Annotated in this window: 58 protein-coding genes and 1 tRNA gene (2 of these 59 cut by a window edge); 25 read left to right on the top strand and 34 right to left on the bottom strand. The window is 54.6% G+C overall.

Going from position 1 to position 57125, the window contains the following annotated elements; translation table 11 throughout:
- The 4 genes from ACQUTD_RS05840 to ACQUTD_RS05825 all read left to right on the top strand — a co-directional run.
- Positions 1–129, top strand: partial view of a DNA transfer protein gene (locus ACQUTD_RS05840; RefSeq protein ID WP_473274293.1) — the end only. The gene continues 561 nt to the left of window position 1, outside the view; 129 of the gene's 690 nt are visible here — the last part of the coding sequence; the start codon falls outside the window, past its left edge; its stop codon occupies positions 127–129.
- 9 nt (positions 130–138) lie between these two features.
- The gene (locus tag ACQUTD_RS05835) at positions 139–1605 is read left to right on the top strand and encodes a phage DNA ejection protein (protein WP_473274294.1); all 1467 of its coding nucleotides are present in this window, start codon (positions 139–141) and stop codon (positions 1603–1605) included.
- Positions 1605–3599 (top strand): lytic transglycosylase domain-containing protein, encoded by a 1995-nt coding sequence (locus ACQUTD_RS05830; RefSeq protein WP_473274295.1) that lies wholly within the window; start codon positions 1605–1607, stop codon positions 3597–3599. Before ACQUTD_RS05835 ends, ACQUTD_RS05830 begins: the two co-directional genes overlap by 1 nt.
- A gap of 154 nt (positions 3600–3753) precedes the next feature.
- The gene (locus tag ACQUTD_RS05825; RefSeq protein ID WP_473274296.1) at positions 3754–5670 is read left to right on the top strand and encodes a phage tailspike protein; all 1917 of its coding nucleotides are present in this window, start codon (positions 3754–3756) and stop codon (positions 5668–5670) included.
- 30 nt (positions 5671–5700) lie between these two features.
- Here the strand turns inward: ACQUTD_RS05825 and ACQUTD_RS05820 are convergent, their stop codons facing one another.
- Positions 5701–6723 (bottom strand): acyltransferase family protein, encoded by a 1023-nt coding sequence (locus ACQUTD_RS05820; protein ID WP_473385616.1) that lies wholly within the window; start codon positions 6721–6723, stop codon positions 5701–5703.
- 480 nt (positions 6724–7203) lie between these two features.
- Here ACQUTD_RS05820 and ACQUTD_RS05815 point away from each other — a divergent pair, with 480 nt between their 5' ends.
- The gene (locus ACQUTD_RS05815; protein WP_473274299.1) at positions 7204–7533 is read left to right on the top strand and encodes a S24/S26 family peptidase; all 330 of its coding nucleotides are present in this window, start codon (positions 7204–7206) and stop codon (positions 7531–7533) included.
- A gap of 6 nt (positions 7534–7539) precedes the next feature.
- Here the strand turns inward: ACQUTD_RS05815 and ACQUTD_RS05810 are convergent, their stop codons facing one another.
- The 3 genes from ACQUTD_RS05810 to ACQUTD_RS05800 all read right to left on the bottom strand — a co-directional run bounded on the left by ACQUTD_RS05810 (position 7540) and on the right by ACQUTD_RS05800 (position 9940).
- On the bottom strand, positions 7540–8697 hold the full coding sequence (locus ACQUTD_RS05810) for a tyrosine-type recombinase/integrase (RefSeq protein ID WP_473274300.1): 1158 nt from the start codon (positions 8695–8697) through the stop codon (positions 7540–7542).
- Between the two features lie 160 nt (positions 8698–8857).
- A tRNA-Arg gene (locus ACQUTD_RS05805) sits at positions 8858–8932 on the bottom strand.
- 75 nt (positions 8933–9007) lie between these two features.
- On the bottom strand, positions 9008–9940 hold the full coding sequence (locus tag ACQUTD_RS05800; protein ID WP_473274390.1) for a formate/nitrite transporter family protein: 933 nt from the start codon (positions 9938–9940) through the stop codon (positions 9008–9010).
- A 326-nt stretch (positions 9941–10266) separates the two neighbouring features.
- On the opposite strand from ACQUTD_RS05800, the gene mlaA reads away from it, so the two are divergent.
- Positions 10267–11022: a phospholipid-binding lipoprotein MlaA gene (gene mlaA, locus ACQUTD_RS05795; RefSeq protein WP_072567701.1), complete on the top strand. Its 756-nt coding sequence runs from the start codon at positions 10267–10269 to the stop codon at positions 11020–11022.
- A 61-nt stretch (positions 11023–11083) separates the two neighbouring features.
- On the opposite strand, the gene fadL is transcribed toward mlaA, so the two are convergent.
- Complete coding sequence (gene fadL / locus ACQUTD_RS05790; RefSeq protein ID WP_473274301.1) at positions 11084–12364, bottom strand: long-chain fatty acid transporter FadL; 1281 nt, start codon at positions 12362–12364, stop codon at positions 11084–11086.
- Between the two features lie 369 nt (positions 12365–12733).
- Here fadL and ACQUTD_RS05785 point away from each other — a divergent pair, with 369 nt between their 5' ends.
- From ACQUTD_RS05785 to sixA, 4 genes are all read left to right on the top strand, one after another.
- A complete protein-coding gene (locus tag ACQUTD_RS05785; protein WP_072567703.1) occupies positions 12734–13018 on the top strand; it encodes a YfcZ/YiiS family protein in 285 nt (94 codons plus the stop codon).
- Between the two features lie 161 nt (positions 13019–13179).
- On the top strand, positions 13180–14490 hold the full coding sequence (gene fadI / locus ACQUTD_RS05780) for an acetyl-CoA C-acyltransferase FadI (protein ID WP_072567704.1): 1311 nt from the start codon (positions 13180–13182) through the stop codon (positions 14488–14490).
- Positions 14490–16637 carry a fatty acid oxidation complex subunit alpha FadJ gene (fadJ, locus tag ACQUTD_RS05775; RefSeq protein WP_473274302.1) on the top strand — a complete coding sequence of 716 codons (2148 nt, stop codon included), beginning with the start codon at positions 14490–14492 and terminating at the stop codon, positions 16635–16637. The genes fadI and fadJ overlap by 1 nt, the downstream gene beginning before the upstream one ends.
- A 208-nt stretch (positions 16638–16845) precedes the next feature.
- Positions 16846–17337 (top strand): phosphohistidine phosphatase SixA, encoded by a 492-nt coding sequence (gene sixA / locus ACQUTD_RS05770; RefSeq protein WP_072567706.1) that lies wholly within the window; start codon positions 16846–16848, stop codon positions 17335–17337.
- A 205-nt stretch (positions 17338–17542) separates the two neighbouring features.
- Here the strand turns inward: sixA and smrB are convergent, their stop codons facing one another.
- Complete coding sequence (smrB, locus tag ACQUTD_RS05765; protein ID WP_072567707.1) at positions 17543–18094, bottom strand: endonuclease SmrB; 552 nt, start codon at positions 18092–18094, stop codon at positions 17543–17545.
- A 167-nt stretch (positions 18095–18261) separates the two neighbouring features.
- On the opposite strand from smrB, the gene prmB reads away from it, so the two are divergent.
- Genes prmB through ACQUTD_RS05735 form a run of 6 tightly spaced genes read left to right on the top strand, consistent with a single transcriptional unit; the run spans position 18262 to position 22813 of the window.
- On the top strand, positions 18262–19194 hold the full coding sequence (gene prmB / locus ACQUTD_RS05760; protein ID WP_318364728.1) for a 50S ribosomal protein L3 N(5)-glutamine methyltransferase: 933 nt from the start codon (positions 18262–18264) through the stop codon (positions 19192–19194).
- Between the two features lie 48 nt (positions 19195–19242).
- Positions 19243–20328: a chorismate synthase gene (gene aroC / locus ACQUTD_RS05755; protein WP_473274303.1), complete on the top strand. Its 1086-nt coding sequence runs from the start codon at positions 19243–19245 to the stop codon at positions 20326–20328.
- A 2-nt stretch (positions 20329–20330) separates the two neighbouring features.
- Positions 20331–21155, top strand: a complete 825-nt coding sequence (gene mepA / locus ACQUTD_RS05750; RefSeq protein ID WP_072567709.1) for a penicillin-insensitive murein endopeptidase — start codon at positions 20331–20333, stop codon at positions 21153–21155.
- A complete protein-coding gene (locus ACQUTD_RS05745) occupies positions 21155–21964 on the top strand; it encodes a TSUP family transporter (RefSeq protein WP_473274304.1) in 810 nt (269 codons plus the stop codon). The genes mepA and ACQUTD_RS05745 overlap by 1 nt, the downstream gene beginning before the upstream one ends.
- Positions 21964–22512: an elongation factor P hydroxylase gene (locus ACQUTD_RS05740; protein WP_072567711.1), complete on the top strand. Its 549-nt coding sequence runs from the start codon at positions 21964–21966 to the stop codon at positions 22510–22512. Before ACQUTD_RS05745 ends, ACQUTD_RS05740 begins: the two co-directional genes overlap by 1 nt.
- Positions 22513–22537: 25 nt before the next feature.
- A complete protein-coding gene (locus ACQUTD_RS05735) occupies positions 22538–22813 on the top strand; it encodes a YfcL family protein (RefSeq protein ID WP_072567712.1) in 276 nt (91 codons plus the stop codon).
- A gap of 35 nt (positions 22814–22848) precedes the next feature.
- On the opposite strand, the gene ACQUTD_RS05730 is transcribed toward ACQUTD_RS05735, so the two are convergent.
- The 3 genes from ACQUTD_RS05730 to ACQUTD_RS05720 are packed head-to-tail and all read right to left on the bottom strand — an operon-like array spanning position 22849 to position 24688.
- Positions 22849–23391, bottom strand: a complete 543-nt coding sequence (locus ACQUTD_RS05730; RefSeq protein WP_072567713.1) for a 1,2-dihydroxy-3-keto-5-methylthiopentene dioxygenase — start codon at positions 23389–23391, stop codon at positions 22849–22851.
- On the bottom strand, positions 23388–24077 hold the full coding sequence (gene mtnC, locus ACQUTD_RS05725; protein ID WP_473274305.1) for an acireductone synthase: 690 nt from the start codon (positions 24075–24077) through the stop codon (positions 23388–23390). Before mtnC ends, ACQUTD_RS05730 begins: the two co-directional genes overlap by 4 nt.
- Positions 24074–24688 carry a methylthioribulose 1-phosphate dehydratase gene (locus tag ACQUTD_RS05720; protein ID WP_473274306.1) on the bottom strand — a complete coding sequence of 205 codons (615 nt, stop codon included), beginning with the start codon at positions 24686–24688 and terminating at the stop codon, positions 24074–24076. The genes mtnC and ACQUTD_RS05720 overlap by 4 nt, the downstream gene beginning before the upstream one ends.
- Before the next feature lie 130 nt (positions 24689–24818).
- Here ACQUTD_RS05720 and ACQUTD_RS05715 point away from each other — a divergent pair, with 130 nt between their 5' ends.
- Complete coding sequence (locus ACQUTD_RS05715) at positions 24819–25979, top strand: methionine aminotransferase (RefSeq protein ID WP_473274308.1); 1161 nt, start codon at positions 24819–24821, stop codon at positions 25977–25979.
- Here ACQUTD_RS05715 and ACQUTD_RS05710 read toward each other — a convergent pair whose 3' ends face one another.
- From ACQUTD_RS05710 to dsbG, 4 genes are all read right to left on the bottom strand, one after another.
- Positions 25980–26606 (bottom strand): IbrB-like domain-containing protein, encoded by a 627-nt coding sequence (locus ACQUTD_RS05710; RefSeq protein WP_072567717.1) that lies wholly within the window; start codon positions 26604–26606, stop codon positions 25980–25982.
- The gene (locus ACQUTD_RS05705) at positions 26591–27814 is read right to left on the bottom strand and encodes a DUF3440 domain-containing protein (RefSeq protein ID WP_473274311.1); all 1224 of its coding nucleotides are present in this window, start codon (positions 27812–27814) and stop codon (positions 26591–26593) included. Before ACQUTD_RS05705 ends, ACQUTD_RS05710 begins: the two co-directional genes overlap by 16 nt.
- Positions 27815–28010: 196 nt before the next feature.
- On the bottom strand, positions 28011–28913 hold the full coding sequence (citR, locus tag ACQUTD_RS05700) for a DNA-binding transcriptional repressor CitR (RefSeq protein ID WP_072567719.1): 903 nt from the start codon (positions 28911–28913) through the stop codon (positions 28011–28013).
- 222 nt (positions 28914–29135) lie between these two features.
- The gene (dsbG, locus tag ACQUTD_RS05695; protein WP_072567720.1) at positions 29136–29882 is read right to left on the bottom strand and encodes a thiol:disulfide interchange protein DsbG; all 747 of its coding nucleotides are present in this window, start codon (positions 29880–29882) and stop codon (positions 29136–29138) included.
- Positions 29883–30037: 155 nt separating this feature from the next.
- On the opposite strand from dsbG, the gene ahpC reads away from it, so the two are divergent.
- A complete protein-coding gene (gene ahpC / locus ACQUTD_RS05690; RefSeq protein WP_072567721.1) occupies positions 30038–30601 on the top strand; it encodes an alkyl hydroperoxide reductase subunit C in 564 nt (187 codons plus the stop codon).
- A 190-nt stretch (positions 30602–30791) separates the two neighbouring features.
- Positions 30792–32354 (top strand): alkyl hydroperoxide reductase subunit F, encoded by a 1563-nt coding sequence (gene ahpF, locus ACQUTD_RS05685; RefSeq protein ID WP_318364735.1) that lies wholly within the window; start codon positions 30792–30794, stop codon positions 32352–32354.
- A gap of 72 nt (positions 32355–32426) precedes the next feature.
- Here ahpF and uspG read toward each other — a convergent pair whose 3' ends face one another.
- Together uspG and rnk are read right to left on the bottom strand one after the other, a co-directional pair.
- Positions 32427–32855, bottom strand: a complete 429-nt coding sequence (uspG, locus tag ACQUTD_RS05680) for a universal stress protein UspG (RefSeq protein WP_072567723.1) — start codon at positions 32853–32855, stop codon at positions 32427–32429.
- Positions 32856–33037: 182 nt separating this feature from the next.
- A complete protein-coding gene (gene rnk / locus ACQUTD_RS05675) occupies positions 33038–33448 on the bottom strand; it encodes a nucleoside diphosphate kinase regulator (RefSeq protein WP_072567724.1) in 411 nt (136 codons plus the stop codon).
- 227 nt (positions 33449–33675) lie between these two features.
- On the opposite strand from rnk, the gene ACQUTD_RS05670 reads away from it, so the two are divergent.
- On the top strand, positions 33676–34485 hold the full coding sequence (locus ACQUTD_RS05670; protein ID WP_473274313.1) for a helix-turn-helix domain-containing protein: 810 nt from the start codon (positions 33676–33678) through the stop codon (positions 34483–34485).
- A gap of 2 nt (positions 34486–34487) precedes the next feature.
- Here the strand turns inward: ACQUTD_RS05670 and ptsP are convergent, their stop codons facing one another.
- The 6 genes from ptsP to dcuC form a co-directional block, all read right to left on the bottom strand.
- Positions 34488–36983 (bottom strand): phosphoenolpyruvate--protein phosphotransferase, encoded by a 2496-nt coding sequence (gene ptsP / locus ACQUTD_RS05665; RefSeq protein WP_473274314.1) that lies wholly within the window; start codon positions 36981–36983, stop codon positions 34488–34490.
- Complete coding sequence (gene ypdE / locus ACQUTD_RS05660; RefSeq protein WP_473274315.1) at positions 36977–38035, bottom strand: aminopeptidase; 1059 nt, start codon at positions 38033–38035, stop codon at positions 36977–36979. Before ypdE ends, ptsP begins: the two co-directional genes overlap by 7 nt.
- Positions 38035–39120, bottom strand: a complete 1086-nt coding sequence (gene ypdF / locus ACQUTD_RS05655) for an aminopeptidase (protein ID WP_473274317.1) — start codon at positions 39118–39120, stop codon at positions 38035–38037. The genes ypdE and ypdF overlap by 1 nt, the downstream gene beginning before the upstream one ends.
- A gap of 17 nt (positions 39121–39137) precedes the next feature.
- Positions 39138–40385, bottom strand: coding sequence for a PTS transporter subunit EIIC (locus tag ACQUTD_RS05650; RefSeq protein ID WP_473274318.1), 1248 nt, complete (start codon positions 40383–40385; stop codon positions 39138–39140).
- Positions 40386–40407: 22 nt separating this feature from the next.
- Positions 40408–40731: a PTS fructose transporter subunit IIB gene (locus ACQUTD_RS05645; protein WP_072567729.1), complete on the bottom strand. Its 324-nt coding sequence runs from the start codon at positions 40729–40731 to the stop codon at positions 40408–40410.
- Between the two features lie 201 nt (positions 40732–40932).
- A complete protein-coding gene (dcuC, locus tag ACQUTD_RS05640) occupies positions 40933–42303 on the bottom strand; it encodes an anaerobic C4-dicarboxylate transporter DcuC (RefSeq protein WP_072567730.1) in 1371 nt (456 codons plus the stop codon).
- A gap of 258 nt (positions 42304–42561) precedes the next feature.
- Here dcuC and pagP point away from each other — a divergent pair, with 258 nt between their 5' ends.
- A complete protein-coding gene (gene pagP, locus ACQUTD_RS05635; protein ID WP_473274319.1) occupies positions 42562–43140 on the top strand; it encodes a lipid IV(A) palmitoyltransferase PagP in 579 nt (192 codons plus the stop codon).
- A gap of 193 nt (positions 43141–43333) precedes the next feature.
- Positions 43334–43543, top strand: coding sequence for a transcription antiterminator/RNA stability regulator CspE (cspE, locus tag ACQUTD_RS05630; RefSeq protein WP_004100146.1), 210 nt, complete (start codon positions 43334–43336; stop codon positions 43541–43543).
- 66 nt (positions 43544–43609) lie between these two features.
- Here the strand turns inward: cspE and crcB are convergent, their stop codons facing one another.
- Positions 43610–43993 (bottom strand): fluoride efflux transporter CrcB, encoded by a 384-nt coding sequence (gene crcB / locus ACQUTD_RS05625; RefSeq protein ID WP_318376905.1) that lies wholly within the window; start codon positions 43991–43993, stop codon positions 43610–43612.
- An 87-nt stretch (positions 43994–44080) separates the two neighbouring features.
- Here crcB and ACQUTD_RS05620 point away from each other — a divergent pair, with 87 nt between their 5' ends.
- On the top strand, positions 44081–44869 hold the full coding sequence (locus tag ACQUTD_RS05620; RefSeq protein WP_072567732.1) for a deaminated glutathione amidase: 789 nt from the start codon (positions 44081–44083) through the stop codon (positions 44867–44869).
- A gap of 126 nt (positions 44870–44995) precedes the next feature.
- On the top strand, positions 44996–45199 hold the full coding sequence (gene tatE, locus ACQUTD_RS05615) for a twin-arginine translocase subunit TatE (protein ID WP_072567733.1): 204 nt from the start codon (positions 44996–44998) through the stop codon (positions 45197–45199).
- Positions 45200–45279: 80 nt separating this feature from the next.
- Here tatE and lipA read toward each other — a convergent pair whose 3' ends face one another.
- The 11 genes from lipA to ACQUTD_RS05560 all read right to left on the bottom strand — a co-directional run bounded on the left by lipA (position 45280) and on the right by ACQUTD_RS05560 (position 55853).
- Positions 45280–46245, bottom strand: a complete 966-nt coding sequence (gene lipA, locus ACQUTD_RS05610) for a lipoyl synthase (RefSeq protein ID WP_072567734.1) — start codon at positions 46243–46245, stop codon at positions 45280–45282.
- Positions 46246–46456: 211 nt separating this feature from the next.
- The gene (locus ACQUTD_RS05605) at positions 46457–47410 is read right to left on the bottom strand and encodes a YbeF family transcriptional regulator (RefSeq protein ID WP_072567735.1); all 954 of its coding nucleotides are present in this window, start codon (positions 47408–47410) and stop codon (positions 46457–46459) included.
- 153 nt (positions 47411–47563) lie between these two features.
- On the bottom strand, positions 47564–48205 hold the full coding sequence (gene lipB, locus ACQUTD_RS05600; RefSeq protein ID WP_473274320.1) for a lipoyl(octanoyl) transferase LipB: 642 nt from the start codon (positions 48203–48205) through the stop codon (positions 47564–47566).
- A gap of 86 nt (positions 48206–48291) precedes the next feature.
- Complete coding sequence (ybeD, locus tag ACQUTD_RS05595; RefSeq protein WP_072567737.1) at positions 48292–48555, bottom strand: DUF493 family protein YbeD; 264 nt, start codon at positions 48553–48555, stop codon at positions 48292–48294.
- A 104-nt stretch (positions 48556–48659) separates the two neighbouring features.
- Positions 48660–49871 (bottom strand): D-alanyl-D-alanine carboxypeptidase DacA, encoded by a 1212-nt coding sequence (dacA, locus tag ACQUTD_RS05590; RefSeq protein WP_072567738.1) that lies wholly within the window; start codon positions 49869–49871, stop codon positions 48660–48662.
- Positions 49872–50011: 140 nt separating this feature from the next.
- A complete protein-coding gene (gene rlpA / locus ACQUTD_RS05585) occupies positions 50012–51148 on the bottom strand; it encodes an endolytic peptidoglycan transglycosylase RlpA (protein ID WP_473274321.1) in 1137 nt (378 codons plus the stop codon).
- A 10-nt stretch (positions 51149–51158) separates the two neighbouring features.
- Positions 51159–52271 carry a peptidoglycan glycosyltransferase MrdB gene (gene mrdB / locus ACQUTD_RS05580; protein ID WP_072569414.1) on the bottom strand — a complete coding sequence of 371 codons (1113 nt, stop codon included), beginning with the start codon at positions 52269–52271 and terminating at the stop codon, positions 51159–51161.
- A 2-nt stretch (positions 52272–52273) separates the two neighbouring features.
- The gene (gene mrdA / locus ACQUTD_RS05575) at positions 52274–54175 is read right to left on the bottom strand and encodes a peptidoglycan DD-transpeptidase MrdA (protein WP_072567740.1); all 1902 of its coding nucleotides are present in this window, start codon (positions 54173–54175) and stop codon (positions 52274–52276) included.
- 25 nt (positions 54176–54200) lie between these two features.
- On the bottom strand, positions 54201–54668 hold the full coding sequence (gene rlmH, locus ACQUTD_RS05570) for a 23S rRNA (pseudouridine(1915)-N(3))-methyltransferase RlmH (protein ID WP_003858701.1): 468 nt from the start codon (positions 54666–54668) through the stop codon (positions 54201–54203).
- A gap of 3 nt (positions 54669–54671) precedes the next feature.
- The gene (gene rsfS / locus ACQUTD_RS05565) at positions 54672–54989 is read right to left on the bottom strand and encodes a ribosome silencing factor (protein WP_072567741.1); all 318 of its coding nucleotides are present in this window, start codon (positions 54987–54989) and stop codon (positions 54672–54674) included.
- A gap of 249 nt (positions 54990–55238) precedes the next feature.
- Positions 55239–55853 carry an adenosylcobalamin/alpha-ribazole phosphatase gene (locus tag ACQUTD_RS05560; RefSeq protein ID WP_473274324.1) on the bottom strand — a complete coding sequence of 205 codons (615 nt, stop codon included), beginning with the start codon at positions 55851–55853 and terminating at the stop codon, positions 55239–55241.
- 98 nt (positions 55854–55951) lie between these two features.
- Here ACQUTD_RS05560 and cobD point away from each other — a divergent pair, with 98 nt between their 5' ends.
- Complete coding sequence (gene cobD, locus ACQUTD_RS05555; protein WP_473274325.1) at positions 55952–57046, top strand: threonine-phosphate decarboxylase CobD; 1095 nt, start codon at positions 55952–55954, stop codon at positions 57044–57046.
- Here cobD and nadD read toward each other — a convergent pair.
- Positions 57021–57125 carry the end of a nicotinate-nucleotide adenylyltransferase gene (gene nadD / locus ACQUTD_RS05550; RefSeq protein WP_318364844.1) on the bottom strand. The gene runs 537 nt beyond the window's last position, so 105 of the gene's 642 nt are visible here — the last part of the coding sequence; the start codon falls outside the window, past its right edge; the stop codon is at positions 57021–57023. The two genes, cobD and nadD, sit on opposite strands and share 26 nt — an antisense overlap.

Here is a 57125-nt window from a genome sequence, read left to right as displayed (position 1 = left end):
TTCCAGTCAGCTCTCGGCGGCGGTCTATCTGGCGCGATGGCTGGCGCTCAAATTGGTTCTGCGTTTGGTGGTCCTGGTATCGGCACGGCTATCGGCGGCGGCATTGGGCTTCTTGGCTCTCTGTTCTAAGGGGTAATCATGGCTACATGGCAAGACGCAAATGGCGGATTTCTTGCAGGCATTGGTGGAGTAAACACAAATGCCCCCGCGGTAAATGACTCACTCACAGCATTGAGGCTGATTAGCCAGAATAATGAGCTTCAGCGATCTGGCGCAAACAATACCGGCCTACAGGCACTGCAAGGCATATCCGACATCACATCGCTTTATAAGCAAAACGAACAAGAGGCACGTAAGCAACAGTTTCAGCAGGCTTATGCAAATGCTTATGCGTCAGGAGATCGCGGTGCTCTCCGGCAGCTAGCCACTCAATTCCCTGACCAGATTGATGCTGTGCGTAAGGGTATGGGATTTATTGACGAAGACCAGCGCAACGCAGTGGGCACTCTCGCCGCCGGTGCCAGGCTAGCCTCCTCATCTCCTGAAGCAATGAGCGGTTGGCTGCAAAACAATGCCGCTGAATTACAGCGCGTCGGTCTTGATCCGGCAAGCGTAGCTCAGACTTACCAGCAAAACCCGCAGCAGTTTGGCGAATTCGTTGATCACCTCGGAATGGCCGCGCTCGGACCGGTTGATTACTTCAACGTGCAGGACAAGATTGTTAGTCAGGGCCTCAACAGGGATAAATTATCCGAAACTATCCGCAGCAATCAGGCTGGAGAGGCACTTACCGCCAGAGGTCAGGATATTACTGTGCGGGGGCAGAATATCTCTGCGCAAAATGCCCGTATGTCAGCTAACGGCCCGACATCCGCCATGCAAAACTATGGCGAGTATTCGCGACTACTTAAAACGGACCCGGAAGCCGCTGCCATCTTTGCTCAGGCTGCGGGTATTAACACAGCAGCAGCCAGCAACAGGCAGGTCCAGTTGTCGGACGGCAGAACAGTAACGGTTGGCGGCAAGCTTCATGGTGCCGGTCAGAATGCGTTCTATGAAGGGCGCGATGACAATGGCAATGTCGTTCGTGTGCCTGCCAGCGCTATCGCAGCACCTGCTACATCCGCAGCATCGGCTGGTAACTATGCAATGGCTAAAGACCTTACAGCCATTGAAAATGCCAGCCCCGAGACGCTTGGATTTATGACCGGAGTTACCGGCGGAAATGGGTCTCCGGCGTTCGGCGCGGACGTGCGTAGTCGTATCAGCGGCAAGGATGAGCGTCAGGTCTACAATGCTGCGCAGCGAATCCAGGGGAAGATGCAGAATCAGGGGATCGCTGCTGCGCGTGACATGGGGGCTTCCGGCATCAATACCGTAGCCGAGGCGAAGATGTACTTTCAGGGCATGCCGCAGATCGACTATTCCAGTCCCGAAGCTGTTCAGGAGTCAGTGCGCAATATCCGGCAGTATACCGACCAGTACAATCAGCAGTACAACGTAAATGTAGGTGGTCGTGGTAGCCAGCAGGCAGCTCAGTCAGTGGCGCAACCTGCACGGCAGACACAACAATCAGCAGGATTCTCGTCTTTGTGGGGTGATTAATGGCTAAGGCATGGAAAGACGTTATTGCCTCGCAACAGTATCAGGCTTTACCGCCGGAGCAGAAAGCACGCGCTCAGGAGCAATACTTCAATGAGGTGGTTGCTCCGCAAGCTGGCGATCAGGCTGAACAGGCAAGGCAGGCTTTCTTTGATGCGTATCCACTGCCTGAGGCACAACCGCAGCAGCAAGAGCAGCCACAGCAGCCTGATAATCAGCAGGGAGGATTCATGTCAGACCTTGGCAATGCCGCCGCTGAAACCGGGCGTGGGTTGCTTCAGGCTGGCGTCAACCTCGCGAATATCCCCGCATCAGTAGCCGATGCAGTAACAAGCGCCGGAGCATGGGCTGGTAAAAAGCTTGGCCTTGGTGATGGGACATATCAGCCTGCACCTCGGGTAACGACGCAGGGGCTTGAGCAAAATTTTGGCGTGCAGCCGGGGACTCTCACCCCGCAAACCACGGAGGGCCGCGTATTTGCGGAGGCCTTACCATACCTGACGCCTGTTGGTGCTGAAAGGGCGGTCGCACAGGCCCCATCAATTGCCGGTCGTGTAGTGCAGGGAGCATCGCGCTTACTCGCTGAAAATGCCGTCGGCTCTATGGCTGCCAATAGTGAGAAAAATAATCCTGAGGCGCTCGCTACAGACCTGGCAACTGGTGTGGCTCTGGGCGGTGCAATTAATCAGGCCGGGCGTGCGGTAGGTGCAGCTTACCGCGGCGTGCGTGGCTCCATGTCACCTGAGGCGCGAGAGGCTATCCAGTTTGCCAATTCAGCAGATGTTCCGCTGCATACCTCAGACGTGCTGCAACCTAACTCGCGCGTCGGTCGTATGGCTCAAACCACTGCGGAGAATATCCCATTTGTAGGCACTAGCGGCATGCGCGCAACTCAGCAGGATGCACGAAGCCAGTTAGTTGACGAGTTTGCTTCTCGCTTTGGAGAGTATGACCCGTCGATCGTAATTGGCAGTCTTAAGCAGAAATCATCTGGAATACGCAGGGCGGCAGGAAATCGCTTAGAGCAGACGCAAAACGCAATGGCAGGAGTTAACATCCAGCCAAAAAGGGCCATTCAGCAAATTGATAATGAGATTGCTGATTTGCAAAAGCTAGGAGGAGCTGCTGATAAAGAAACCATCTCAAAACTTAAAGTTTACAGAGATGAGTTGTCCCGCAATGCCGGACCTAACGGGCCAATGGCGATGGATCTGCAGCAGTTAAGTGCGCTGCGCAGCCAATTCAGACAGGATGTGAAAGGTGAACGACAAGCGCTAATTAACAAATCAGAGGCTGCGGTCAATCGAGTCTACAGCGCTATGACTGGCGATATTGACAGTGCCATTGGTCAGAATCTTGGCAGTGATAGCCTGCGTCGGTACAAACAGGCGAATGCTATTTACGCAGACGAGGCCAATAAGCTGAAGAACACCAGGTTGAAAAACGTGATCATGAAGGGGGATTTGACCCCGGAAGTGGTCAACAACATGCTTTTCAGTGGCAAAAAATCAGAGGTGCAAAACCTGTATCGCTCTGTCGGCCAGATTGGCCGAGCTCAGATGCGGAACGGCATTATCGGTAAGGCAATGGAGAAATCAGGTGGATCGCCAGATCAGTTCTTGCGGCAGGTTAACCTGATGTCGAACCAGACCGGTATTGCTTTTAAAGGCCGCGACGCGGCTTACCTGAAGGGGCTTAAAAATTACCTTGAGTCAACCAAGCGAGCAGGTCAGGCCGGTGTTACTACCCCTACAGGGCAGCAAACTATCCCATTCATTCTTGGAATTGGCTCGGTAACAAACCCTGCGCTCGTAGGCGTGGGAGGTGGATATGGGCTGCTTGCGCGGATGTATGAAAGCGAGCCTGTTCGCAACGCACTCCTGCGACTGGCAAACACACAGCGCGGTTCAACCGCATTTGAGAAAGCACTATCTCAGGTAGAGCGGGTAGTAAATTCATTCGCGCAGGGCGCTAAGTCTGAAGCGTTAAGCGAATAAAAGTCTGCCCACTACGACACCAAAGATAAGAAAAGCAAAATTCAATAAGTCTCTGTTCATAAATCCTCCAGCCTTTTAACCAATTATAACCGACCTTAACGCAACGCTGCGCAACTTTACGTTGTGCGGCTTTGCTGCGCCCGGAGCACAGTAAATGTCAGATATTTCAGCAAATGTTGTGGTAACGAATCCTCGCCCGATTTTTACCGATTCGCGTACATTTCGCGCAATCGCAAACGGCAGAATCTTTATCGGTAAAATTGATACTGATCCAACCATCCCCTCAAACCAGATAACTGTTTATATCGAAAATGAGGATGGCAGTCGCGTCCCTGTCCCGCAGCCGCTAATCATTAATGCAGCAGGGAAGATTGTATATAACGGGCAACTAGTAAAGATTGTAACTGTGCAAGGCCACAGCATGGCTATCTACGATGCGTATGGCTCGCAGGTAGATTACATCGCTAATGTCCTTAAATATGACCCTGACCGTTTAGAGCAGCGTCTGGCAGAGCTCGATGGTGAGTCTCTCGTCGGAGGTGGTACATATGACCAAATCAGAGCATCTAATGTAGCAGGAGATCAAATTAAATGCATTGGTAGAGCTTCAAAAATGGATGGAGGAGAGGGGTTATTTTTCCTCGATATAACCGATAAAACCAGTGTAGATAACGGTGGAACTGTGCTTGTTGATGCAGCAGGGCGGCGCTGGAAGAGATCTCATGATGGGATGGCCAATGTGTTATGGTTCGGGCCAGCAAATGATATAGCAGATGGATTCAATAGAGCTTTCTTAACATTTGATTCTGTTTATGTTCCTGCTGGTAAATTCATAGCCAATTCTCCCATTTTTATCGCACGCGATCATTTGGAGGTAAGATGCGATGAGGGAGCTAAGTTATCAGTAAGTGGTGATTTCCCATTTTTCGTGGTGCCAAATCAATTCACAGGCCAGCTTTTTACTGTCGAACATGCAGAATTCACTAGTGAGACAGCGGGGCAAGGAAGAGGAATAGGTAGTGGTGGCGATCTGATATACCTGTCTCACATGCACATTAAGAATTGTAGATTTAATCAAAATCTCAAATATGGAATTCATGGGGACATGATTGGGTGCTATGTCGTAAAATGCCTATTTGGTACGATTGGACCAAGCAAAGGAAACTTCCAGGCCATTAGAAGCTTGGGCAGCATCGGTCAAGCAGAAACGAATATTAATACATTCGTGGCGTGTGAATTCAAAGGTGCGTCAGGTTCTTCTTATGTTGTTCAAATTGACAATGGGATAAAGCAGATATTCGAAAAATGTATTTTTGAGCAGAATGCAAATACTGAAGGTTTAATAAGAATCACAGGGCAGTACTATCCAGAATTCAAAAGCTGCTGGTTTGAGGTAAACAATACCAAATCAATGGTTCAACTTGGTATTCGAGGTGGGATAGATGCGCTGATGCTGGTTATTGATGGATGTTATATAGATTCTAATATTCCATACACAACGTCGGTAATTGACTGGGGTGATACAGTTAATAAAAACGCTCAGATAACAAATAACATATTTTCTCGAGGGACAGGTGTTCTGTTTTCTGATAACAGTTATGCCGTTGTTTCTTATGGAAATTATTCCACAACAACAGGAATATCTTTCACTACCCGTAAAACGCAATTAGCCCAACTAGACGTACTTGACTCTCAAGGGATTAACACCCCACAGATAAAGGTATCAAACAATATTACTGCCACTGCAGGTAACCAAATTAGGGGCGTTTATACTATAGCTTCTACTGGAGTCACTAGCACAACTACAGATATCGCCATACAAGCAGGTTTAGGTGGTGGAATTGCTATAGTAAGAGGTTCTATCGGCACCGGGGTTGCATTCACAAAAATGTATCTCATTGCCATCAAAAGATCTGGTGGATCAGGCAATGATGTGGAGACTATATTGGTATCTACCATACCATCATCCATTACAGGAGATGTCACGTTCGATAATAACAATGGTTTCTTAAGGATGAACAGAGGAACAATAGCTGGAGGCTCAATCAACCTGACAGTTCTTGGGCTATAAAAAGCCGGGCTCGGTGCCCGGCATAGTCTTTCATATTTTTGCTGTTCTACTATTGAAAATAGTTTTAGCCAAAAAGCCTTTGGAAGTTACCTTTTTCTCAAGCAGGTGCCAGCTGAAGTATGAAGCCAAAAAAACAATCACTATAGTTGTAATAACGCCGACTATACGATTTTCATAAACCCCATAAGAATATAATGCTTGTATTACAGGGTAATGGAATATATATACGCCATATGATATGTCGCCTATTGAATCCGGTATTTTAATTTTTTGTGTGTTGAATGCAATAGTATAAACGAAACCTGCACATGCAAATGGTGTAATGATTGTATCAACAATAGGAGTCGTTTCAATTATTAGCGCAATGATAAAAACAGGCAACAGATATGTTTTCATTGCCTCTTTTTTTATTAGAGGAAAGGCTGCTCCAAGCATAAAGTAGATCATGAATGATGGCAGTTGATTTCCTATCGATGTAGGGAGTCTGTATGCCGTGATAAGGATGCACATCAATATGGAAGAAGCAAGAGAGGCCGCAGAAATTGCAAAAACAGTTCTTTTAAAACCCAAATGTTTAGAAATAAATCCGAATATAATAGGAACGCTCAAAAAGAACATTACTTCTATTTTGATAGTCCATAAAGATCCATTAACGGCGCTATTTAAAGGATTGTGCTCAAACAAGCCAGGCAGAGATGGGGCAACAAAATTTGCAAAGGATAAGTTTGCAATTAAATATTTGCCTCCCCCAGACGCAAGATAGGTTACTATGTCTCGATTGTATTCAATGGCACCAAACATAAAGCATGCCATAACACACAGGAAATATAATGGGTAGATTCGAAAGAATCTTGCCTTTGCGTATCTCTTAAGATTGCTGTTATTTAAATAACTTTGAGAAATAAGGAATCCACTAATGACAAAGAAACACTTAACAGCCAATTCTCCAGGGAAAATTGAAAAGTATGCTTGCTCAGTTAGTTTGCCTATATGGTATAACATTACAATAATGGCTAACCCAAGCCGCAGCGCGTTAAAATTATTCTCTCTCATAAGGCCTCCACCATAATAATTCGGCGATCTTACACAAGCATTTATCTGATAACAACTACCAGAAACATCTGATGGACTTACTTCACAGATAAAATATCGGCCATTCCCATCATAACGAGAGATTAGGGTGGGTAACCAGCCAAGACTCACTATTTCCTAGCATTGCGCATGGACAACTTGATCGACAGCCATAACTAGCGATACTGTATATGCATACAGTAATTATCATGGAGGGTAGGCTATGTCACGCAGATCAGATATTGGCTCAGCTTTCGTGGCGGCAATACATAAAAACCCAAAGGGGTATCAGTGTCTTCGAACGGCGGACTTCGTGCGGGAGCTGCGCAATCGCAACTGGCATTACACCCTTGCAGATGCGAACAAGTGGATAGAGCGATACCAAACCGGGTTCGTTGACAAAACGCCTGATTCCAGTGAAAACCGTCTCTGGATGCTTCGCAGCATGGGGTACGTTCAATAATGGGCTTCCCGTCTCCAGCTGCTGATTACATTGAAACAACGATGTGCGCTGACATCATTTGCTACTTAACGGCTAACAGCCTGGTCATTGAGACATCAACCGGCGCGGCTGTGGTCGACAGAGGATTGATAGCGCGGCAGGGCGACGTGCTGCTCGCCAGTCTTGACGGGCGTACCTATTTCGGGAAGTTTATGGGGAAGGCGTTCATCACGCATGATGGTGATGCGATTGAAGGAGAGTGTTTGGATGAATTACAGGTGATCGGCGTCGTCACCCATTTCGTCGTCGATACGTGGAACGGCCTGGATGATGACTGCCCGGTGATATAGGTGGCGTTATGCCACCTTCCCATCGATATAGTCAGCCCACCACTGCATCATTTCCCTGCGCTTGTCGAGGTATTGAGCGTGGTTGTAGATACCGCGGATTGATCCGCTGTTTGCGTGTGCCAGTTGCTTCTCAATGGCGTCTGCCGGCCACTCATGCTCGTTCATGATTGTACTGAACTGATGCCGGAAACCGTGGCCGCTGGCTAGCCCTTCGTATCCTATCTGGCGGATAACCAGCAGGACAGCTGCGTCGCTCAGCGGTTTCTTCTTGTCGTTGCGTCCCGGGAAAACAAAGTCTGATACTGGCTCGGTCACCGGGCGGATAGATTGAAGCAGATCTACCACCTGCTCTGACATCGGTACGATGTGAACGCGGCGTCCTTTCATTACCTCTGCGTCAATTGTGATAGTCCTTGTTTCAAAATCGACGTTCGCCCATTGCATAGAACGAAGCTCTTTCGTCCTGAGCGCTGTGTACTGCAAAACCTGCGTTGCAACCTTAGTTACGATGCTTCCGGAGAATCCTGCAAGCGCCTTGTTGAATGCGGGTATCTGGTCGGACGGAAGGAAAGGGTAGTTCTTTTTGCGGTATCCCTTCATCGCGTCAGCAAGGTCTGGCGCCGGGTTATATTTAGCCCTGCCGGTCACTATCGCGTACCGGAAAACCTCACCACACCGCCTCCTGGCTTTATTTGCTCTCTCCATAGCCCCGCGGTCTTCGAACGTGCGGATCACCGACAGTATCTGCATCGGCTCAATTTCATTGATTTCCAGCCCGCCAATCTGCGGCAGAATGTCATCCTTAAACATTCTCGCAAGCTCATCCGCATACCCCACAGACCATACCTGTTTTTTGTGCTCGTACCATTCCTGATATATAGCACCGAACGTATTATCTTTGACCGAAAGCTTTTTGGCCTTAACCGGGTCAATTCCTGTTGAGACATCCTTCCTAGCTATCCACGCTTTATCTCTGGCTTCCTGCAATGACATCAGCGGGTATTTGCCGACAGTTAGCACCTTTTCCTTGTCATCGATTTTATATCGCAGCTGCCAGACCTTTTTGCCTGACACCGGGACATAGAGGTACAGGCCGTTGCCATCCAGCAGACGGTAAGGTTTATCTTTCGGCTTTGCCGCGTCGATCTGCTTAATGGTCAGCATGGGTAAAATTCCGGTGGGTAAAATTATTTACTCGTTTTTTACCCGCCAATACATGCGGCTGTCAACGGTCTAATGCGAGCTATGGCGAACGGTTGTTTTATGGGGAGCTTGCTGTGACTGGAGTTTGGCGAACTACGGCGGAAGGCGGCGAACTATAGAATGGTGTCCCCTGCAGGAATCGAACCTGCAACTAGCCCTTAGGAGGGGCTCGTTATATCCATTTAACTAAAGGGACAAGGCGGCACGAGTATAACGTCATTTCCGCACTGCGTTAAGCGCGTGACCGCCTGAATGCTCAAAGTGTCGCCACTTAAGCGTTATTCTGCTTTGCTTTCACCTTCTTTTTCGCCTCGTCGGCCTGCGCTTTGGCTTCAGCCTTACGTTTGTTGCTCATGTCGTTACGGATCTGCGCATGGCTTAACAGGGCGAAAATAAAGGTACCGCCGCAGATATTCCCGGCGAGGGTCGGGAGCGCAAACGGCCAGAGGAATTCACTCCAGTGCAGCGAACCGGTAAATACCAGGTAAAAGATCTCTACCGCGCCCACCACGATATGCGTGGTATCCCCCAGCGCAATCAGCCAGGTCATAAGAATGATCACCACGATTTTCGCCGAGCCGGCAGAAGGGAACATCCAAACCATGGTGGCGATCAGCCAGCCGGAGATAATGGCATTGGCAAACATCTCGAGCGGGGTATTTTTCATCACGTCCATGCCGATTTTGACAAAGGCATTGCGCGTCGCGTCGTCAAATACCGGCATATAACCAAACGCCCAGGCGACGATGGCGGTGCCGATCAGGTTACCCAGCAATACCACGCCCCACAGCCGCATCAGCAGTCCGCCGTTGCGCCACGTCGGGTTATGCATAAAGGGTAATACGGCGGTGACGGTGTTCTCGGTGAACAGCTGCTGACGAGCCATGATGACAATAATAAAGCCAAAGGTATAACCGAGATTCTCCAGTACAAAGCCGCCGGGAATACCTTCAAACTGAACGTGGAAAATGCCTTTTGCCAGAAACGATGCGCCCATCGACAGGCCCGCCGCAATGGCTGACCAGAGCAGCGCCATGGCATCACGCTCCAGCTCTTTTTCTCCGTCCTGACGAATATGTTCATGGATCGCCATTGCCCGTGAAGGCAGATGCTCCTCATCCACCTCGATTTCTTCGCCGCGATCTTTTTCCTCACTCTCGACTTCAATGTCGTCGGTGTGCTTATCTAATTTTTCGTTTTTCAGTTCATCCATTTTTGCTTCATCTTTCCGGGGATCATGCTAATAAGCGTAGCGGCTTTATGTGCTAAAGCAGCGGGCTTCTTCCTAAATTGTGCAAAGGGCAAAAAAGGTGATAACAGGATCGCAGAGAACGTATAAAATTGAAGGCGAAACGAGAAGAGAAAGACAAGCTATGCTCAATGCGTGACAGCTCGTGCTGGCCGCTGACGTGCACATCGTTAAACGTGCTGATACAATCGCTTGCGTATTCCAGGCGGAAACCTGAGCGCTGCGCGTTTATCCGTCACGGATGATATTTTGCGATGACCATTTATTACAGGGAGACATCCATGAAATTTCGCCTGTCGGCGCTCGCGCTGGGAACTACATTACTGGTCGGCTGCGCCAGCTCTGGTGAGCAGCAACAGGGGCGCTCGGATCCGTTCGAAGGATTTAACCGCACCATGTATAACTTTAACTTCAACGTGCTGGATCCCTATGTGCTGCGGCCAATTGCCGTAGGCTGGCGTGATTATGTACCGCAGCCCGCGCGTAACGGCTTAAGCAATTTCACCAGTAACCTGGAAGAGCCCGCCATTATGGTGAACTATTTCCTCCAGGGCGATCCCTATAAAGGTATGGTGCACTTTACCCGCTTCTTCCTGAATACTTTACTGGGTATGGGGGGCTTTATTGACGTCGCGGGATTATCCAACGAAAAATTGCAACGTGTGGAGCCGCACCGTTTCGGCAGCACCCTCGGTCATTATGGCGTAGGTTACGGTCCGTACGTTCAGTTGCCGTTTTATGGCAGCTTTACCCTGCGTGAAGACGGCGGCGATATGGCGGATACGCTGTATCCGGTGCTCTCCTGGCTGACCTGGCCGCTCTCGGTGGGTAAATGGACGGTAGAAGGTATCGAGTCCCGCGCGCAGTTGCTGGATTCCGACGGCCTGCTGCGCCAGTCTTCCGATCCTTATATTCTGGTGCGCGAAGCCTATTTCCAGCGCCACGACTTTATCGCCAACGGCGGTCAGTTAAAACCTGACGAAAACCCGAATGCGCAGGCTATTCAGGATGATTTAAAAGATATTGATTCTGAGTAATAGCAAAGCAGGCAATAAAAAAGGTGAACATAAGTTCACCTTTTTTTATATGACGGATTGATCAGAATGCGTAGTTAAAGTTGGTGCCGAACAGCCAGGCTTTACCTTCTGAATGGAAGGTATACGGGCCTTCATTAACGGTAACTTTCTGACCGTGCATATAAGAGGCACCCACATCAACCGACGCATTATCATTAAAGGCGTAAGTCGTACCGGCGCTCAGCCACAGACGGTCCTGATCCGGGATGGAAATAGAACGTTTGCCAGCCGGAACCGGGCTATCGTCATAGGCGATACCGGTACGGAAGGTCCAGTTATCATCCATGTAATAGGTGGTGCCCAGCGCCAGGCGGTAGGAATCTTTAAAGCCTTCGTCTTTATAGAACAGCGTGCGGTCGCCATCGCCGGTGGCTTTCAGCTCCTGGAACTGACTCCAGCTGGTGTAGGCGATGCTGTAGTGTACAGCCCATTGCGGCGCGACGCGGTTATAACCGGACAGCTCCCACATTTCCGGCAGATGCAAACTCAGCGAGCCTGGAATAGTCTGGCCGCCAGTACCGGCAGGGAAAGCCGTACCCGCGCCTGGTAAGCCATTAACCAGTGGGCTGATGCCGCTTTTATAATCACCGTCAAAGTCGACTTTTACTTCTGAGCGGTAAGTAAAACCGTAACGGTTGTCTTTATCCAGCTCATAAAGGATACCGGCGTTCCAGCCAAAGCCCCACTCATCGCCTTCAAGGCTTGCGATTTTAGAACTGTTTTTCGGCAATGCCGCGGTCTGCTCGCCGGAATAGCGCTCAATTTTCGCGTCAGCGTAAACTGCGTCAAAGCCAAGACCAAAACTCCAGTTGTCATTTAAGCGATAAGCGCCGCTGAGGTTGAGGTTAAGGGTGGTTAAATCGGTTTTACCGCCGTATTCGCCTGCGATGTAGTTATCATTAAACTCTGTTGCCAGACCATAATTCGAGGTGACTGATGCGCCCCAGCCAAATTGTTCATTAATTGGCGCAACAAAGTGCAGGTTAGGCACCCAGGCAGTCGGCGCAATATTATCGGCTTTGGTGCTGCGGCCGGTATAAGGCGAACGGCCGGAAATATTCACGTCCGGATCAATATACACCGCGCCGCCGGAAAAGGCCGGGCGGTCGAATAAAGTAATTAATGCCGGGTTACGGCTGACGTTGCCTGCGTCATCCGCAATAGCGCCTTCACCTGAATAAGCGCGGCCAAGGCCAGAGGAAGAGAATTCGTTTAACTGGAAGCCCGCAGACCAGGCTTGTGTAGAGACAATTGCCACTGCAACTGCGAGTGCAGATTTGGTAAACCGGGTTTTCTGGCTCATGACCATAACCTCATACATTTATTTTTATGCATTAATTGTTACGTACCGTAACAGGAGCGCGAAGTGTAGGGTCTGAGGTACGACTTACAAATCAGACCAGTGGCGGAAGTATAGGTCCGACCAGAGGGAATGTTGCAAGGATGTTTATAAGATTTTTCAAATGTGATCTTCGAAACGCGATCTGCGTGGCAAATTTGTGCACCGTTACGGTTATCAGCAACGGCGAATTTTGTTTTAGATCATTTTAAGCTGTGATAACGGTCACTATCCGGCAATTGTGAGATTAACGACTGGAGCCACTTTTACGGGGCGCGTAAAATAACCACATCGTTTATGGCACCCCGAGTGCAAATACAGAGGAAATCTACAATGAGTAAATGCAGTGCTGATGAAACCCCGGTTTGCTGCTGTATGGATGTGGGCACCATTATGGATAATACCGACTGCACCGCCTCTTACAGCCGCGTATTTACCACACGTGCCGACGCAGAAGCGACGCTTGCCGCATTAACGGAAAAGGCGCGCAGCGTGGAGTCAGACCCGTGCCAGATCACCTCCACCTTTACCGACGTTGAAGAGGGTGTGCGTCTGGATATTGATTTTGTTTTCGCCTGCGAAGCGGAAACCCTGATCTTCCAGCTCGGCCTGCGTTAAATCCCCCTTATCACGCTCCTGATCCTCAGGAGCGTTTTCTCCATCATCTCTGTGTATTAGCTCGCAAAAATCCCCTCAGCCAGTTGGCTAAATGTAAAAAAAAGGTTAAGACTAATATCAGGTCAGACCACTTTGCATGATGTTATTTACAGGGGAGTGTTATGAGTCAGGCATTACCGCTTGTCACCCGTCAGGGCGATCGCATTGCCATTGTCACCGGATTGCGTACCCCTTTTGCCCGCCAGGCCACCGCCTTTCACGGCATCCCGGCCATTAGCCTCGGGAAAATGGTGGTGGGCGAAATGCTCGCCCGCAGCGAAATTCCGCCTGACGTCATCGAACAACTGGTGTTTGGTCAGGTGGTGCAGATGCCCGAAGCGCCAAACATTGCCCGCGAAATTGTGCTTGGCACCGGCATGAACATTCATACCGATGCGTACAGCGTCAGCCGTGCCTGCGCCACCAGCTTTCAGGCGGTGGCGAACGTTGCCGAAAGCCTGATGGCGGGTACCATTCGCGCCGGTATCGCGGGCGGGGCGGATTCCACCTCCGTACTGCCCATCGGCGTCAGCAAAACCCTGGCGCGTACGCTGCTCGATCTCAGCAAAGCCCGCACCGCAGGGCAGAAGCTAAAACTCTTTTCCCGTCTGCGCCCGCGGGATTTACTCCCCGTGCCGCCCGCCGTGGCGGAATACTCCACCGGTTTACGCATGGGCGATACCGCCGAGCAAATGGCAAAAACTTGGGGCATCAGCCGCGAACAACAGGATGCGCTGGCGCATCGCTCCCACCAGCTGGCGGCGCAGGCCTGGGCGGACGGTAAACTGGCGGACGAGGTGATGACCGCCTACGTGCCGCCGTACCGTGATCCTGTGGTGCAGGATAATAATATTCGCCACAACTCCACGCTTGCTGATTACAGCAAACTGCGCCCGGCGTTTGACCGTAAACACGGCAGCGTGACAGCGGCCAACAGTACGCCGCTGACCGATGGCGCGGCGGCGGTGATCCTGATGACCGAATCCCGCGCCAGGGAACTGGGGCTGACGCCGCTCGGATTCCTGCGCAGCTACGCCTTTACCGCCGTCGGTGTGCAGCAGGACATGCTGCTGGGTCCGGCCTGGTCGACGCCGCTGGCGCTGGAGCGCGCAGGCATCACCCTTAACGATCTGACGCTGTTTGATATGCACGAAGCCTTTGCCGCCCAGACGCTGGCAAACCTCAAGCTGATGGCCAGCGACCAGTTCAGCCGCGAGGTGCTGGGTCGCAGTCAGGCCACCGGCGAAGTGGACGACAGCAAATTTAACGTGCTGGGCGGCTCTATCGCCTATGGTCATCCGTTTGCCGCCACCGGCGCGCGCATGATCACCCAGACGCTGCATGAATTACGCCGCCGGGGCGGGGGATTTGGCCTGGTGACGGCCTGCGCCGCAGGCGGACTTGGCGCGGCAATGGTCCTGGAGGCCGAATAATGGACATGACAACTGCATTCTCCCTGACTGTGCGCCCGGATCAGATCGCCGTGGTGACCATTGATGTGCCCGGCGAAAAAATGAATACCCTGAAGGCGGAATTCGGCGTTCAGGTGCGGGCAATTTTGAAACAAATCCGCGAGAACAAAGATCTGCGTGGCGTGGTGTTCATTTCGGCGAAAACAGACAATTTTGTCGCCGGGGCCGACATCCACATGATCGACCGCTGCAAAACCGCTAAAGACGCGGAAGAGCTGGCCCGTCAGGGGCAACAGGTGATGGCGGAAATCCATGCGCTCACCATCCCGGTGATTGCGGCGATCCATGGCGCCTGTCTTGGCGGCGGTCTTGAGCTGGCACTGGCCTGCCACGGGCGCGTCTGTACTGACGATCCCAAAACCCAGCTTGGGCTGCCGGAAGTGCAGCTCGGCCTGTTACCCGGCTCCGGCGGCACCCAGCGCCTGCCGCGCTTAATTGGCGTCAGCACGGCGCTGGAGATGATCCTCACCGGCAAAATGCTCCGTCCGCGCCAGGCGCGCAAAGTGGGGCTGGTGGATGATGTGGTGCCGGTATCCATTTTGCTGGACGCTGCCGTGGAACTGGCGAAAAAAGGCAAACCGACCGGGCGTCGTTTGCCCGTGCGCGAACGCATTATGGCCGGCCCGCTCGGGCGCACCCTGCTGTTTCGAATGGTGGAGAAAAAGACGCAGCAGAAAACCCACGGCAACTATCCGGCCGCGCCGCGCATTCTGGACGTGGTGCAGACGGGGCTGGCCCAGGGGCGCAGCAGCGGTTATGAGGCAGAAGCCCGCGCCTTCGGCGAGCTGGCGATGACCCCGCAGTCCCGTGCGCTGCGGCATATCTTTTTTACCAGTACCGACATCAAAAAAGATCCGGGCAGCGCCGTCGAACCCGCGCCATTACGTGCGGTGGGCATTCTGGGCGGTGGTCTGATGGGCGGCGGCATTGCTTACGTTACCGCCAGCAAAGGCAAACTGCCGGTGCGCATCAAGGATATTAAACCTGCCGGTATCAATCATGCGCTGCAATACAGCTGGCAGCAGCTTGATAAAAAAGTCCGTCGCCGCCATATCCGTCCTCAGGAGCGTGACAGCGACATGGCGCTGATCTCCGGCACCACCGATTACCGTGGTTTTGCCGGGCGCGATATCGTGATTGAAGCGGTATTCGAAGATCTGGCGTTGAAGCAGCAAATGGTGGCGGAAGTGGAGCAGCACTGCTCGCCGCAGACCATTTTTGCTTCTAACACCTCGTCGTTGCCGATTGGCGATATTGCAGCGAAAGCCGCGCGCCCGGAAAATATCATCGGCCTGCATTTCTTCAGCCCGGTGGAAAAAATGCCGCTGGTGGAGGTGATCGCTCACGCGCAAACCTCAGAGCGAACCATCGCTACCACGGTGAAGCTGGCGAAAAAGCAGGGCAAAACGCCGATCGTTGTGGCGGATAAAGCAGGCTTTTACGTTAACCGCATTCTTGCGCCTTACATCAACGAAGCGATGCGCATGCTGACGGAAGGCGAGCAGGTCGAGCATATCGATCGCGCGCTGGTGAAATTTGGCTTCCCGGTCGGCCCAATCCAACTTTTGGATGAGGTGGGAATCGATACCGGCACTAAAATTATCCCTGTGCTGGAGAGCGCGTATGGAGAGCGTTTTTCCGCGCCTGCAAAGGTCATTTCTGCAATTTTGAACGACGATCGCAAAGGCAGAAAAAATGGTCGTGGATTCTATCTTTACGGTGTGAAAGGGCGTACAAGCAAGAAGCAAGTGGACCCGGCGATTTACCCGCTGATTGGCGCATCCGGGAATGCGAAACTGTCGGCGGATCAAATCGCGGAACGCTGTGTGATGATGATGCTCAACGAAGCGGCGCGCTGCCTTGATGAGTCGGTGATCCGCAGCGCCCGTGATGGCGATATTGGCGCTGTATTTGGCATCGGGTTCCCGCCATTTTTGGGCGGACCGTTCCGCTATATGGATACGCGCGGCGCGGGGAATATCGTGGCGACGCTGGAGCGTCTGGCAACGCAGTACGGCCCACGATTTACGCCTTGTGAATACTTGTTACAAATGGCGGCGCAGGGCGAAACGTTCTGGCCTGCGAATAACACTGATCCTGTAAGTTAAGGTCAGTAAAGGGTAAATCTGTCGTTGAATGTGTTGGCGCTGTTCATTTTATAAACAGTGATTGACTATACTTACGCCATTGATGTAAAACACAGCGTTTCATTCAACGAATGGATAAGGCACAATGCCCGGCCATTGTCCGCTCCGGTGTAAACATGTTGTTTCATTCGGGGGGATCAATGCTTCTGGTTAACAAAAGCGGTGCAATATGCAAGTTTTTATCATGCGTCACGGCGACGCTGCTCTGGATGCAGCCAGTGACTCGGTTCGCCCTTTGACTTCTTGTGGCTGTGATGAGTCCCGTCAAATGGCAACCTGGCTGTTAAGCCAAAAAGTGAACATCGAGCGTGTACTGGTCAGTCCGTTTCTGCGTGCCGAACAGACGCTGAGCGAGGTAGGGGAGTGCATGAACCTGCCGGACGATGTGGAGATCGACGTCCTGCCCGAGCTGACGCCCGGTGGCGATGTGCGTATGGTCAGCGCGTATTTGCAGACGCTGGCTAACGAAGGTGTATCTTCGGTGCTGGTGATTTCGCACCTGCCGCTGGTGGGTTACCTGGTGTCAGAACTGTGCCCGACCCTGACGCCGCCAATGTTTTCTACCTCAGCGATCGCCAGCGTTACGCTGGATAACGCAGGGAAAGGGGTGTTTAATTGGCAAATGAGTCCCTGCAATCTGAAAATGGCGAAAGCGATTTAATCCCGCCTGACCCTGTAAAAAGAGCCGCTAATGCGGCTCTTGTTGTTTCTGGCGGCTGGGGTTTTGTCGGGTGGCGCTTCGCTTACCCGACCTACAACTGGTGGCTGGTTTTGTCGGGTGACGCTGTGCTTACCCGACCGACGGGTTACGAATTCGTAGGCCCGGCAAGCCTGCGCCGCCGGGCATCCCGGCACCGGGCACGTGCTCAGGGGAGTTCTGGCGGCTGCCACTCTTCCACTTCGATCAGCACCAGCAGGGCCGCATCGCCGCCGTACTCTTTCGGTGCCTGATGGAAGGCCATCACGTGCGGATGCTGCGCCAGCCATAACGGCGTTTGCTGCTTAAGAATATGTTTACCGTGGCCATGCATCACACAGGCGCAAAACACATGTTCGCGGCGGCAGGCGGCAATCAGCGCGCCCAGCTCCTGCTTCGCCTGCATCTGCGTCAAACCATGCAAATCCAGAAACAGCTCCGGGGAGTAATCACCGCGGCGGATTTTCTTTAATTCGAAATGACTGACGTCCGGGCGCACATACTTTGCCGGGCCGTCGGTATTAAGCAGCGGCTGAAACTCATCAGAAAAATAGTGGCTGGCATCCGCCTGCTCCGATAACAGGCGCTTAACCGGCACCTCGGTCACTTTTTTACGCAGCGGGCGGTGAACAATGGTGTCCTGCTGGATTTTGCGCGTGCCTGTCATGAGCTGCCGGAACAGCGCCTGATCCTCCTCGCTGAGCGATGCTTTCTTTTTCATTTTTCTGTCTCATCTTTTATTTCCGCCAGTTTACCCGACTCGATGCGGCCTGTGTGCAGGCAAAACGCATTTTTCCCCGCCGGGCAGGTGCGAGAATGCTGATTTATCGGCGTCTTCATGGCAAACTAGCCGCCGAATTTACAGCAATGCATGTCCTGGAGGATAGTGTGGATAAAATTTTTGTCGATGAAGCAGTCAGTGAGCTGCATACCATTCAGGACATGTTACGTTGGTCGGTCAGCCGATTCAGCGCGGCCAATATCTGGTATGGACACGGTACCGATAACCCCTGGGATGAAGCCGTCCAGCTGGTGTTACCGACGCTCTACCTGCCGCTGGATATTCCGGAAGATATGCGTAACGCGCGCCTGACCTCCAGCGAACGCCACCGCATCGTTGAGCGCGTGATCCGTCGCGTCAACGAGCGTATCCCGGTTGCCTATCTCACCAATAAAGCCTGGTTCTGCGGCCACGAATTTTTTGTCGATGAACGCGTACTGGTGCCGCGCTCGCCGATTGGCGAACTGATCACCAGCCGTTTCGCGGGCCTGATCAACCAGCAACCACAGCATATTCTCGATATGTGCACCGGCAGCGGCTGTATCGCCATTGCCTGCGCTTATGAATTCCCGGAAGCGGAAGTGGACGCGGTGGACATCTCCCCGGACGCGCTGGCGGTGGCGGAGCACAACATCGAAGAGCACGGCCTGATCCACAACGTCACGCCGATCCGCTCCGATCTGTTCCGCGACCTGCCGAAGGTGCAGTACGATCTGATCGTCACCAATCCGCCATACGTCGATGAAGAAGACATGTCGGATCTGCCAAATGAATATCGCCATGAGCCGGAACTGGGGCTTGCCTCCGGCAGCGATGGCCTGAAGCTGACGCGCCGCATTCTGGCCTGTGCGCCGGACTACCTGACCGATGACGGCATCCTGATTTGTGAAGTGGGTAACAGCATGGTACATCTGATGGAGCAGTATCCGGATGTGCCCTTCACCTGGCTGGAGTTCGACAACGGCGGCGACGGCGTCTTCATGCTGACCAAAGCGCAGCTGGTGGCCGCGCGGGAACACTTCAGCATTTATAAAGACTAAACCGCACAACTAAGCCGCACAACAACACAACAAAATAACGGAGCCGTGATGGCAGGAAACAGTATTGGACAACTCTTTCGCGTAACCACGTTTGGCGAGTCACACGGTCTGGCGTTAGGTTGCATTGTTGACGGCGTGCCGCCGGGCATTCCGCTGACCGAAGCCGATTTACAACAGGATCTGGATCGCCGCCGTCCGGGCACCTCTCGCTACACCACGCAGCGTCGCGAGCCGGACCAGGTGAAAATTCTTTCCGGTGTCTTTGAAGGTGTCACCACCGGCACCAGTATCGGTCTGCTGATCGAAAACACCGATCAGCGCTCGCAGGATTACGGTGCCATTAAAGACACCTTCCGTCCGGGCCATGCCGATTACACCTACGAACAAAAATACGGCCTGCGCGACTATCGTGGCGGCGGACGTTCCTCCGCGCGGGAAACCGCTATGCGCGTGGCCGCAGGCGCTATTGCCAAGAAATACCTGGCGCAAAAATTCGGTATCGTCATTCGGGGCTGTCTGACCCAGATGGGCGACATTCCGCTTGAGATCAAAGACTGGTCGCAGGTGGAACAAAACCCGTTCTTCTGCCCCGATCCCGATAAAATTGAAGCGCTGGACGAACTGATGCGCGGCCTGAAAAAAGAGGGCGATTCCATTGGCGCGAAGATCACCGTGGTGGCCGATGGCGTCCCGGCGGGCCTGGGCGAACCGGTGTTTGATCGTCTGGATGCGGACATCGCTCACGCGCTGATGAGCATCAACGCCGTTAAAGGCGTGGAGATCGGCGAAGGATTCGGTTCTGTTGCGCTGCGCGGCAGCCAGAACCGCGATGAAATCACACAAGAAGGTTTTCAGAGCAACCACGCTGGCGGCATTCTCGGCGGCATCAGCAGCGGGCAGCAGATCGTCGCCCATATCGCGCTCAAACCAACCTCCAGCATTACGGTGCCGGGGCGCACGATTAACCGCGCCGGTGAAGAGATCGAAATGATCACCAAAGGCCGTCACGATCCCTGCGTGGGTATTCGCGGCGTGCCCATTGCCGAAGCGATGCTCGCCATCGTGCTGATGGATCACTTCATGCGCCAGCGGGCGCAGAACGGGGACGTCACAACCATATTGCCACGCTGGTAACTATGAAAAAACGTGTCATTGCGCTGGCGGCGCTGCTCGTCAGCCAGTTCAGCCTTGCCGCCACGCCCTGGCAAAAAATTACCCATCCGGTGGCGGGCAGCCCGCAGTCCATCGGGGCCTTTTCCAATGGCTGCATCGTGGGGGCCAGCGAGCTGCCTTTACAGTCGGATACCTATCAGGTGATGCGCACCGATCAGCGGCGTTACTTTGGTCACCCGGATCTGGTGCTGTTTATTCAGCGTCTGGGGAACCAGGTGCATAATTTGGGGCTGGGAACCATGCTGATCGGCGACATGGGCATGCCCGCCGGGGGCCGTTTCAACGGCGGTCACGCCAGCCATCAGACCGGGCTGGACGTCGATATTTTCCTGCAGTTGCCACAAACCCGCTGGACGGCGGCGCAGCTGCGTAAACCCCAGGCGCTGGATCTGGTGTCATCCGATGGTAAGCGTGTGGTGCCTTCGCTGTGGCAGCCGCAGATTAGCCAGCTGATCAAGCTGGCGGCGGAAGATAATGACGTGACGCGTATTTTCGTCAATCCGGCCATTAAACAGCAGTTATGTCTGGATGCCGGAACGGATCGCGACTGGCTGCAAAAAGTTCGTCCGTGGTTCCAGCACCGCGCCCATATGCATGTGCGCCTGCGCTGCCCGGCGGACAGCCTTGAATGTGAAGATCAACCGCTGCCGCCGCCAGGCGATGGATGCGGCGCGGAATTACAAAGCTGGTTTGAACCCGCAAAACCCCCGATAACGAAGCCTGAGAAGAAGACACCGCCGCCGTTGCCGCCTTCCTGCCAGGCGCTACTGGATGAGCATGCACTTTAATGGACAACTTTATCGATCTCTTTATGGTGTCGCCGTTACTGCTGACGGTACTGTTTTTTGTGGCCTTACTGGCAGGATTTATCGATGCGCTGGCGGGAGGGGGCGGTTTACTAACCGTACCGGCACTGCTGGCGGCAGGTATGACGCCTGCCCAGGCGCTGGCCACCAATAAATTACAGGCCTGCGGCGGTTCGCTGTCTGCTTCGATCTATTTTGTGCGCCTGAAAGTCGTCAATCTGGCGGATCAGAAACTGAATATTCTGATGACTTTTATCGGCTCCACGTCAGGCGCGCTGCTGGTGCAGTATGTGAAATCTGACGTGCTGCGGCAGGTTTTGCCGATCTTAATTATCTGCATCGGGCTGTATTTTCTGCTGATGCCGAAGCTTGGCGAAGAGGATCGTCAACGGCGGCTGTATGGCCTGCCGTTTGCACTGGTCGCCGGTGGCTGCGTGGGCTTTTACGATGGCTTTTTCGGACCCGGCGCGGGATCTTTTTACGCGCTGGCGTTCGTCACGCTGTGCGGCTTCAACCTCGCCAAATCCACCGCCCACGCCAAAGTGCTGAACGCCACCTCCAATCTCGGCGGCCTGTTACTCTTTATTATTGGCGGCAAAGTGGTATGGGCCACCGGCTTCGTGATGCTTGCCGGACAGTTTCTTGGCGCGCGTATGGGATCACGGCTGGTGCTGAGCAAAGGACAAAAACTCATTCGCCCGATGATTGTGATTGTCTCAGCGGTAATGAGTATAAAACTGCTTTTTGACAGCCATGGACAGGAGATCCTTCACTGGCTGGGGATGAACTGATGAACACGACGCACACTTACGAGCAATTAATAGAAATTTTTGATGGCTGCTTTGCCGGTGATTTTAATACCCGTCTGATTAAAGGCGACGACGAACCGATCTATCTTCCTGCTGATGCCGACGTGCCCTATAACCGCATCGTCTTTGCGCACGGCTTTTATGCCAGCGGCTTACATGAGATTTCCCACTGGTGCATCGCCGGGAAAGCGCGTCGCGAGCAGGTGGATTTTGGCTACTGGTATTGCCCGGACGGGCGCGATGCCACGACGCAGGGGCAGTTTGAAGACGTGGAAGTGAAGCCGCAGGCGCTGGAGTGGTTATTCTGCGTGGCGGCGGGCTTCCCGTTCAATATCAGCTGTGACAATCTGGACGGCGATTTCGAACCCGATCGCATTGCCTTCCAGCGCCGGGTACATGCTCAGCTGATGACGTATCTGGAAGAGGGGATCCCTCCGCGTCCGGCGCGCTTTATCCAGGCATTACAGGATTATTATCATACGCCGCCGCTAACGGCAGCACAGTTTCCGTGGCCGGAAGATCTTAACTGAAGCCACGATTTAAAGAGGAAAGAAGATGATCGCGGAGTTTGAAGCACGCATTCTGGCGTTAATTGATGACATGGTAGATACGGCCGGAGACGATGAGCTGTTTGCCAGCGGTTATCTGCGTGGCCACCTGACGCTGGCCGTTGCTGAACTGGAGCATGGCGATGACCACTCCCCGGAAGCGGTTCACGCTAACGTCAGCGCCAGCCTGTCAAAAGCGATTCAGGCCGGTGAGCTTTCCCCGCGCGATCAGGCGCTGGTGCTGGGCATGTGGGACACGCTGTTTACCCAGGCGAAAGGCTAACGGGTTGCCCCTCTCACGGGTGAGAGGGGAATAACCTATGCCAGGCGCGGATAGCCATCGGCAATCGCATCGCCGGTAAACTGCGCCACCCAGCCTTCGGGATTATCAAAAATACGAATAGCGGTAAAATTCGGCTCGGAACCCATATCAAACCAGTGCGGCGTACCGGCAGGCACTGAAATCAGATCGTTTTTCTCGCACAGTACCTGATACACCTCATTGCCGATATGCAGGCAGAACAGCCCTGCACCCTCCACAAAAAAGCGCACTTCATCTTCGCCGTGCGTATGCTCATTCAGGAATTTTGCGCGTAACGCGTCTTTCTGCGGGTTATCCGCGCGCAGGCTGATCACATCCCAGCTCTGATAGCCTTTTTCGGCAACCAGCCTGTCGATAGCAGACTGATAGGCATGGATCACCGTGTCGGCTGACGGGTTTTCCCCTAAATCGCGGTCCGCCTGCCAGCGCTCAAAGCGCACGCCTTTGGCGTTAAGCTGCTGCTGGATCTCTGTGGCATCGGTGCTGTGCCAGGTGTGCTGGCTGGCGTCGGTATCTGAAAAAATCGTCAGGGCGCTCATGAGGGGATCTGCTCCGGATTGATGACATCAAAACGATGAACCTGGTGATGATGGCTGGCGGCATCGTCATCACCACGAATAAGCTGCACGGTACGCAGCCCGGCTTCGGCCGCCGCATCCAGCTCCTGATGAACATCCGACAGGAACAAAATCTGCGACGGAGCCAGGCCCAGCTGTTCAGCGATGCTGGTATAGGAACTCACCTCGCGTTTCGCGCCGATGTGCGTATCAAAATAGCCGCTGAACAGATGAGTAATATCACCTTCGTCGCTGTAGCCAAATAACAGTTTCTGCGCCGCGACGGAGCCGGAGGAATAAACATAGAGATCAATACCCTGCGCCTTCCATTTTTCCAGCGACGGCAGCACGTCCGGGTAGAGATGGCCGGTAAAGTCGCCGTGCACATAGCCTTCGCGCCAGATAATGCCCTGTAAGGCTTTCAACGCCGTGGATTTGCGATCTTCATCCATAAAGCGGAATAACGTGTCGATAAGTTGCGCGGTGGTGGCGTCCGGCTGGCCGATTTCGTCGCGCAGATTATCGAGAATCGAGGAGACCGGTTCGCCATACTGCTGCGCCGTAATGAAGGCGGCGAGCCGTTCACGGGCATAGGGGAACAGGACATCATGCACAAAGCGAATATCGCTGGTGGTGCCTTCAATATCGGTAACTATCGCGCGGATCATTCTCTCTCCAGCAGGCGGCGCTGCATTTCACATTCGAATAAGAACTCAAGACCTTCCAGATGACGGCGGGCTTCCGCCACACTGCGTCCCCAGCAGGTTAAACCATGGCCGCGCAGGAGGAAACCATATTGCAGCGGATGATCCTGTGCGAAGGCTTCAATGCGGCGGGCGAGGGCGTCAATATCCTGGTTGTTATCGAAAATAGCCACGGGCACGTAGTCCAGATGGCTGCGCTGCCCGCTGAGGGATTTTTGCATTTCGTAGCCATGCAGCATCAGTTGCGTACTTTTCTCCACCCGCGACAGCACGGTGGCATTGACCGTGTGCACATGCAGTACCGCATTAGCCTCGGGAAACAGGCGGTAGATCAGCGTGTGCAGGCCAGTTTCCGCCGACGGCGTACGGCCGGAGGGCACGCGGTGGGTGGCAATCTCCACGCGCAGAAAATCGTCGGGCGTCAGGCTGCCTTTGTCCTTGCCGGATTCGCTGAGCCAGCACCAGTCCGTGTCTTCGCGCACCGACATATTGCCGCCAGTGGCGGGAGCCCAGCCTTTCGCGCCTATCCAGTGACAGGCGTCGACAAGGGCGGAGAGTTGCAGATTGTCTGTCATTCAGTGTCTTCCTTTATAGCCGTGAGGCAGGAATATCGTTATGGTTTAGACGTCTAAGCGTCTTGATTGCCAAATACTAACATCGTGTTATAGTGGCAGCAACACAAGTATCACAGGCAGGCAACCACGCATGAGCAATAACCCGCTGATCCCACAGAGCAAACTTCCCGCCCTCGGCACCACTATCTTTACGCAGATGAGCGCGCTCGCTCAGCAGCATCAGGCGATCAATTTGTCGCAGGGCTTCCCGGATTACGATGGTCCGCACTATTTGCAGGAACGGCTGGCGTATCACGTGGCGCAGGGGGCGAATCAGTACGCGCCCATGACCGGCGTGCAGGCATTGCGGGAGGCGATTGCTGATAAAACCGCAGCGCTGTACGGTTACCTGCCGGATGCAAACAGCGACGTGACCGTTACCGCCGGGGCCACCGAAGCGCTGTACGCCGCCATTACCGCGCTGGTGCGCCAGGGTGACGAGGTGATTTGCTTTGATCCCAGCTATGACAGCTACGCGCCTGCCGTTGAACTGTCCGGCGGGGTGTTAAAACGCATTGCCTTACAGCCGCCACATTTTCGCGTCGACTGGCAGGATTTCGCCGCGCTGCTGAGCGATAAAACCCGGCTGGTGATCCTCAACACCCCCCATAACCCGTCGGCGACGGTGTGGGAAAAAGAGGATTTTGCCGCCCTCTGGCAGGCCATTGCAGAGCAGGAAATTTATGTGATCAGCGATGAAGTGTACGAGCACATCTGCTTTGCACAGGAGGGACACGCCAGCGTACTGGCTCATCCGCAGTTACGCGAGCGGGCGGTAGCGGTCTCGTCGTTTGGCAAAACCTATCATATGACCGGCTGGAAAGTGGGCTACTGTGTGGCCCCGGCGGCCATCAGCGCCGAGCTGCGCAAAGTGCATCAGTATCTGACCTTTTCCGTCAATACCCCGGCGCAGCTGGCGCTGGCGGACATGCTGCGCGAAGCGCCTGAGCACTACCGCGAACTGCCCGCCTTTTATCAGCAAAAGCGCGATCTGCTGGTGGAGGCGTTAAGCCACAGCCGTCTGGAGATTTTGCCCTGCGAAGGCACCTATTTCCTGCTGGCGGACTACAGCGCCATTTCCGATCTGGATGACGTCAGCTTCTGCCAGTGGCTGACAAAAGAAGCGGGCGTGGCCGCCATCCCGCTATCGGTATTTTGCGCGGATCCCTTCCCGCATAAGCTGATCCGCCTGTGCTTTGCCAAGCAGAGCGCCACGCTGCTCGCCGCCGCCGAACGGCTGTGTAAGCTGTAGCTACTCCACGGTCCAGGCGCTGGAAAATCGACGGTCGGCAAACAACTCCAGCAGACCGTTGATTTGCTTCAGGCGCAGCACTTCGTCGCTGTCCATTCCCAGCTCTTTACCGATGCGCTCATCTTCCCAGCCCAGCTGCGCCAGTTCGCGTACGATCTCTGACATCTCCTGGATCTGGTGCCGTCCGCGGGCGCGATTATGGCGGATGGTCGCCGCCATGCGCTCGGACTTGCGGGTACGGGAAGCGCGTAAACAGGTGACCGGCAGGTAGCCTTTAAGCTGCTTTTTCAGCGCCGGTTTGCTCTTACCCAGTTCATGCCGGTGAAAGCCGTCCACAATTTCATACTCGTGGGCGCCGGTACGGATGGCGACGACCGGCTGAGTAAAGCCATCCATCTCCAGCGATTTCAGCAGCAGACGCTTTTCCGGCGGCGCCACATTGTTTGGATTGTAGCTGTTTGGTTTGATGGCTTCGTGCCTGACCCACAGCACGCAGTCCACCGGCTGCTCGCGAAACGGGCTGAGCTCGTGCAGCGCCTGACGAAAAGCATTAATGGCGTCAATGCGATCCGCTTCCTCCAGCGAGCTTAAGTAATCCTTTAAGTCGTATATCAGTCGTTGCCGCATAAAATTCCCCACTCTTTACGTTTATTTTTCATACGCTCGTTGTAGCGCTTATAGTTGCTGGTTTTTGTCGGGCTGAATGACAGGGCGCGGCACCAGTAATCGTTATTGAGCAGCACCTTGCAGATGCGCCGCCAGGACGGAATATCCTTCGCGCCGATGTCGCCTTCCTGAACGTCCGGAATATCTTCCATGCCTTGTCTCTCATACCAGCGGAGATAAACGGCGATTTTGTTGCGGTAATGTTCGGCGGTAGAGACGGGCATACTGTCGAGGAGAAAAAGCGCGTAGGAGCGCCAGCTGTGGCCTTCGGGTTTGTACAGCTTGCGGTGGCCGTAAAACTGATTATCCTGCCCGGCATACAGACCGCCGCTTCGCGCGCCGCTGACCCGTTCACACATGCGTGCCCAGGAGTGCGGCTCGAGTACGTGATACAGCCACAGGCCCTGCCGTTGTTCCGGGCCGAAAGGTTCGCAGATGCGCATATAGCGTAAGGGGACGCCCGCCTTGTGCATCAGATCGTACAGCACGTTATAGGTGGCTTTTGATTTTGCAAACCAGGTCCAGACGTCGGCGATTTTCCAGTCATAGATAGGGTAGATGTACCAGCTATTGCTGCGTGGGGTGCAGGTCGTCCAGGGCTTATCGTCGGCGAAACGCTGCTTGCGCGAAGAGGCGATGGCCAGAAAGCGGTTATAGGATTCATCGGCGCGGATGCCGATCATCATGGCGGCGGGGCGTTGCTGTGAAAACCAGTCCGCAAACTGGTAAACGAAACTTTCGAAGGTCATACCCTGCTGGTAAAAGGGAAAACAGGCAGGGTCGGTAATGGCGCAGTCGGGGGGCTGCCTCACCCAGGCTTTGCCAGGCTCCCAGCACTGCCACTCCGGTTCAAATTGCGAGAGGGCGTTCTGCGTGGTCAGCGGCAGGGCAATCCACCAGAAGGTTTCGATGACATCCTGATACTCCTCCCGCATTTTATTAATATGCTTTATGGTACAGGCGAACTGCGCTTCCCAGTCAATAAATAACACGTGGATTTTTTTATTCATCTGTCGGGCAAGCAGGGCGGTGAGGTGCAGCATAACGGTGGAATCTTTGCCGCCAGAAAAAGAAACGCAAACGCGGGGCAGATTTTCTAAGGTCCAGCGTATTCGGCCAATACTGGCTTCAAATACGTTTTCCATTAACTCAATCTTATGAATTGACATGAGTGTTAATCCAGTAAGTTAAACCATGATTAAAAACACTGGTATGAAGATGCGGGGAAAGCCCGCGAAGAGAATATATTCTGTTGGCTGGAGGAAGATTCGTCAATGCTGTTAATGTAAGTAAAAACAGCAATGCTTTATCCCGGGAATTTAATACGGCCGGAGATAATGTCAGGCCGTATATATCAGCGGGAGGTTACTGATCCTGGTCAATACTTTCTACCAGTTGTGCGAAAACAGCGCTATTCATGGAGGCGCGATTATACATCATAAAAACATCAATGGTGGGCAGCGAGACGCCAGCGTTAATCTGTTTAAGATTAAGTGATGCTTTATAATAGTTGAAGGATTTAAGGGGGACGATGCCGACTAAATCAGTATGGCTAATCATATTCAAAACAGAAATGAATGAATCGCTGCGGAACAGTATTTTCCGTTGCGGTAACTCTTTTTCAATGCTGGTAAAAATTTCGCGGGTCCCCTGTGCAGGGGTCGAAAAGGCGGTAAAACCCTCTTCCAGCAGGTCGCTAACGCTAATGGTATCGTTAATACGCGGGTGCGATTTGCTGCATACCAGCACCAGCGGATCGGTTCTGTAGCGGGTGCAGACAATAGAACGATTGGTGACCGGCAGCAGGGAGAGCACCAGGTCGGCCTTGCGATAGTTAAGCAGGTCTTCGGCGGTTTCCGGGGCGATAAAAATGTCGTGGTGCACGATATTGTACTGGGCGTTATCACGCAGCCGGTTAATTAAACTCACCATGCCGTTCGAAACCAGTATCTGGGGGCTATAAACAACAATGGTCTTCATCAGCTCACTGTTATTCATAATATTGATGGTTCGTTCCAGATCGTTAAGGTTTTCTTCCAGGTGAGCATGTAAGTTTATGCCCACGGTGGTCGGGGTGACGCCTTTACCGGAACGAACAAATAGCGGGTCATTCAGTTGGGCGCGCAAGCGTTGCAGCGACTGACTGACGGCAGAAGGCGTAATAAATAACGTCTCAGCCGCCTTGCTGATACTTTGATGCTGATAAATACTCTCAAAAATCACCAGCAGATTAAGATCGAATTTTTTAAGATCATAAAGATTAGCCATTAGGTCATCCTGATTTATTGACTATGATTTATTTATCTGATGATTGTTTCACGATGGTGAAGAAAAAAATAAATACAATCCTTTGCGAATACCAAACATGACTTTGTTTGATAAGATGAATATATCATGAAAAGCGATATTTGAAAGGTGCGACCCGAAATAAGTTGAGGGCCGCAAAACGCGGCCCTCAAACTGGCAATTGTTCTGGTCTGACGCAGGCGTTTATTGTTCGCCCATTATCACCTTCAGCTTTTGCTCATCCGGCAGACCGACCACCTGTTGCAGCACGTTGTTTTCATTCATGTAATAAATAGCAGGAGTCGCGCTGGCCCCAAGGCTATCCATCAGGCGCTGATGCATATTAAGCGAACGCATGGCTTTGTCTGCGGGTGTCGCGGGCACGTTAAGCTTCATCTTGCCGCCGGACTGCTCAAAATCGTGCCAGGTTTTTGCCGGATCGGCTGAGGTCATTATCGCGGCGGCAGTCGCCGGGCTTTCCGGTTTGATCACGCCTACCAGCAGGGTGCGCAGCTGCACTTTCCCGCTATCCACCCACGGACGCGCCTGCTGCCAGAACTGATGGCAGTACGGGCAGAAGGGATCGGCAAAGACATAGACCACCCTCGGCGCGTCTTTTTTACCATCGAGGATCCATTCTGCTTTTTCCATCTGCTGCCAGAGCTCTCGTCCGGCAGGGGCATAGATCTCTTTCTCAATCAGCTTTTCGCTAAGATTGGCGCCCGCGCCGTCGTACATGTATCCTGAGATGGCATGTTTACCGTCCGGCGTGACATAAATGGTCACGCCCATATCCTGATATTTTCCCAGATAACCCTTCATGCCGCCGGGCGCATCGAACGGCTTAATGATGGTGATACCCTGTTTCTCAATAGCTTTAACCGCATCAGGCAGCTCGTCTGCTTGTGCGAAAACAGGTAAAAGGGTCATCAGAACTACACGCTTTAACATATCAAGGCCTTGAATATAAACTGTAAAAGTGAGTTTTAGGCTGCGGCGGGGCAGGTTGTTAGATATTGCCTATTGAGTTGATAACGTAAACGCATTAGCCGTGGCAGTAAAACTTGCGTAACTTAGCACTCAACGAAACCACGGAGGAAGTATAGATGTCCTTAATTAATACCAAAATCAAACCTTTCAAAAACCAGGCGTTCAAAAACGGCGAATTCATCGAAGTTACCGAGAAAGATACCGAAGGCCGCTGGAGCGTATTCTTCTTCTATCCGGCTGATTTCACCTTCGTTTGCCCGACCGAGCTGGGTGACGTTGCGGATCATTACGAAGAACTGCAGAAACTGGGCGTAGACGTTTACTCCGTTTCTACCGATACCCACTTTACCCACAAAGCATGGCACAGCAGCTCCGAAACCATCGCAAAAATCAAATATGCGATGATCGGCGACCCGACTGGCGCACTGACCCGTAACTTCGAAAACATGCGTGAAGACGAAGGCCTGGCTGACCGTGGCACCTTCATCGTTGACCCGCAGGGTATCATCCAGGCGATCGAAGTGACCGCTGAAGGCATCGGCCGTGACGCTTCTGACCTGCTGCGTAAAATCAAAGCCGCTCAGTACGTTGCTTCCCACCCAGGCGAAGTGTGCCCGGCTAAGTGGAAAGAAGGCGAAGCGACTCTGGCTCCATCTCTGGACCTGGTTGGCAAAATCTAAGTCTGTAAAGCCCGGCGGCGCTACGCTTGCACGGGCCTACCACTGAGTAGGCCGGGTAAACGACGTGCCACCCGGCGATCAACGGGTGCAGCTATGCACCCGTTTTCCCCCAACACCATGATTCAAGTTGCATTCAGGCAGCCCGGATAAGGCAGCTTGCATGATGATGTTTTTTAGCAGGAGATTAAAAATGCTCGACACAAATATGAAAACCCAGCTTAAGGCCTACCTTGAGCGTCTGACAAAGCCTGTTGAGTTGACTGCCACGCTGGATGACAGCGCCAAATCGGCGGAAATCAGGGAACTGCTGGCTGAAATCGCCGAACTGTCTGACAAAGTGACCTTTGTTGAAGATAACACTCTGGCGGTACGTAAGCCGTCGTTCCGTATTGCTAACCCAGGTTCCGATCAGGGCCCGCGTTTCGCTGGCTCGCCGCTGGGTCATGAATTTACCTCGCTGGTGCTGGCGTTGCTGTGGACGGGCGGTCATCCGTCAAAAGAAGCGCAGTCTCTGCTGGAGCAGATCCGCGACATCGACGGCGATTTCGAATTTGAAACCTATTACTCGCTGACCTGCCACAACTGCCCGGACGTGGTGCAGGCGCTGAACCTGATGGCGGTACTTAACCCGCGCATCAAACACACTGCGATTGACGGCGGCGCGTTCCAGAACGAAATCACCGATCGCAACGTGATGGGCGTTCCGGCAGTCTACATGAACGGGAAAGAGTTCGGCCAGGGTCGTATGACGCTGACGGAGATCGTCGCCAAAGTGGACACCGGCGCGGAAAAACGCGCAGCCGATGAGCTGAACCAGCGTGAGGCCTATGACGTGCTGATCGTCGGTTCCGGCCCGGCGGGCGCAGCAGCGGCCGTGTACTCTGCACGTAAAGGTATTCGTACCGGTCTGATGGGCGAGCGTTTCGGCGGCCAGGTGCTCGACACTGTAGATATTGAAAACTATATCTCCGTGCCGAAAACTGAAGGTCAGAAGCTGGCGGGCGCGCTGAAAGCGCACGTGGATGATTACGATGTTGATGTTATCGACACGCAAAGCGCCACCAAACTGACCCCGGCGGCAGAAGAAGGCGGCCTGCACCAGATTGAAACCGCTTCCGGCGCGGTGCTGAAAGCGCGCAGCGTGATCATTGCCACCGGCGCAAAATGGCGCAACATGAACGTGCCGGGCGAAGATCAGTATCGCACCAAAGGTGTAACCTATTGTCCGCACTGCGACGGCCCGCTGTTTAAAGGCAAGCGCGTGGCGGTAATTGGCGGCGGTAACTCCGGTGTGGAAGCGGCCATTGACCTCGCGGGTATCGTTGAACACGTAACCCTGCTGGAGTTTGCGCCAGAGATGAAGGCGGATCAGGTATTGCAGAATAAAGTTCGCAGCCTGCCAAACGTTGACATCATCCTGAATGCGCAGACCACGGAAGTGAAAGGCGACGGCACCCGCGTGACCGGCCTTGAGTATCGTGCCCGTGTAAGCGGCGATACGCACCAGCTGGAACTGTCAGGGATCTTCGTGCAGATTGGTCTGCTGCCGAATACGAACTGGCTGGAAGGCGCCATTGAGCGCAACCGCATGGGCGAAATCATCATCGACGCCAAATGCGAAACCAGCGTGAAAGGTGTGTTCGCGGCGGGTGACTGCACTACCGTGCCGTACAAACAGATTATTATTGCCACCGGTGAAGGGGCAAAAGCGTCACTGAGCGCCTTTGATCACCTGATCCGTACCAAAATCTGATAAGAAAGTAAGATACACCTGCATCAAAGGCCCGGCGGCGTCAGCTTCCGGGCCTTTGTTTTTCAGAACGGCTTAACGTATCACCAGCACAGGCACATGCGCATGGCTGACAATGCTTGAAGCGTTGGATCCGAGTAAGTGAGTGCTCATTGACGGATTACGCGAGCCGATCACCACTACGTCCGCATGCAGCTCTTCGGCCATTTCATTCACCACATCGCGTACGCTGCCAACCCGCACATGGGTTTTGAGCCGTTCAGGTGGCAGTGAAAAATGGCTGAGCATGGTTTGCAGACGCGCTTGTGCTTCATTCTGGATATGCTCTTCAAAGCGGCGAATATCTGCGGCGAAGCGGTATAAACTCAGATGCGCCGAGCCGGGAACCACGTGCAGCAGATGGATAATTCCATCGGACTGCGCAAGAAATTCGGCGTGACGGATCGCCTTTTCACTGAGTTCCATGTCAAAAACATCTACCGGCATAATGATGGACTTATACATAATTACGTCTCCCTGTTAGTTCCAGGGCTTATTCAACCATAACTAACCCGCAATTTTTGTAAGGTTTGTCATGCATCCTGTAAAAGTCAGGCGTAACGGAAAGGATTGTGCAAAAGAGCGTGCCGGAAAGAGGATGCGCAGGCATCCTCTGCAAGACAAAGCGCAGGGCTTAATCAGAAGAGTTAGCGATTGAATTCACCGGCCGCTTCGGGCTGATAAAGGATTTCAATCACTTCAAGGTGGGTGGAAGCGCCGCCGGGTAATTCCCACTGGATGCTGTCACCCACGCGCAGGCCCAGCAGTGCCGCGCCAACCGGGGCCAGTACGGATAACTGTTTAGTGCTGTCGCTCATCTGCGCCGGATAAACCAGCGTACGCACGCGGATTTCGCCGCGGGTCAGATCGCGAAACTTCACTTCACTGTTCATGGTCACTACATCGGCTGGCATTTCTTCCGGCGCGCACATCTGCGCGCGATCCAGTTCCGCGGTCAGCGCGGCGGCAACGGGCAGCCCGGCGTAGGGCGCCTGCTCCAGCAGCCGATCAATGCGCCCGGCGTCTCGTTCATTAATGATAATGGCAGGTCTGGACATTTCTTACTCCATGTCGTTCCCGGTGACATTCACCGAATTAATCCAAAGAAAAACCCTCACCGTCAGACGGCGAGGGTTTAGCAGATCCGATGATACTCATTCTTGCCCGATCATTGAAGTGATATAGCTCACACCCGCGTTTTTCCGCGCCGCTTTTTTTGAATGATATCCCCTTTCCGCCGCACAGGATCCGCTAAGATAACAGGCTGATTTTTAGCGGAGCGCCCATGCCAGAGAATCCCTTACCCGCCGATCAGCAATTTTTCGCCGACCTGCTCAGTGGCCTGGTACTTAACCCACAGCGGTTGGGGCGGATCTGGTTTGCCGCACCCGCGGCTGGCGGCAGCCTGGCAGAATGGCCGCGGCTGGATATTGTGCTGCGCGGCGAATACGGTGCGCTGGGCGAAGGCGAAATGCTGTTTATCCCGGCGCGGACCGCGATCCGCCTGACGGGAGATAAACCGGCGATGGTGTTAAGTCTGGTGTTCGCCCCGGCGTGGCTGGGGCTGACCTTTCACGACAGCCGGGGACGGCAGCCGCTGCGCAACATTGAGCTGCCCCATCCGCAGCGCGGGGAAGGGGAGGCGATGCTGACGGCGCTCACGCACCTCGCCCGCACGCCGCAGGATCAGGACATTATTCAGCCGCTGGTGTTAAGCCTGCTGCATCTGTGCCGGAAGGTGGTCAACAGCCTGCCGGGCCGCTCCCTGCCGCGGGCGGATTTCCTTTATCAAAGCCTCTGTAACTGGATCGAGGATAACTATGCCTCGCCGCTGACCCGCGAGAGCGTCGCCGCGCTGTTTAACATCACCCCAAACCATTTATCACGTCTGTTTTCCCGGCAGGGGACCATGAGTTTTGTGGACTATGTGCGCCAGGTGCGTATGGCAAAGGCGCGGATGATTTTGCAGAAATACCATTTGCCGATACATGAGGTGGCGCTGCGTTGTGGATTTCGCGACAGCGATTACTTCTGCCGCGTGTTCCGGCGTCAGTTCGGGCTGACGCCGGGGGAGTACCGGGCGCGTTTTCAGTAGGCTTACAGCTCCAGCTCCGCCTGCAACAGCGCCAGAATGGCCGGTGCGTCTCCGGCGGCAAAGAGCGCGTCGCGGAAGGCGGTATTCATTAGCTTACGGGCCAGCTGCGAAAATACCTTCACATGGCTGATGCCTTCGCTTTCGCCCAGCGTCAGCATAATCACCATCTCCACGTCGCCCCCGTCAGCGCCCCAGCTTATGGGCTGCGGCAGACGGGCAATGCTGACGCTGGAATGGCGCACCCACGGGGATTTGGTATGCGGGATCGCCACGCCAAAGCCGATAGCGGTCGAGACAATTTCCTCCCGTTGCCAGACATCTTCCTCCAGCGCCTGCGGCGCATCGGTACGGCCATGCAGCGCCAGATTGCCGCACAAATACTGGATCACCTGTTCACGTGAAGCGAGCGGCTCGCCAACGCAAATGGTTTCCAGCGCCAGCAGCGGGCGCGGCGCTTCATGCACCACGATATTATTTAACGCCAGCTCGATCTCCTCTGCGCTGCGGCACTCGCAGGCTTTCTCCGCCAGCTCACGGCAGGCCGCATAATCCAGCTGGCGCACCAGCGCTTTCACCGGCGCGATGCGTGGTCCGCTCATGCTGAGTTCATCCAGATCCAGCCCCAGCAGCAGCGGCAGATAACGGCTTTCGCCGCCCAGCTCACCGCAAATACCCACCCGCTTATGATGGCGGTGCGCGGTGCTGACAATCTGGCGCAGCATACGCAAGAACGACGGTGTGATGGGGTTATACAGCGGCGAAACGCGCGGATTATTGCGATCCACCGCATAGAGGTATTGCGTCATGTCGTTCGAGCCGATGCTGAAGAAATCCACCTCCTCGCAGAAGTGGTCGATGATAAAGCACACCGACGGGACTTCGACCATAATGCCCAGCGGCAGGGTGGGGGCGACGCGCAATCCCTCCGCTTTCAGTTCGGCACGCACCGACTTCAGCATATTTTTCACCCACAGGATCTGATCGAGGCTGTGCACCATCGGGATCATCAACTGGGCATTGCCGAACGCGCTGGCGCGCAGAATGGCACGCAGCTGCGTGCGAAACAGATCGGCAAACTCCGGATAAATGCGCACCGCGCGATAACCCAGGAACGGGTTTTCCTCATGAGGGATCGGCAGATAGGGAATATGTTTGTCGCCGCCAATGTCCATGGTGCGGAAAATCACCGGCTGATCGCCGGCGCTGATCAGCACCTGCTGACAGGCTTCGAACTGCTCCTGCTCGTCCGGGGCGCTGTCGCGATCCATAAACAGCATTTCCGTTCTGAACAGGCCGACGCCCTGCGCGCCGCTGGCAAAGGCGGCGGGGGCCTCCAGCGCGCTGCCGATATTGGCGGCGATATCAACGCGGTGTCCGTCGCGGGTTATCGCCGGTAAACCGGCATCGTTGATTTGCTGCTGGTGGCGTTTCATCGCCAGCTTTTGCGCCAGCGCATAATAGCCGTTCACTGCCTCGTCCGGCGCCATCACCAGCACGCCGCATTCGCCGTCGAGTATGCACTCAGCGCCATCATGCAGACTGAGGGAGGCAGGCGGCAGGCCGCTTAATACCGGAATAGCGTGGGCGCGGGCGAGGATCAGCGTGTGCGAGGTGCGCCCGGTTTTTTCCAGCACCATGCCTTTTAAATAATCTAAATCGAGGCCGAGAAACTGGCTCGGCGTGACGTCTTCCGCCACCAGAATCGTCGGCTGATTCAGCGTCAGGCTGCTGCCCTGCCGCACCTCAGGCCAGGTGATGTGCAGCAGTTGCTCGCTGATGTCGCGGATATCGCTGACCCGCTCACGCAGATAGTCGCTGGCGGAGGCCGCCAGTTTCGCGCATACCTGCTCCATATTCGTGATGATCGCCTGCGCCAGCCCCTGGCGCTGCTCGCTCATCAGCCGACGGATATTACCGCTGAATTCGGCATCCTGGATCAGCGACAGATGGGCGCTGATAATGGTTTTGCTTTCGCCATCCAGCGCCTGCAACTGCCCGTTCAGATGTTCGGCCAGCGCCGCCAGACTGTGCTCCAGCCGCGCGTTATCTTCCGCGCGGGCGGGCAGTTGCCGGTAACGATCAAGATTATCGTGTTGCCAGACGGTAAGACGGCCTGCGCCTATGCCGCCTGCCAGTACGCTGGCATGAATAAGCGTGGGATTAAGCCGGGCCAGCGAGCGCGGCAACGGCGTGGCAGACGGGGCTGCCTGCGGGGGCGGCAGGCTATCGCTGTCAATAAACTGGTGTTCGAGATAGTGCTCCAGCGCCCGGCGGGCGGCCTCTTCATCGCTGCCGTTGATTTCCAGACGGCAGCTGTCGTTAAACAGTGTGCCAGTACTCACCAGCGCCAGCGAGCTTTTGGCGTCGGCCTGGGTGTTGAGGCGCAGATTAATAAAGCGAATATCGCTGTGCCAGGCGGCGCACTGCTCTTTCAGCGCCCAGGCGGGACGCGCATGCAGGCCGTTTGGCAGCGGGCAGTAAAAGGGGATGGTTAACATAAATGACTCCCTGAAAGAGAACCTGACCTGAAATCCGTCAGATCGTTGACCGTTGCGGCAGTAAACGCGTTGATCAGCGCCACCAGCAGGCGGTGCGTGTCCGCCAGATCCGTCAGATCGGCAATGGAGGCCGCGCAGTGACCGTGACGCGTGGGCGGCCCCAGCACAATAGTCGGCACGCCGGTACCGGACAGGTGAACCGCGCCGCCATCCGTGCCGCCGTTACTGAACATATCGTTTTGCAGCGTAATGCCACAGTCATGCGCTACCTTCTGCACAGCCGCGGCGAGCTTCGGCGGCGCAACCATCGATTTATCGTACAGCACCAGCATCGGCCCTTTGCCGATCTGCCGGTTATTGGCCGGGCCGTAATCAAAATTATTGCTCCAGCAGGCGGTGTCGAGCACCAGCGCCACATCAGGCTGCACCGCCCGGGAGGCAGTCTGCCCGCCGCGCAAACCCACTTCTTCGCTGGAGCTGGCGACCAGCCAGACCTCGCAGGGCAGCGGCGTGGCGTGCAGTTCACGCATCAGCGACAGCAGCAGCCAGCAGCCGAGGCGATCGTCAAAAGCTTTGCCCATCACCCGCTGGCGGGGCAGCGTCTGAAACGGACTGGCAAAGGTAACGCGATCGCCCGGGGCAATGCCTGCGGCGCTGACCTCCTGCTGGCTTGCGGCGCCGATATCGACGCGCAGATTTCCGCCCTGGGCGTCGCCGTCCAGCAGGCCGTGAATTTTCTGTCCGTCGCGGGTGGTGATGCGCACCGGCTGAAGGGTGCGCGCGCTCAGGCGCACATTGCCGACGGGCAATACCTCAATCGCCCCGTCGCGGCTGATGCTGCGTACGATAAAGCCAACTTCATCCATATGGGCGCAAATCATTACTTTTGGTCCGGCGCTGCCGTTAAGCCGGATCAGCACCGACCCCAGACCGTCAAACTGCACCGCTTTACCGTACTTCTGCGCTTCGTGAAGGAAAATATCCCGCACTTCCTGCTCGGCGGCGGCAATGGCATCCGCCTCACTGAGCGCTTTCAGTAATGCGACATCCATCAGCATTCTCCCGTCAGTTGCAGTTCCGTCGGCTGGCGATACAGCACCTCATGACCGCTGTCGGTGACCAGCACCATATCTTCGATGCGCACGCCGCCTTCGCCGGGCAGGTAAATCCCCGGCTCGACGGTCAGCACCATGCCCGGCTGTAAAGGCGTGGCGTCAGAAGGCGCGAAACGCGGATTTTCATGCACATCTATTCCGACCGCATGGCCGGTGTTATGGCCGAAGCGATCGCCATAGCCTGCGTCAGCGATGAGCCGGCGTGCGGCGGCATCCACCTCCCGGCACAGCACGCCGGGGCGGATGGCGTTAATCGCCGCCCGCTGTGCGCGTAAGACGATCTGATAAATATCGTAAAGCGACGTCTCTTCGGGCGGCGTGTCGCGTCCGGCGACAAGGAAAGTTCTCGTCATATCCGAACAGTATCCCTGGTACTGGCAGCCGAAATCGAGGGTCACAAACTCACCCGCGACTATAACTTTTTCTGAGGCTTTGCCATGCGGCAGCGCACCGCGCGCGCCGCTGGCCACAATGGTGTCGAACGAGGGCTTTTCCGCCCCCTGTTGTTTCATATACCACTCCAGTTCGGCGGCCACTTCACGTTCGCGCATACCGGGGGCGATAAAGCGGCGAATGTGGTCGGCGCTGACATCGGCAATGCGGCAGGCTTCACGGATCAGCGCGATTTCCGCCGTGGTTTTTATCTGCCGTAACGGATCGAGCGACACGCTGACCAGGCTGGCGTTCAGCGCCTCGCGCCACTGGTTGCCGGTCTGCCAACTGACGTGCTCGCCTTCAAAGCCGAGGGTGGCGATGTTTTCAGCGGCCAGCAGGCGATTGACCACTACCGGCATGGTATGTGTGGCATCCAGCAGATGCAGCTGGTAGCCCTTAACCCGGTCGGCGATGTCGGCAAAATATCGAAAATCCACCAGAATATGCGCCTGTTCACGGGTAATCAGCACATAACCTGAACTGGTGGCGATGCCCAGATGCGGCAGCTTATTTTGCCGGGAGGCGATCAGCACCGCATCCAGCGCATTGTCCGACAGCCAGTCACGCAGGCGGCTAAGCAGTGTCATGGTATTTATCCTTGTCATTACAGGCTGTCGATTATCAGTTTGCCCCGGCGATAGAGCATATTGCGCGAGACAATCACCAGCAGGGCGGTGATCACCGCGCCAAGCAGGATGCCGAACATATAGACGCCAAGATTAGTCACCAGCGGCCACGCCCAGATCGCCGATTCCGGGAACCACTGCACTGCGCCAAGCCACACGGCGGTGGTGGAGCCGACGATGGCGCCAATCATATAGGACGGGATAGCGGTGAGCGGGCTTTCAAGCGCAAAGGGGATCGCCCCTTCGCTGATGCCCATAAACGCCAGGAACATCGCGGTTTTGCCCTGCGGGTACAGCTGGGCGCTGAACAGGCGTTTGCCGGTCAGACGGCGATCAAGCAGGGTGGCAAGGCCAAGGCCAATCGACGGAATGACAATGGCGATAGATCGGGCGGTGACCGGCAGGACGTGATCCGTGGTAAAGCTGAAGGCGACAAAACCGGCGGCTTTATTGATCGGCCCGCCCAGGTCGATGGCCGTCGTGGCGGAGATGCCGACGGCATACATCAGCGCGCCTTTTTCTCCGGCGGCGGTCAGCAGGGTGCGGATGCCGCCGTTGATCCAGCCGCCAAAGGGCGTGATCACGTAGTACATCGCCAGCATAACAAAAATCGCCGACAGGATCGGTATCAGGAAGGTAGTTTTAAACGCCAGCAGATAATCGGGCATGCGGAACGTCTGATTCATCCACTTCACCAGATAACCGGCGGCAACAGAGATGATCAGCGCGCCGATAAAGGTCGACGGCACCGGCGCGGTGGTAACCCATTGCAGCGCGGCCGGGTCAAAGCTCAGCAACTGCGTGGGCTGAGTGGACATCAGCCCGCCAATAAATCCCGCCGGAAACGCCAGTTTGCCGCCGATGGAGTTGGCGACAAAGGCGGCGAACATCGGAATGGCAAAGCCAAACAGCACGCCGCCGAACGACTGCGACAGCCAGGCGAACTTCAGCAGCGATAAATTAAAGCCGGTGAATTGCCCGGAATTCAGGGCGTCCATGATGCCGGTATCGGCGGGAATATCCAGCCAGCTGTAAGCGATAAGCTGTGAAAACGCGAGGATAACGCCGCCCATGATGAGCGTCGGCACCATGCGTGAAATGCCGGACATAATATGTTGCGGTAACTCACCCCAAAAGCGACGACGGGTGGCCACAGTGTTGTTGACCGTCGCCGCTACCCCTGAAGGACTGGCGACCACGGTTGCGCTGCGTTTTTTAATGGCCATGTGCTGATCCTCTTACCAGGGATTAGTGTTCTGCGGCGATCATGTCTTCAATTTCTTTCAGCGTTCCGGCGGCATTTTTGATGGCGTCCTGAAGCGTAATTTCGTACACGTCGCGGGATTCAAAGCGCTCGTTATCTTCCGGCGTAATGGCGATGGCGTGAATGATGATCGTCGCCTCGGCGATGTCCTGCGCGGTCAGGCGGTTCTGGATCCCGTCCGCGCCCTGAGTTTCGATTTTTACCTCGTAGCCTGCGGCTTTTGCGGCGTCTTCCAGCGCCTGGGCGGCCATAAAAGTGTGGGCAAGGCCCATAGGGCAGGCGCAGAGCGCGATAAGTTTTTTGGTCATGATGAACTCCTGATATGAGTGGGACTGAGGGGATTATGGTGAGGGTTTAGCGGACGGGTTACCGGATAAATAATGCATTGACTGGATTTTTAATGCGGTGAAGGGGAAATGTGACGCAGGTCGCGAAGGAGGCTAAAGGAGAGACACAAACAAAAAGGGCGCAGCGTCTTTATGACACTGCGCCCCTGGCTAATGCGAGGCTTAACCAGCGATGCCCGGCACCAGGATTTCAGTGGCGACGATCACCACAATCAGACCCACTACAACGGGAACAGAGGTGCGTTTTACCACTTCGAACGGCGAAATTTTTGCCATCCCGGCCACTGCTACCACCACGCCGGAAACCGGTGAAATGGTGCGACCAAGGTTAGACGCCTGTAGCATCGGGATCGACAGATAGGCCGGGTTAATGCCCGCTTCGTGGGCCAGTTTGGGGATCATCTCCACAAAGGCATAAAAAGGCGCGTTACCGGAGCCGGTGGTCATGGCGGCCAGCATGGTGAGGATCACCAGCACCAGCATCAAAATAATGCTCGCGGAACCGAAAGAGGTGGCGATGGAAATCAGGCTCTGGATGAAACCAATGGTGCTCAGGCCCTGGGCGAAGACGCCGGCCGCCACCAGCAGGATCACCACGCCCGCAAAGGCGTCGGCCATACCGCGGTACGCCACTTCGAGGCCAGAGAACACTTTTTGCGTGTTAAAGCCGCGCAGGAACTCCAGGATGGCGGCCAGCAGCATACAGATCACCAGAATGGTGATGATGTGCAGTTCCGGGCCCCACTTACCGTCAAAAATCAGTACGCCGACAATGGGCGTGAACGGCAGAATGGCATAGAACGACGGCGCTGAGGTGACGATGTCGTTCACATCCAGCATTTCCGGGGTGATGTTCTCTTTTTTATCCAGATAGCGCTGCCAGAAAAAGTGCGCGATCGCCATGCAGATAATGGCCGCAATGGAGATGGGCAGCGTGGTTTTAAAGGCGAAATCAATCAGCGGCATCTCTGCGGCTTTCGCGGCCAGCACCACATCGCCGGAGGTCGGCGACAGAATGATGGCAGCCGGCGAGGCGCAGATTGCCGCCGCTGCGCCGCGGCTGATGCCTACGTTAACCATGACCGGGAACAGGGTGGCCATTAGCAATACGCCAAGGCCGGTCGCGGAGGAAACCGCCAGTGACATCAGACAGGCCACGAAATAAGCGGCAATCATCAGCACATAGGGAGAGTTAATATAACGCAGCGGTTTGGACGCCAGCTTGACCACCATGTCGTTGGCGCCGATATGCGTCATGTAAGCCGCGAAGCCACACAGCATCATGATCATCATACCGAGGTCGCCGCCACGGCTCATCAGCAGAATTTTTATGTATTCGACGATGTCGGTGACATTATAGCCGGTGCTGGTGGCGCTGGCGGGCAGTACCTTATGACCCATCAGGGCGCTGATGATTAACAGCGTCAGACCGCCCACAAAGAGCACGCCCGTCGCGGAATAGCCTTTGATGATGTAGCGCGCGACGCCCACGATCACCACGACCCCGATAAGCAGTTCAATAAACGTTAACATGGTTTCCCCAAAGAGACAGAATTGCGCTAAAGCATTCCGTGAAAGAATAAGTGAGTGAAAAAACAAAGACGCAATGTGCCCAAATAACGGGCGAACGTAGCTGATTAAAATCAATAAACGGATGGGTTGCGTCGCTTCTTTCTTACGGTTACCGGACATGCTGCAGAAAGGTAAGGCAAGGGCGTTAGCTGCTGGCTTTCAGACCATCCCCATTTCGTTAAGGATCCATTCAGATAAATTATGCCACCATCACGATTGATGAGTAACCATGGTAAAGAGCTAGTGTCCTGTCTGAACAAATTTTATCTGCTGGTATTGTTAATTTTGACCCACCCTGTAAGCGCAGCCACGTCAGTAAAAGCCTGGCTGAACACCTTCAGTGATAATGTCGGGCAGACGTGGCAGGAGCCGGAACATTATGATTTATACGTTCCGGCTATCACCTGGCATGCCCGTTTCGCTTACGATAAAGAGAAAACCGACCGTTATAATGAACGCCCATGGGGGGCTGGTTTTGGCCAGTCGCGCTGGGATGATAAAGGTAACTGGCACGGCCTTTATCTGATGGCGTTTAAAGATTCTTATAACAAATGGGAACCCATCGGCGGCTATGGCTGGGAGAAAACCTGGCGTCCGCTGGCGGATGATAACTTCCATATGGGCCTGGGCTTTACGGCCGGGGTTACCGCCCGCGATAACTGGAAGTATATCCCCGTGCCGTTAGTATTACCCCTGGCTTCGGTGGGTTATGGTCCGGCGACCTTCCAGATGACTTACATTCCAGGAACCTATAATAACGGTAATGTCTACTTTGCCTGGATGCGTTTTCAGTTTTAACGGCGGTATTTTTACCAGTAAAAAGAAGAGCATTCTCTGTGCGTGACCTGAAAGGCGATAACCCCGCAGGAGCAAAAAAGTTCGCGACATTAATCACTTTTTCGTAAATATCGACTGGACAAAACCCATAACAATTGTTGTACTGATACCCGACACAGCATTTGTGTCGTATTTTCATGTAAAGGTAATTTAGATGTCTAAGATTAAAGGTAACGTTAAGTGGTTTAATGAGTCCAAAGGATTCGGTTTCATTACTCCGGAAGATGGCAGCAAAGATGTGTTCGTACACTTCTCTGCAATCCAGAGCAATGGTTTCAAAACCCTCGCTGAAGGTCAGCGCGTAGAGTTTGAAATCACTAACGGTGCCAAAGGCCCTTCTGCTGCTAACGTAATGCCTATCTAAGTTAGCGATAAGACAGAATTCAAAAACCCGCTGAGAAGCGGGTTTTTTTTGCGCTGAGCGCAGCGGTTACTGCGCATTGACGGTGGAAAAAATCCAGAACGCCAGCGCGGTCATGGCAAAAGAGCCGAAAAGATTCAGCGCCACGTTCAGCATCGCCCAGCCAAAACGCCCGTCCTGTAATAAAAAGACGACCTCCGCTGAGAAGGTGGAAAAGGTGGTCAGTCCGCCGCAAAAGCCGGTAGTGATAAGTAGCTTCCATAGCGGATCGATATGCGTCATCCGGTTAAACCAGGCCAGCCCCATACCGATAATAAATGCGCCAATAAGGTTCGCCGTCAGCGTCCCCACAGGGATAGCCTGATGAGCAGGATTTAAGCGCAGACTCAAAAACCAGCGCAGTACACTTCCGGTTCCGCCGCCAATAAATACCGCCAAAAGAAGTTGTCCCACCGCTATGTCCTGCTATTTGATTTGTCAGAGGAATGAGTGTAATGCTGTCAGAATAATATGACTATCGCAAAAAGCTGAGGAGTGACGATGCGGGTGGCAGCGGGACAATTTGCGGTGACGCCGTACTGGGAAACCAATGCGCAGATCTGTGCCGACCTCATGGCACAGGCGGTCGCGCAGCAGGCCGCTTTACTGGTGCTGCCGGAAGCCTTACTCGCGCGCCGGGATGACGACCCGACGCTGTCGGTGAAATCGGCGCAGCCGCTGGATGGCGGCTTTATCACGCGCCTGTTGCAGGCAAGCCACGGCAATACTATGACCACGGTGCTGACCCTGCATGTGCCTTCCACGGCGGGCAGGGCGGTCAATACGCTGGTGGCGATCCGCGGCGGCGAGATTATCGCCCATTACGCCAAGCTGCATCTCTACGACGCCTTCAGTATGCTGGAATCCGCACAGGTGGACGCGGGAGATAATATTGCCCCGCTGATTGAGATTGATGGCATGAATGTCGGGCTGATGACCTGTTACGATCTGCGTTTTCCGGAGCTGGCGCTGTCGCTGGCATTAGGGGGCGCGGATCTGCTGGTGTTACCCGCCGCCTGGGTGCGCGGCCCGCTGAAAGAGCAGCACTGGGCTACGCTGCTGGCGGCCCGTGCGCTCGACACCACCTGTTATCTGATCGCCGCCGGGGAGTGCGGTAATCGCAACATCGGACAGAGCCGGATTATCGATCCACAGGGTGTGACGCTGGCGGCCGCCGCTGAAGATCCGCAGCTGATTTTTGCAGAGCTAACGCGAGAGCGTATAATGCAGACGCGCGAAAAGCTGCCGGTGCTTAAAAACCGTCGCTTTGCGCCACCGCAATTATTGTGATGTTTTTTTAAACAACACTTGATTCACCTTGTTACAGATTGCTATTGTGTGCGCGCGTCATATGACCGTTAATAACGTCAGGTTTTAGGGCGCATTTCGCAGCCTGTTTTATGAAAGAAGGTATTTATGGGTGAGATTAGTATTACCAAACTGCTGGTGGTAGCCGCTCTGGTTGTGCTGCTGTTTGGTACCAAAAAGTTACGTACGCTCGGCGGTGACCTTGGCGCAGCCATCAAAGGCTTTAAGAAAGCCATGAACGACGATGACAGCAGCGCGAAGAAAACCGTAGACGGTGACATCGCCGCAGAGAAACTCACTCACAAAGAGTGATAGCAATGCCCCAGGCTTGCAAAAAAACCGGCTTATCAGGCCGGTTTTTTTATGCGCATCTGTAAGTAAATATGTCGTGCTTATTTTACTTCCAGACCTTTCGCCTGCATGTCGGCGTGATAGGACGAACGCACAAACGGGCCGCAGGCGGCATGGGTAAAGCCCATCGCCAGCGCTTCGGCTTTCATCTCATCAAATTCGTCCGGGCTGACGTAGCGCTGTACCGGCAGGTGATGGCGGCTTGGCTGCAAGTACTGACCCAGCGTCAACATGGTGACACCGTGGCGACGCAGATCGCGCATCACTTCGATGATTTCGGCGTTGGTTTCACCCAGGCCGACCATCAGACCGGATTTGGTCGGGATCTCCGGGTGCGCTTCTTTAAAACGCTCCAGCAGCTTCAGCGACCAGTTATAGTCCGCGCCAGGGCGTACCTGACGGTAGACGCGCGGCACGTTTTCCAGGTTGTGGTTAAACACATCCGGCGGCGTGGCGTTCAGGATGTCCAGCGCGCGATCCATACGACCACGGAAATCGGGAACCAGCGTCTCGATTTTGATGGTCGGGCTTTTCTCGCGGATGGCGGTGATACAATCAGCAAAGTGCTGTGCGCCGCCGTCACGCAGATCGTCGCGATCCACGGAGGTGATCACCACATAGCGCAGCGCCATGTCAGCGATGGTTTGCGCCAGTTTATTCGGTTCATTCGCATCAGGCGCGACCGGACGACCATGAGCAACGTCACAGAACGGGCAACGGCGGGTACAAATCGCGCCGAGGATCATAAAGGTGGCGGTGCCGTGGTTGAAACACTCCGCAAGGTTCGGGCATGACGCCTCTTCGCAAACAGAGTGCAGGCCGTTTTTGCGCATAGCCGCTTTGATACCCTGGATACGGGTGGAGTCTGCCGGGAGTTTGATTTTCATCCACTCCGGTTTTCTTAACAGGGCTTCACGCTCTGTTACCACGTTTTTGACCGGGATAAGAGCCATCTTATCGGCGTCGCGGTATTTAACACCGCGTTCCATCACAATGGGTTTACTCATAGCGTGCGTGTTCCAGTTGCGAATAACGAAGGAAAGCTTTTCAATTCAAGGGAATGTTGTATTTATCAACTATTTTTGAATTAGCTGCGCCGCAGTATACCATTGAAAAGGGTGATAAAGCAGCCTGACGGCCCGGCAAATTGTAAAATAGTTGTTGATTTGTGCCTTTACTGCCAGGGCACGCCGCCGTTATGTCAGGCAAACTCTCCCGTCAGAATGCACGGGATATTACATTGATGACGTTTTCCAGTACCGGATCGCGCATACTCAACTTGTTGTAATACAGAGAAATTTCAATCTGCTCATTGCTGACCGCCGGGAATTCAATCTCCTGTAACGGCCAGCAGGCGCTAAACAGGGTAAATAAACGGAAGGGCATCAGCCCCAACAGGTCACTGTTGCCGATCAGTGCTGCAATGGTGAACATATTGTAACTGCTAAAGCTCACCTGACGCTCAGGGAAGAGTTCCTGTATGCGCTGACGTAATACGCTCAGGTGCTGTCCTTCCAGCATCAACATCGTGTGCTCATACTGGCGCAGCGCCTCTTCAGTAATGGGCTGTTGCAGGCAAGGATGATCTTTTCGGCACATTAGCACCAGACGGTCAGAATAGAGCACATGCTGATTAAGCGCGCGGGTGCTCGGCAGATGCGTATCGATAATTAAATCAGTCTGAAACTGACTGAGCTGGCTTTCCCCGTCGTTAATGGGAATATTGCGCAGCAGCAAATGCGGCGACTGTGCTTTGATAGCCTGATAAATGGTCGGAATAACCAGCGCGCCAAGCGAGGGCGGCGTGCCCAGCGTAATGGTGCGCTGTTTATCATAGCTACCGGTGAGATCCAGCGCCCCCAGAATAGACTCCAGTCCCAGGCTGATATATTCGTGCAAATGCGTCGCATAGGCCGTTGGCGTCACGCCCTGGCCCTTACGGATAAACAGCGGATCGGGAAAGATAGTACGGAGTTTCTGAATGGACTGGCTGATGGCTGACGGAGTGAGATTAAGCACTTTTGCCGCATTCACAATGCCTTTATGCACGTAAACGGCTTCGAAAATCGTCAATAAATTAAGATCGATATTGCGCAATGTACGGAAGATCTGCGGTTTTGCGTCCTCGGGACGTTCTGTTATTCGATTTTCCGACGGGTCATTATAATCCACGCGTAAACTCCGAATTTATTCATGCGATGAATAATGCATTACAAATAAGTGTGATGATTATTAGCGCGCAGGACAGGCAATCACCAGGAGTGATTGCCCTGCGCTTTGATTTTCCTGCTGACCCCAGATGAAATCGTCAGCATGAATAATATATTAGACGCTAATATGTTGATGCGGGGGATTATTAAGTAAATTTAGGAAATTAGCGACTAATCGCGGGCCGGTTTTATCGGTGCTGGCGTCAACAACCCACTGGCTCATTTGCGCCATTTCCATTCCTGCATAACCGCAGGGATTAATGCGCTGGAAAGGAGCAAGATCCATGGCGATATTTAACGCCAGGCCGTGAAAAGAACAGCCTTTGCGAATGCGCAGTCCCAGCGAACAGATTTTCTTGCCGCTCACATAGACGCCAGGCGCATCCGCGCGGGGATAAGCTTCAATATCTGACTCCGCCAGCGTGTTCACCACGGTTTGTTCCAGCAGGGTGACCAGTTCGCGTACGCCCAGCTTACGGCGTTTCAGGTTTAACAGCACGTACATCACCTGCTGACCCGGTCCGTGATAGGTTACCTGGCCGCCACGGTCGCTCTGGATCACGGGAATATCCCCTGGCATCAGCACATGTTCGGCTTTTCCGGCCTGGCCCTGGGTAAACACAGGATGATGTTCCACCAGCCAGATTTCATCAGGCGTGGCGTCGTCGCGGGTATCGGTGAATTCATGCATTGCCAGGGAGACGGGCTCGTAAGGCTGTAAACCAAGGTGACGGATAAGGATCGTATCCTGAAGCAAAACAGCATCTCCGGAGAGAGGGAAGGGTGGCAGGAGTATATCATAATGACGTGTTACCTGAGATGCCCAGGTAACACGCCTGTTAATTACAGTACCATACGCACGATGTCGATATTGCCGAGCTCTTCGTACAGGGTTTCAACCTGCTCAATATGCGTCGCGGTGATAGTGATAGAGACCGAGTGGTAATTGCCTTTGCTGCTCGGTTTTACCTGCGGAGAGTAGTCACCAGGCGCATGGCGCTGTACCACTTCCACCACCTGATCAACCAGCTCCGGTTTCGCCTGACCCATTACTTTGTAAGTAAAGGGAGTCGGGAATTCAAGCAGTTCGTTAAGTTTGGTTTTCATGTCAGCTCCGGCGTTACAAAAAAGAACAACTCCCGCCACAGGGCGGGAGTTTTATTGATGCATAGTATATGGGGATGAAATTCAGACTTTCAAGTGCTGAATTTTTAACCAAACCAGTGGTGGAACATCAGCTTGATATAATCAATGATTTTGCCAAAGAAATTGCCTTCCGGAATTTCCTGCAACACCACCAGCGGACGCTGTTCAATGGTTTTGCCATCAAGCTGGAAGTTAATGGTGCCCACTACCTGATTTTTTTGCAGCGGCGCGTGCAGCTCCGTGCTGGTCAGCACATAGCTGGCCTTCAGATCTTTCATGCGGCCGCGCGGAATGGTCAGATAAACATCTTTATCCACGCCGAGGGAGGCGCGATCGCTGTCGCCAAACCAGGCGGGTTCAGAAGCAAACTCTTTACCTGCTTTGATCGGGTTAACAGTTTCAAAGAAACGGAAGCCCCAGGTCAGCAGTTTTTTGCTTTCGGTTTCACGGCCTTTAAAGGTGCGCCCGCCCATCACGGCGGAAATCAGACGCATCTGGCCTTCGGTTGCCGAAGCCACCAGGTTATAGCCTGCTTTATCGGTATGACCGGTTTTAATACCGTCAACATTCAGGCTGTTGTCCCACAGCAAACCGTTGCGGTTGGTCTGGCGGATGCCGTTAAAGGTGAACTCTTTCTCTTTATAAATAGAGTATTCGTTTGGCACATCGCGGATCAGCGCCTGGCCAATCAGCGCCATATCGCGGGCGGAGCTGTACTGACCTTCAGCGTCCAGGCCGTGAACGGTCTGGAAATGGGAGTTTTTCAGGCCCAGCGCGTTAACGTAGCTGTTCATCAGGCCGACAAAAGCGTCCTGGCTGCCCGCGGCAAAATCGGCCATCGCCACGCAGGCGTCGTTACCGGATTGCAGGTTGATACCACGGATCAGCTGGGATACCGGCACCTGCATGCCTGGTTTCAGGAACATCAGCGAAGAGCCTTTGAACACCGGGTTGCCGGTTGCCCAGGCATCGTTATTGATGGTTACCAGGTCCGTTTCCTTGAACTTGCCTGCTTTCATGGCCTGACCGATGACGTAGCTGGTCATCATTTTGGTCAGGCTGGCCGGATCGCGGCGAGCGTCGGCATTCTGCTCCGCCAGCACTTTACCGGAGTTGTAATCAATCAGGATGTAAGACTCGGCATCGATCTGCGGCACGCCGGGGATCATGGTTTTGATGTTCAGGTCATCGGCATGGGCAGCAGACAGGGTTGCGGCTGTCAGCGCGGTGGTGAGCGCGAGGCGCTTCACGAAACGAACGGAAAAAGTGGTCTTCATGGTCAGAACAACGACATCCGTGATGGAGTGAAAAAAAGTGCCTTACTATAGCAAAAGCTATAAGGGCAGGCATCTGACTTTCCGCATGATTTGTGAATGAAACTTACACAAATTGACAAAGTAAGATGCCCTGTTGGTATTTACTGCGCGCTGGCAATAAAGGATTGCAGCTGAGCTTCGCTCTGCAGACGTGACTGTAACGCGCTGGCGTCAGCCTTGCTGCTAAACGGCCCTAACTGAATACGCCAGACCGCGCCGTTTTGTACCACCCGACCCGGCACGGAAAATTGCTGTGCCAGACGCTGCTGATACTGCTGCGCGCGAGTCTGATCGCTGACCGCGCCCACCTGCACGACATAGCCGCTGGCAGCACCTGCGGCGGCTGGCGCTGCAACGCTACCCTGCACGGAGCCGGGCGCGGTGACTGGCGCGGCAGGCGTAACCGGTGCGGCGGCAGGCGCCGGGGTAGCCACGACAGGCTGTGGCTGAGCGGCAGGCGGTTCGTTACCTTCCAGCACGCCGCTTGCAAGGGTGGTCGGCGCGCCGAGGAATCCGCCGCTGCTGACCGGTGCGCCCAGTGTGTTTTCGCTTTTCAGCGTATCGTTGCTGATCGGCTGCACGTCAGCCTGTGTCTGCTCAGGCTGCGGGAGGCTGGAGGCGCTGCCCATGCCGCCGGTCAGATCCGGACGGGCGGGCAGGGCGTAAGTCTGTTTCGCCACCGTCGTACAGGCGGTGCCAGGCCCTGACAGCGTGCCATCCTGCGCCACGATAATCGGATCGATGCGCACTTTGGTATTGTTGGAGTTGTTCAGACGATCCGCGGCGGCACGCGACAGGGAAATCACGCGATCGTTACCATAAGGCCCGCGATCGTTAATACGCACCACGATCATACGGCCGTTCGCCAGGTTGGTGATCCGCGCATAGCTCGGTACCGGCAGCGTCGGGTGCGCGGCGGTGAGCTGCATGGGATCGAAGGCTTCGCCGGAGGCGGTCAGATTGCTGCCGGGTTCGGCATCATAAATGGCCGCCAGACCCGCCTGGCTGAAGCGCGACGGATCCTGGACGATTTTATAACGCTTGCCATCGCGTTCGTAATCCTGATTCACGGCAGGGTTAAGTGACTCGTAGCGCGGCTCAGCCCCGCCAATTTCAACAACCGGGCCGTTACATACCGCAGGCTGCGGCGCAACCGGGGCGGGCTGTTGTTGAGTGTCACTTGTACATGCTGCCAGTAATCCTGCTGCTATGCAGACTGCAAGCCATTGCTTACGCATTGCGCACCTCTTATACGCTTTTTGACAACATTTTCCGGTGGGTATGAATAGACATCACAATACCAAACCCGGCCATGAGTACGATGAGAGCGGAGCCTCCATAACTGACCAGCGGCAGAGGAACCCCTACCACCGGCAGAATACCGCTCACCATACCAATATTTACGAAGACATAAACAAACAAAATCAGCATTAAGCCACCGGCCATCACACGACCAAAGGTGGTCTGCGCGCGGGCGGCAATATACAGCCCACGAATAATCAGCAGCAAATAGAGCGCCAGCAGCACCAGGAAGCCCACCAGACCCAGCTCTTCCGCCACTACCGCAAAGATAAAGTCAGTGTGCCGTTCGGGCAGGAATTCCAGCTGCGACTGGGTACCATGCAACCACCCTTTACCGCGCAGCCCGCCGGAGCCAATGGCAATTTTCGACTGAATAATATGATAGCCCGCGCCCAGCGGATCGGTTTCCGGATCGAGCAACATCATCACGCGCTGTCGCTGATAATCATGCATCAGGAAGAACCACAGGATCGGGATAAAGGCCGCCAGCAGGATCGCCGCAATGCCGATCAGACGCCAGCTCAGGCCGGATAAAAACAGTACGAACAGACCGGAAAGCGCGACCAGAATCGACGTACCCAGATCCGGCTGCGCCGCCACCAGCAGCGTTGGCATAAAGATCAGCACCAGCGCAATAGCGGTATTTTTCAGCGAGGGTGGGCAGACGTCGCGGTTAATAAAGCGCGCCACCATCAGCGGCACGGCGATCTTGGCGATCTCGGAGGGCTGGAAACGCACAATGCCCAGATCAAGCCAGCGCTGCGCGCCTTTTGAGATCGCGCCGAAGGCGTCCACCGCCACCAATAAAATAACGCAGATGATATACAGATAGGGCGCCCAGCCTTCGTAGACGCGCGGCGGGATTTGCGCCATCACCACCATCACCACCAGTCCCATGGCGATCTGCCCGATCTTGCGCTCGGTCATGCCAATATCCTGGCCGCTGGCGCTCCAGATCACCAGCGCGCTATAGGTCAGCAGAGCCAGGATAATCAGCAGTAGCGTCGGGTCGATATGGATTTTATCCCAGAACGATTTTTTGTTCGGATTATCCGTCATGATCATTGGTCCTCTGCTGCCGCGGTTGCCGGATTTTCCGCAGGCAAATCGGTATTGTTATCGCCCAGCATAATGTGGTCGAGGATCTGGCGCATGATGGTACCGACCGCAGGGCCAGCGCCGCCGTTCTCCAGAATAATCGCCACCGCGACCTGGGGTTTATCGTACGGCGCAAAGGCCGTCATCAGTTTATGGTCACGCAGACGTTCAGCGATCTTGTGCGCGTTATAGGTTTCGTTGGCCTTCAGGCCAAAGACCTGCGCGGTACCGGATTTGGCCGCCACTTTGTAAGGCGCATCGGCAAAATACTTATGCCCGGTGCCGTTTGCGCGGTTAGCCACGCCATACATACCGTCTTTGGCGATTTCCCAGTAACCGGAATGAATATCGCCTACCGGCGGCTGTTCCGGCTGTTTCCACGGGATCTGCTGACCATTTTCCAGCGTGCTCATTAACAGATGCGGCACTTTAACCACGCCGTCGTTAATCAAAATCATCATGGCCTTGTTCATCTGGACCGGCGTTGCCGTCCAGTAACCCTGGCCGATACCCACCGGAATGGTGTCACCCTGATACCAGGGTTTTTTGAAGCGCTTAAGCTTCCATTCGCGGGTTGGCATGTTGCCGGAGCGCTCTTCCGCCAGATCAATGCCGGTGTATTTGCCGTAGCCGAACTTGCTCATCCATTCGGAAAGGCGGTCAATCCCCATATCGTAGGCGACCTGATAGAAGAAGGTATCCGCCGACTCTTCCAGGGACTTGGTGATGTTCAGATGCCCGTGTCCCCATTTTTTCCAGTCGCGATAACGCTTCTCGGAGCCCGGCAGCTGCCACCAGCCTGGGTCAAACAGGCTGGTATTGCGGGTGATCACCCCCGTGCTTAAGGCTGATACCGCGACGTAAGGCTTCACCGTTGACGCCGGGGGATAGACGCCCTGGGTCGCGCGGTTAACCAGCGGCGTGTTCGGATCGTTAAGCAGGGCGCTGTAATCTTTGCTGGAGATGCCGTCGACAAACAGGTTCGGGTTATAGCTTGGCATGGATACCATCGCCAGAATGCCGCCGGTGCGCGGATCGGTCACCACCACCGCCGCGCGGCTGCCCGCCAGCAGGGTTTCGATATAGCTCTGTAGCTTCAGATCCAGCGTCAGGGTAATGTCATGACCGGCCTGCGGCGGCACTTCTTTCAGCTGACGGATCACCCGGCCACGGTTGTTAACTTCCACCTCTTCATAGCCGGTCTGCCCGTGCAGGACGTCTTCGTAATAACGTTCGATTCCCTGTTTACCGATATCATGAGTGGCGGCGTAGTTGGCCAGCTTGCCCTCTTTATCGAGGCGCTTCACATCGTTATCGTTGATTTTGGAAACATAGCCAAGCACGTGGGTCAGGGCGGAGCCATACGGATAAAAGCGGCGTTTATAGCCTTTGACTTCCACGCCAGGGAAACGGTACTGGTTAACGGCAAAGCGCGCGACCTGCACTTCTGTCAGGTTAGATTTCACGGGAATCGAGGTGAAGCGGTGCGAGCGGGCGCGCTCTTTTTTAAAGTTGGCGATGTCGTCATCAGTCAAATCGACCACGCCACGCAGCGCATCCAGCGTCTGCTGCACGTTATCGACTTTTTCCGGCATCATCTCCACCTGATAAATGGTGCGGTTCAGCGCCAGGGGGATGCCGTTACGATCGTAAATAATGCCGCGACTGGGGGCGATGGGCACCAGTTTGATGCGGTTTTCGTTCGAGCGCGTCTGGTAGTCGGTATGCCGGAGAATTTGCAGATTATAAAGGTTGGCGATCAGGACACCAGAAAGCAGCAAAATCCCCGTAAAGGCGACCACAGCCCGGCGCACAAACAGCGCGGACTCAGCCGTATAGTCGCGAAAAGAATTCTGTAATTTCATCCGCTGCGTAATCTACCTGGTCTCATTACTCTCGGTGATAAGGATGGTTGGTAGTAATGCTCCATGCACGATAGAGGCTTTCCGCCACCAGTACCCGAACCAGCGGGTGGGGTAGCGTCAGTGCAGAGAGAGACCAACTTTGTTCAGCTGCCGCTTTACAGGCAGGGGATAACCCTTCCGGCCCGCCGATCAGCAGGCTGACGTCGCGTCCGTCCTGCTTCCAGCGTTCCAGTTCATGAGCCAGCTGCGGCGTATCCCAGGGTTTGCCCGGAATATCGAGGGTGACAATGCGGTTTTTGCCAGCCGCAGCCAGCATTAACTCACCCTCTTTATCGAGAATGCGTTTGATATCGGCGTTCTTACCGCGTTTTCCGGCGGGAATTTCTACCAGCTCGAACGGCATGTCCTTCGGAAAACGACGCAGATATTCAGTAAAGCCGGTTTGTACCCAGTCCGGCATTTTGGTGCCGACGGCGACCAGTTGCAGCTTCACGCATTAACCCCAGAGTTTTTCCAGCTCGTACAGCGCACGGCTCTCTGCCTGCATAACGTGAACAATTACTTCGCCTAAATCGACCACCACCCAGTCGGCGACGTTTTCGCCTTCCACGCCAAGCGGCATCATGCCCGCCGCGCGTGACTCCTGCACCACATGGTCGGCAATCGACATCACATGGCGGGTGGAGGTGCCGGTGCAAATAATCATGCAATCAGTGATGCTGGACTTACCCTGAACGTCAATTTTAACGATGTCCTGACCTTTCAGGTCATCAATTTTGTCGATAACAAAATCCTGGAGTGCTTTACCCTGCAAGTGTTCCCCCTGGGAGCGTACATATAGTCATTAATGAAGGTATGACAGTATAACTGAACTGTCATTCTGGCGGGACACATGCCGCCAGTAAGATTTTTGAAAGTGGGCTATCATCCCACCCGCGGCAGGAGATTGCATCGCCATTTTTGTAAAACAATTTCTTAAAGACTTTGCATGGCGGGGCAAGTCCGGCAGCGGAGGATAACAGCCTTGCCGGGCGTGTCAATCATGTAATGACGCGCAGGACGATTATCCGGCGTCCGGCTGCCAGACCGCGCGGCTGTTCAGTACGCTCAGGGTGGCAAAATTCTTGTGGAAATCGATGGCGCTCCACGCTCCCTGTTCGACGCGAAAATGCCACAACGAGGCAGCAGGCATGTTAAGCAGCGTGGCGATCAGCAGACTGATCACCCCCTGATGGCTGACAATCAGCACGTTATCGTGGTGCTGCCAGTCACGCAGCCCGGCAATAAATTGTTGCACGCGCTGTGAAAAATCCTGAAACCCTTCGCCGTTAGTCGGCACGGCGTTCTGCCAGTCGAGACACCAGGCTGCGTAATTATCTGCGTCTTCCTGTTTTAAATCGCGATGATGGCGCAGTTCCCAGTCGCCAAAAAACATCTCATTGAGCAGGGGCGTGGTGTGCACTGGAATATTACGGTCGTTCAGCACCAGCCGGGCGGTATGCTGCGCGCGTTCCAGGGCGCTGCACAGCACCTGATCGAAAGGCACCTCCCGCAGCAGCGAATGCAGCGTCGTTGCCTGGGCAATGCCGCGCAGCGTCAGTGACGTCGGCGCATGGCCGCTGTACAGCCCGGCGACGTTTGCTTCGGTTTCTCCATGACGTACAAGCCATAATCGCATACGCTATCCTCCGGATATTTTCTGCATAAAGTCTACCATTGCGCGCTGAGCGGGCGCGGTTTTTTCGCTCCGATAGCCGCTTTAACAGGAGTTCACCGATGGCTTTGTTTCACAGCGCCCACGGCGGTAATATCCGCGAGGCGGCGGACATGCTGGGGATCGCGCCTGATTGCCTGCTGGATTTCAGCGCCAATATTAATCCTGCCGGGATGCCCGATACGCTGCGCCAGGCGCTGGTGGATAATCTGCGCCTTGCCGAACGTTACCCGGATGCGGAGTATCAGCATCTGCATCAGGCCCTTGCCGCGCATCATCAACTGCCTGCCTCCTGGCTGCTGGCGGGCAACGGCGAAACGGAAGCGATTTTTACCCTGGTCGATGGCCTTGCGCCGCGCCGGGCAATGCTGGTGACGCCGGGTTTTGCGGAGTACCGCCGCGCGCTTAAGCGGGCCGGGTGTGCCATAGAAGATTTCGCGCTGCGTGAAGACGCAGGATGGCAGCTCACCGGGGACATTCTGGATGCGCTGACCGCCGATCTCGACTGCCTGTTTCTCTGTACGCCCAATAATCCGACCGGCTTACTGCCCGATGAAAGCTTGCTGCTGGCCATTGCCGCGCGCTGCCGGGCGCTTGGGATCGCGCTGATCCTCGATGAAGCCTTTATCGATTTTATCGAAGGCCACTGCGGATTTATTCCTTATCTTGCGGCGAACCCGCACGTCTGGGTGCTGCGATCCTTGACGAAATTCTATGCCATTCCGGGGCTGCGACTCGGCTATCTGATTAACAGCGATGCGCAGGCGGTCGGGCGCTTACGCCAGCGGCAGATGCCGTGGTCCATTAATGCCTTTGCCGCACTGGCAGGGGAGATCCTGTTGCAGGATACGGATTACCAGCGCGCCACCTGGCAGTGGATCAACAGGGAACGGCCACGCCTGTATCAGGAGCTGAGCGCGCTGACAGGGCTGACTCTGTGGCCGGGGGTGGCGAATTATCTGTTTTTGCGCTGCGAGGTGCCTGGGCTGGATTTACAGCGGGCGCTGCTGGAGAAGCATATTTTGATCCGCAGTTGCAGTAACTATCCGGGGCTGGACGAACGCTATTATCGGGTGGCGGTGCGCAGCCTTACGGAGAACGACAGCTTGATCGCCGCGATGCAGGCGGTGCTTAGCGATACAGGCCCTGCTGTTTGATGTAATCAAGCACGCTCTCCGGTAGCAAATCGTCGCACGCTTCGCCGCGCGACAGTCGCTCGCGGATCAGCGTGGCGGA

This window comes from Enterobacter sp. K510, assembly GCF_055804875.1.
This window is presented reverse-complemented; position numbering and strand designations above follow the sequence as displayed.

Coding starts and splice junctions, on each gene's coding strand:
- mlaA (WP_072567701.1), top strand. CDS start 10,267: ATGAAATTTCGCCTGTCGGCGCTCGCGCTGGGAACTACATTACTGGTC.
- ACQUTD_RS05620 (WP_072567732.1), top strand. CDS start 44,081: ATGCGGGTGGCAGCGGGACAATTTGCGGTGACGCCGTACTGGGAAACC.
- ACQUTD_RS05710 (WP_072567717.1), bottom strand. CDS start 26,606: ATGCGGCAACGACTGATATACGACTTAAAGGATTACTTAAGCTCGCTG.
- ypdE (WP_473274315.1), bottom strand. CDS start 38,035: ATGGATGTCGCATTACTGAAAGCGCTCAGTGAGGCGGATGCCATTGCC.
- cspE (WP_004100146.1), top strand. CDS start 43,334: ATGTCTAAGATTAAAGGTAACGTTAAGTGGTTTAATGAGTCCAAAGGA.
- fadL (WP_473274301.1), bottom strand. CDS start 12,364: ATGAGCCAGAAAACCCGGTTTACCAAATCTGCACTCGCAGTTGCAGTG.
- mrdA (WP_072567740.1), bottom strand. CDS start 54,175: ATGAAATTACAGAATTCTTTTCGCGACTATACGGCTGAGTCCGCGCTG.
- tatE (WP_072567733.1), top strand. CDS start 44,996: ATGGGTGAGATTAGTATTACCAAACTGCTGGTGGTAGCCGCTCTGGTT.
- ACQUTD_RS05715 (WP_473274308.1), top strand. CDS start 24,819: ATGAGCAATAACCCGCTGATCCCACAGAGCAAACTTCCCGCCCTCGGC.
- dsbG (WP_072567720.1), bottom strand. CDS start 29,882: ATGTTAAAGCGTGTAGTTCTGATGACCCTTTTACCTGTTTTCGCACAA.
- pagP (WP_473274319.1), top strand. CDS start 42,562: ATGAGTAACCATGGTAAAGAGCTAGTGTCCTGTCTGAACAAATTTTAT.
- uspG (WP_072567723.1), bottom strand. CDS start 32,855: ATGTATAAGTCCATCATTATGCCGGTAGATGTTTTTGACATGGAACTC.
- rlpA (WP_473274321.1), bottom strand. CDS start 51,148: ATGCGTAAGCAATGGCTTGCAGTCTGCATAGCAGCAGGATTACTGGCA.
- ACQUTD_RS05650 (WP_473274318.1), bottom strand. CDS start 40,385: ATGGCCATTAAAAAACGCAGCGCAACCGTGGTCGCCAGTCCTTCAGGG.
- ACQUTD_RS05705 (WP_473274311.1), bottom strand. CDS start 27,814: ATGTCAATTCATAAGATTGAGTTAATGGAAAACGTATTTGAAGCCAGT.
- ACQUTD_RS05820 (WP_473385616.1), bottom strand. CDS start 6,723: ATGAGAGAGAATAATTTTAACGCGCTGCGGCTTGGGTTAGCCATTATT.
- sixA (WP_072567706.1), top strand. CDS start 16,846: ATGCAAGTTTTTATCATGCGTCACGGCGACGCTGCTCTGGATGCAGCC.
- fadJ (WP_473274302.1), top strand. CDS start 14,490: ATGGACATGACAACTGCATTCTCCCTGACTGTGCGCCCGGATCAGATC.
- ACQUTD_RS05830 (WP_473274295.1), top strand. CDS start 1,605: ATGGCTAAGGCATGGAAAGACGTTATTGCCTCGCAACAGTATCAGGCT.
- ahpF (WP_318364735.1), top strand. CDS start 30,792: ATGCTCGACACAAATATGAAAACCCAGCTTAAGGCCTACCTTGAGCGT.
- mepA (WP_072567709.1), top strand. CDS start 20,331: ATGAAAAAACGTGTCATTGCGCTGGCGGCGCTGCTCGTCAGCCAGTTC.
- dcuC (WP_072567730.1), bottom strand. CDS start 42,303: ATGTTAACGTTTATTGAACTGCTTATCGGGGTCGTGGTGATCGTGGGC.
- cobD (WP_473274325.1), top strand. CDS start 55,952: ATGGCTTTGTTTCACAGCGCCCACGGCGGTAATATCCGCGAGGCGGCG.
- ACQUTD_RS05740 (WP_072567711.1), top strand. CDS start 21,964: ATGAACACGACGCACACTTACGAGCAATTAATAGAAATTTTTGATGGC.
- ACQUTD_RS05735 (WP_072567712.1), top strand. CDS start 22,538: ATGATCGCGGAGTTTGAAGCACGCATTCTGGCGTTAATTGATGACATG.
- smrB (WP_072567707.1), bottom strand. CDS start 18,094: ATGAAAAAGAAAGCATCGCTCAGCGAGGAGGATCAGGCGCTGTTCCGG.
- lipA (WP_072567734.1), bottom strand. CDS start 46,245: ATGAGTAAACCCATTGTGATGGAACGCGGTGTTAAATACCGCGACGCC.
- ybeD (WP_072567737.1), bottom strand. CDS start 48,555: ATGAAAACCAAACTTAACGAACTGCTTGAATTCCCGACTCCCTTTACT.
- ACQUTD_RS05835 (WP_473274294.1), top strand. CDS start 139: ATGGCTACATGGCAAGACGCAAATGGCGGATTTCTTGCAGGCATTGGT.
- aroC (WP_473274303.1), top strand. CDS start 19,243: ATGGCAGGAAACAGTATTGGACAACTCTTTCGCGTAACCACGTTTGGC.
- ACQUTD_RS05825 (WP_473274296.1), top strand. CDS start 3,754: ATGTCAGATATTTCAGCAAATGTTGTGGTAACGAATCCTCGCCCGATT.
- ypdF (WP_473274317.1), bottom strand. CDS start 39,120: ATGACACTGCTTAGCCGCCTGCGTGACTGGCTGTCGGACAATGCGCTG.
- mtnC (WP_473274305.1), bottom strand. CDS start 24,077: ATGATCCGCGCGATAGTTACCGATATTGAAGGCACCACCAGCGATATT.
- ACQUTD_RS05745 (WP_473274304.1), top strand. CDS start 21,155: ATGGACAACTTTATCGATCTCTTTATGGTGTCGCCGTTACTGCTGACG.
- ACQUTD_RS05645 (WP_072567729.1), bottom strand. CDS start 40,731: ATGACCAAAAAACTTATCGCGCTCTGCGCCTGCCCTATGGGCCTTGCC.
- ACQUTD_RS05810 (WP_473274300.1), bottom strand. CDS start 8,697: ATGCTGACCATTAAGCAGATCGACGCGGCAAAGCCGAAAGATAAACCT.
- fadI (WP_072567704.1), top strand. CDS start 13,180: ATGAGTCAGGCATTACCGCTTGTCACCCGTCAGGGCGATCGCATTGCC.
- ACQUTD_RS05670 (WP_473274313.1), top strand. CDS start 33,676: ATGCCAGAGAATCCCTTACCCGCCGATCAGCAATTTTTCGCCGACCTG.
- mrdB (WP_072569414.1), bottom strand. CDS start 52,271: ATGACGGATAATCCGAACAAAAAATCGTTCTGGGATAAAATCCATATC.
- ACQUTD_RS05815 (WP_473274299.1), top strand. CDS start 7,204: ATGGGCTTCCCGTCTCCAGCTGCTGATTACATTGAAACAACGATGTGC.
- ahpC (WP_072567721.1), top strand. CDS start 30,038: ATGTCCTTAATTAATACCAAAATCAAACCTTTCAAAAACCAGGCGTTC.
- ptsP (WP_473274314.1), bottom strand. CDS start 36,983: ATGTTAACCATCCCCTTTTACTGCCCGCTGCCAAACGGCCTGCATGCG.
- dacA (WP_072567738.1), bottom strand. CDS start 49,871: ATGAAGACCACTTTTTCCGTTCGTTTCGTGAAGCGCCTCGCGCTCACC.
- ACQUTD_RS05560 (WP_473274324.1), bottom strand. CDS start 55,853: ATGCGATTATGGCTTGTACGTCATGGAGAAACCGAAGCAAACGTCGCC.
- citR (WP_072567719.1), bottom strand. CDS start 28,913: ATGGCTAATCTTTATGATCTTAAAAAATTCGATCTTAATCTGCTGGTG.
- rnk (WP_072567724.1), bottom strand. CDS start 33,448: ATGTCCAGACCTGCCATTATCATTAATGAACGAGACGCCGGGCGCATT.
- ACQUTD_RS05720 (WP_473274306.1), bottom strand. CDS start 24,688: ATGACAGACAATCTGCAACTCTCCGCCCTTGTCGACGCCTGTCACTGG.
- ACQUTD_RS05785 (WP_072567703.1), top strand. CDS start 12,734: ATGAGTAAATGCAGTGCTGATGAAACCCCGGTTTGCTGCTGTATGGAT.
- ACQUTD_RS05730 (WP_072567713.1), bottom strand. CDS start 23,391: ATGAGCGCCCTGACGATTTTTTCAGATACCGACGCCAGCCAGCACACC.